The following is a 55,404-nucleotide window of genomic DNA, read 5'->3' on the forward strand; positions in this document are numbered from 1 at the left end:
CCTCTACCTGGTCTTCAACGAGGGCTACTCCGGTGACGTCGACCTCGCCGCCGGGGCGCCCACGCCGCTGCACGGGGTCCTGGTGGACTTGTCCGCCGGCGCCAACCTGGATCAACGTGGCCTTCCTCGGCTCGCCGGCTGTGGCGCAGCTGCTGCGGCACCGCGATCGATCTCGCGCCGGCCAAGGCGCCGGGCCAGCGCTGGCGGGCGCTGCCGGAGAGCCTGTTCCCGGCCCGCGATGTTCCTGGTCGGCCGGCACATACGGCACCTGGCACGTGTGCTGGTCGACGACGCCGGCGCGTTCTGCGGGCGGTTGGGCCACGCGTCTTCGGCCGTCAGGTGTGGCGAGAGCCGGCGGCGGACATCATCCGACGTACGGCGCGATCGCCGTGTAGCCGCCGTCCACGGCCAGCTCCGCGCCGGTCACGAACGAGGCGCGGTCCGACAGCAGCCACGCCGCCGCCTCGGCCACTTCCTCCGGGCGGGCCAGCCGCTTCAGCGCGTTCCACCCGGCGACCCGGTCGCGCTCGCCGGGAACCGAGTCGAGCCACGGCCCGGTCTGCGGGGTTTCGGTGACGCCAGGGTTCAGGACGTTGACCCGGATCCCCGAGGCGCCGTATTCGGCGGCCGCCGACTTCGACAGCCCGACCACGCCGTGCTTGGACGCGGAGTACGCGGCGGAGAAGGCGGTCCCGAAGAACGCGGCCGTGCTGGCGTTGTTGACGATCGCGCCGCCACCGGCCGCTCGCATCGCGCGGATTTCGTGTCGCAGGCACTGCGCGACGCCGGTCAGGTTGGTCGCGAGCGCCGCCTGCCACGCCTCCGGTGAAGTGTCCGCGAGCGGCGTTCCCTCCGGACCGACGCCGGCGTTGTTGAAGGCTACGTCGAGCCGCCCGAACCGGTTGACCGCCGCGGCGACGACCGCTTCGCAGCCCGCGTCCCGGGCGACGTCGGCGACCACCGCGGCGGCCTGCCCTCCCGCGGCCCGGATCTCCTCGACCAGCGCGGCGAGCTTGTCCGCCGAACGCGCGCTCAGCACCACGGCCGCGCCTTCCCGGGCGAAGAGCCGCGCGGACGCGGCGCCAATCCCGGTGCTCGCGCCGGTGATCAGGGCGACCTTTCCGGCCAGCAGCATGACGCGACCTTAGATCACCGCGCCGGGCAAATCCACGGTTCCCGCAAAGGGCGTTCCCCGGAAGGAAGGCGCGGGTTCCGGCGGAGTGTGCGGGCTATGCGGGGTCCCGGCGGGCCACGACCCGGTACGCGTTGGACCACCCGCGACGCCGCCCGAAGGGTGCACTGCTCCGGTCTGCCGCCGAGGCCAGTACGAACAAGGGCACGCACGCGACGAACGTGGCCTTGCGCAGGATCCGCCGCCACCGCGTCGGCGGGGCGCCCCGCCACGGAAGATCCTCCCCGGCGATCGTCAGTGCGTTGACCGCCATGATCGACGCGGCCAGCACGTCGATGGCGCCATGCGGCTCGGCACGTTGCTCGGCGACCACCGTGAATCCGCGGGCCGCCAGCTCGGCACGGAGGTTGCCGATCGGCATCAGGTTCAGATGCTGGGGTTGCAGCCAGGGCATCCACCACCGGCCGAGCAGCTTCGCCCAGCGACATTCCGGATCGGGCAGCTCGATCGCCAGCAGCCCGCCAGGCCGCACCACCGTCATCGCCGCCGCCAGCTCTCGCTGGGGTTCCGCGGTGTGTTCCAGGTAGTGGTACATGCTGACCACGTCGTAACGCCCGGCGAGCTCCTCGGCCAAGTCCACGAACAAGCCCCGGTAGCCGGTACGGATCCGGCCCTGCCGACGCGCCAGGTCCACCCCGTCGCCGAGATCGAGGCCGTCGAACTCGACTCCGGGCAGCACCGCGGCGGCTTCCTTGCAGAAATGCCCGTGTCCCATGCCGACGTCGAGCCACTCACCCGATGCGCCGGCTTCCCGGGCCAGCTCGGCCCGGGAGCGATAACCCGCCCGGTTGCTTTCGAACATCCCGGTCATGTTCTTTTCGCCGAGCCCGTCGTAGCAGTCCCGGTAGTAGAACTCGAGCCCGACCGGGTTCAGCCGAGGGTTCTGGAAGACGTGCCCGCAGTCCCGGCATTCGTCGAGCACGAACCGGCCCGGCTTGTGCTGCAGCAAGTCGGTCGTGCGCAACCGGCCCCGAAGCGCAATAGAGTCGCACCACGGACAGCTGGTCCGGCGAGGCTCGAAGAACCGATCCACACCGCCGGCCAGGTCTTCCAGGTAGGCCGGGCGGCGCGAGGCGACCGGATCGGCTGGCGTGTCGTCCTCGATCATGGAGGCGAAGCCTAGTGCGCGAACAACGGGAGGTGCACCGTCGAACGGACGAAAGTGCGCCCTTGTCTTGCAGCGCACGCGAAGAGGATGGAGCCCTGCCGTGCGGGGCGTAGATCCCGGTCAGTGGCCCTGGTGAGCAGATCCAGCTGTACCCGGTCACTTTGGTGTGGGCGGAGAGCGCCATCAACTCCGCGGCGTTGCGGGCGATACGGTTCATCTCACGCACGGCCAGGATCACCGGCTGGTCCGGCGCAGCGGTGCCACACATCGAGTCGACGGCCAGGCCGGTGCGGAGCGTGGCGCGGACGGGACAAGACAGCGAGACTGCTTCGATGGTTTCCGAATACGCCCAGACCGACCGATTCCGCGGTGCTCGTATCCACCTCTGCGACCTCGCCGGCCTCGAGATCCGCGATTGCGAGGTGAACAGTCTGAAGATCGTCGACTGCTACGGCAGCGACGTCTACCTCGGTGGCTACTTCGAGCGCCTCGTCGTCAACGACGTCGACGTAACCGCTTACGTCGAGGCCGAGCTCGACCGCCGGCACCCCGCGCGGGCGCTGGCGCGGAATGCGGCGTCCCCCGAGGACTACCGGGCCGCTTGGGACGCCATCGAGACCCTGTGGGGCACGACGCTCAGCCGGGCGAGGCTGTTGCCCGAGGCCAAACTTCATGAGCAGGTCGATGGCGAATGGTCGTTCGTCGAGACACAACGACATCTGCTGTTCGCCTGCGATGCTTGGCTCGGCAACGCCGTGCTCGAGGAGGAAGCGCCCTACCACCCGTTGGGGTTCCCCGCCGGCGGGGCGCCGTCCGACGAGGCGACGAAGCTCGGCCTCACCGTCGAAGCCACCCCGACATTCGAGGAGGCGCTTGCGCCGCGGCTCGCCCGCATGGCCGCGATGCGACGTGTGGTCGACGGGCTCACCCCGGCCGAGCTCGACCGGGTGTGTGGTCGCAAGCCGGCTGATATGTATCCCGAGCAGGAGTACGTCGTGCGCCGCTGCCTCAAGGTGGTGCTGAAGGAAGAAGCCGAGCACCACCGTTACGCGGTGCGCGACCTCGCGGTGCTCGAGGCGGGTGTCTGACCCGCGCTAGTCGCCGAGCGGTTCTCTGGCCAAGTGCCGCTGGACGGCGTGATCAAGAACTCCGCGGAGGACGGATTTCGACTCAGCGCCGAACGCGGGTGGTCGCCCGACCCCGGAGCCTTTGGCCGCGCGGCGGGCGATCCGCCGGTCTCGCATCGCCTGGCGGGTCGAGGGATGCGAATACGCCTTATCCGCGATCACGTCTCCGACCGGCAGCGGGCCGGCCTGGCCGATCCGGGCGACGCTGCTGCCGTCGAACAGCGGCAGCAGCTGCGGTCAAGCCGCTGCCTGCGACCTTGTCCGCCACGGCTTGAACGTCCGCAAATGCCGCAGGTGGCGCGCTCCCCGACCTTGTGCTGCGAGCGATCTCACCGAGCATCGGAGGTCATGGAGCCCTCGGACCTGGACGAAACGGTGTTACGACTGGCGGCTATGGCGTACCTCGGACGCTATACCGGCGCTTCGCGGACGCATTCGGAGTCGGACCTGCGGATCTTCTTCACCTGGTGCGGCGAACGCGATGTTGCCCCGCTGGCAGCGCGCCCTGCGCAGATCGAGCTGTATGTGCGCTGGATGCAGGAGGTGCGACGATTCAAGCCCTCCACGGTCTCGCGCAGGATGTCAGTGGTCACCGGCTTCTACCGCACCTGCGTCATCGACACCGTGCTCGAGCACTCGCCGGCGGAGTACGTCCGGCGCCCGACGGTGCCCAACGAGTCACCGACCCTCGGCCTATCCCACCTGCAGTTCGAGGCGTTGCTGAGCGCGGCCCGGGAATCGGTCAACCCGTTCGACTTCGCGCTGGTCGCGATGCTCGGACTACTCGGCCTCCGAGTGTTCGAGGCCTGCGCCGCGGACATCAGCGACATCGGCGAGGAACACGGACATCGGGTGCTGAGGGTGGCTGGCAAGGGCGGCAAGGTTGTCTTGGTGCCGCTGCCGCCGGCGGTCGGCCGGGCGATCGACCGAGCCGTCGGCGACCGCGAGCACGGTCCAGTCCTGCTCAACCGACGAGGCATCCGCATGGACCGGCACTGCGCCACCCGCCGGCTGCGCAGGTTGGCCGAGGCCTCGGTCGTGCGGCTCCCGCGGATGCACCCGCACATACTTCGCCACACCTTCGTCACCACGATGCTCGACGCGGGCGTCGACCTGCGCGATGTCCAGATCGCTGCCCGCCATGCCGACCCGCGCACGACCATGCGTTACGACCGGGCCCGCAAGAACCTCGACCGGCATCCGAACTACATCCTGGCGGCGTACATGGCATCCGCAACCTGACACCCAACGCACTGTCGACGTCGGCGACGCGCCCCACCAGGTCGGCGAGCGCGAGCAAGGCGGCGGGCTATAGCCGCAAACTCGTCGATGGAGCGATACCGGAGCAGAATGGTGGCCAGCTTGCGCAGCTCGTGGTCGGTCAGTTCACTGAGCCTTGCCTTCAGCGGACGGACGGCCGGGGGAGGCAGGACGGACCCCCGGATCAGGCTTCGGGCTGTCGATCGGCGCGCTGGCCGCTGTCGAGGCCGGATCGACCATCGTGCACCTGCACGCCCGGCACTCCCCCGCCATCCAAATGCCCAGCGCCTGCATCACCCGCTGACGCCGGCGCGTCAGCCTGCAGGAGTAGGTCGAAGGGGTGCCGCGGGGCTCGATCGGGGCCGCGCGGCACCCCTTCGGTCGTCTTGGACAGGGCGAATCGTCACCGCGAAAGCCAGCGGCACACCACCTCCGCGGTCTCCGCGGCGAAGCGCGAGCTCATCGTGAAATGGTCTCCACTCACCTCCGCCACTTCGTGCGGCAGCGGCCACGTAGTTGCCCACTCGGCCCGGGTCAGATCCGCCTCGCCGGGTTGTGGAGGGACCGCCTTCGCCGGGCGGAGCACCAGCGTGCGCGTCGCCACCTCGGCCGGCCGCCACTCACGCAGCAGTTCCGTGTACGCCGACGCCGCCGTGATCGACGGGTCGTCATAGCGGGCCGCAGGCGTCCGGGCAGCCCCGGAAACCAGTGCTCGTGCCAGCCGCCGGGACAGCGAATCCGGCAGGTAGCTGTCCAGCAGGACGACCCCCACCGGCGCCGTCCCACCCGGTTCCAGGCGGGCCGTGATCGTGTGGGCGAGGAGCCCTCCCGCCGAAATACCGAGCAGGGCGAACGGCTTCCCGGCCGCTTCCTCGACGACGGCGGCCGCCAGCACGTCGGCCAGCGCCGTCAGGGAGGGGGCGAGCCGCTCGCCCTGCTGGTAGCCCGGCGGCACGACCACCGACACCGGGCCGGGCAGGTGCCGGCCCAGCTCGGCGAAGTTCAGCACGTGGTCGAACGCCGTCACCGGCGGCACGCCGATCACGTGCACGCCGTCCCCGTCGCGCAGCCGGACCACCCGCGCGGTCTCGCCACCTTGGAACCGCTCGCGCAGGGCGGCCGCGCCGAGACCGAAGCGGTGCAGTTCGTCGTTCAGGCCGCGTTCGGCCAGGGCCCGGTAGACCGAACCCAAGGTGCCGTCCGGTGCAGTTTCGGCTTCGAGCCGCGGAGCAAGGTGGCGTGCGACCGCCGCCGGGGTGGCGTGGTCGTAGACGAGGGCGGCAGTGAGACTCAGCCCGGTGCCGGCCGCGAGCCGGTCGCGCAGGCCCACCGCGGTCAGCGAGTCCAGACCCAGCTCCCGGAACGGCCGGTCGGCGAGCACCGCGGTCGCGTCCGGGTGGCCCAGTTCTGCCGCCGTCTCGGCCCGGACGAGCCCGGTCAGCGCCTCGATGCGCTCCGGGAACGCAAGCTTCCCCAGCCTCGCCGACCAAGAGCCCGCCACGTCGGGCGATGTCCGGGCACCGGCCGCGGCAACTCCATCCAGCAACGGGCTCGGCCGGGCCGCGGTGAAGATCGGCGCGAACCGCGGCCAGTCGATGTCGGCCACCACCGCCGTGGCCCGCTGTTCGCGCAGCGCCGCACGCAGCGCGTGCAACGCCGCGCCGGGCTCCATCATCCGGACCGCGCGCCGCCGGAGGTGCTCGCGCGCGTCTTGCTCGGTGGTCATGCCGTCCGCGGCCCAGGCGCCCCACGCTATCGACAGCGCCGCCCGGCCCCGGGCCCGCCGGATCTCGGCGAGCGCGTCGAGGTGGCTGTTCGCCGCCGCGTACGCGCCTTGGCCGGCCGCACCCCACGTCGCGGCGACCGACGAGAACAGCACGAACGCGTCCAGCGGCCGATCACCCAGCAGTTCGTCCAGGTGACGCGCGCCGGCGACCTTGCCCGCCAGCACCTCCGCCAGCGCATCGGGCGTGCAGCCGGCGATCGTCGCGGCTCCGCCCGAGACACCCGCGGCGTGCACGACGGCGTCCGGTGGGTATTCCGAAACCAGCTCGGCCACGGTCGGGCGATCGGCCAGGTCGCCGGCGACGAGGGTCACCCGCACCCCGGACGCCTCGATCTCCGCCGCCAGTCCGGTCGCGCCGGGCGCTTCCTCGCCGCGGCGGCTGATCAGCACCAGGTGTTCGGCGCCGGCACCGGCCAGCCACCGCGCGACGTGCCCACCGACCCCACCGGTACCCCCGGTCACCAAGACCGTGCCCCGGGGTGTCCACTCCGGACCGGTAGGCACGCGGTCCGCCGGGACGAGCCGGCGGCCGTATGCCCCGGACGCGCGGACGGCAACCTGGTCCTCCGGACCGGCCAGCACCGCGAGCAGCAGGCGCACGCCTTCGTCGTCGAGGTCGGCCGTGACGTCGACGAGACCACCCCAGCGTTGCGGGTGCTCCAACGCCGCCGTCCGGCCGAGGCCCCACACCTGCGCGGCGGCCGCGTCGGACGGCACGTCTGCGCCCCCGGTACCGACCGCGCCCGAAGTCAGCACCCACACACGGGGGCCGTCCTGCGCCAGCAGCGGCCGCAGCACCGGCAGGGCACTCGCGGCGTCGGTGGCGCGCACGAGGACGACGTCGGGGTTTTCGGCGTCGCCGAGGACGGCCGCGAGGTCGTCGTCGCCGATGACCCGGACCTTCGGCCGGCGCGTGGGAAGGTCCGGCAGCGGCACCCACTCGACCTGGTAGCGCCAGTCGTGGAGGCCGCTGTCGTCGGACTCGGGCAGCAGCCAGTAGTGCTCACGCGCGAAGACCGTCGGCGGCAGCGGGACGAGCGGGGCGTCCGGCACGACCGGCGCCCAGTCGACGTCCACGCCCCGGACGAACAGCTCGGCGAGAGCGGTGAGCACGGTTTCGCGCTCCGGGTGGTCGCGGCGGGTGAGGGCGAAGGCGGGCACCGCCACCTCGCGCCGGATCGCCGCGGCGAGCGCGCCGTCCGGGCCGGCTTCGACGATCACCGCGCCCCGGCCGAGCAGCGTGCGGGCGACGTCGGCGAACCGGACGGGGCTGCGCACCTGGCGAACCCAGTGCCCGGCCGAGTCCACTTCGGACACTTCACCGGTGACGCCGGACACCAGCGGGATGGCCGGTGGCGCGTAGGTGACGGTCTCGGCGGCTTCGGCGAACTCCGCGAGCACCGGTTCGACGAGCCCGGAGTGGAACGCGCGGTCGACGTTCAGCGTGCTCATCCGGACCCCGAGGGACGCCGCGGCCGCGTGTACGGCTTGTGCTTCACCCGAAAGGACAACGGCTTCCGGGCCGTTCACCGCCGCCAGCCAGACCCCGTCGCCGAGCACCGGCTGGACGTCCGCTTCGGACGCCGCGACGGCGACCATCGCCCCGCCGTCCGGCAGCGCCCGCAGGAGGCGGCCCCGCGCGGCGACGAGCTTCGCGGCGTCCGCCAAGGAGAACACGCCGGCGACGTGCGCCGCGGTCAGCTCGCCGAGCGAGTGCCCGGCCACCACCGCGGGCCGGACGCCGAACGACGCCAGCAGCCGTACGAGCGCGACTTCCAGCGCGAACAGCGCCGCCTGGGTGTAGTCGGTGCGGTGGACCAGTTCCGTGCCGAGCACCTCGGCGAGCGGGCGGTCGAGGTGGCGATCCAGCTCCGCGCAGACCTCGTCGAACGCGGCCGCGTACACCGGGAACGCCTCGTACAGCTGCTGTCCCATGCCGGGCCGTTGCGCGCCCTGGCCGGTGAAGACGAACGCGACCTCCGGTGCGCGGGCGGCCGCGATCCCCTTCGGGCCGGCCAAAGCGGCCATGCGCTCGGCCGCCTCCTCCGGGGTGGCGGCGAAGACGACTGCGCGGTGCTCCCGGCGTGCCCGCGCCTGCAGCAGCGACTTGGCCGCGGACGCGACCGGCAGGGCGGCGCGGGCCAGCCGCTGTGCCTGCTCGCCCAGTGCCTCCGCGGTACGGGCGGTCACGACGAGGGGCACGGGTTCCGCGACCGGGGGCTCGGGTCGTTCGAGGACGGTTCCCTGTTCGAGCACGACGTGGGCGTTCGTGCCGCTGACCCCGAAGGCGGAGACCCCGGCCCGGCGTGGCCGGTTCGCCTCCGGCCAGGGACGGGCTTCGGTGAGCAGGCGCACCGCGCCGGTTTCCCACTCGACGCGGGTCGAGGGCCGGTCCGCGTGCAGGGTCTTCGGCAGTACGCCGTGCCGCATCGCCAGCACCACCTTGACGACGCCGGCAACACCGGCCGCGGACTGCGTGTGCCCGACGTTCGACTTCAGCGAGCCCAGCCACAGCGGCGCCTCGCGATCGGCGCCGTAGGTCGCGAGCAGCGCGTGCGCCTCGATCGGGTCGCCGAGCGTCGTCCCGGTGCCGTGCGCTTCCACGGCGTCCACTTCGGACGGTTCGAGGCCGGCGTCGGCCAGTGCCCGGCGGATGACCGCCTGCTGGGCCGGCCCGTTCGGGGCGGTGAGGCCGTTGGACGCGCCGTCGGAGTTGACCGCCGTGCCGCGCACCACGGCGAGGATCTCCCGGCCGTCGCGCAGCGCGTCCGAGCGGCGCTGCAGCACGAGCACCCCGACCCCCTCGCCCCAGCCCGTGCCGTCGGCATCGTCGGAAAAGGACTTGCACCGGCCGTCGGCCGCGAGCCCCCGCTGCCGCGAGAACTCGACGAACGCGGCGGGGGTCGCCATCACCGTGGCGCCACCGGCCAGTGCCATCGAGCATTCTCCCGACCGCAGCGCGCGGGTCGCCAGGTGCAGCGCCACCAGCGACGACGAGCACGCCGTGTCGAGGGTGACGGACGGGCCGCGAAGCCCGAGCGTGTAGGACACCCGGCCGGACAGCACGCTCGACGACGAGCCGGTCAGCGCGTAGCCGGCGAGGTCGTCGGACGCCTGCGCGGCACCGTAGCCGAGCACAGCCCCACCGAAGTAGACGCCGACGTCTTCCCCCCGCAGCGAAGCCGGGTCGACGCCGGAGCTTTCCAGCGCTTCCCAGGACGTCTGCAACAGGAGCCGCTGCTGCGGATCCATGGCCAGGGCTTCGCGGGGTGAGATCCCGAAGAAGCCGGGGTCGAAGAACGCGGCGTCGCGCAGGAACGCGCCGGCGCGGCTGTAGGTCTTGCCGGGCGTACCGGGCACCGGGTCGTACAGTGCCTCGACGTCCCAGCCGCGGTCGGTGGGGAACTCGCCGACCGCGTCGGTGCCCGCGGAAAGCAGCTCCCACAGCGCTTCCGGGCCGTCGACCCCGCCGGGCAGGCGCACGCCCATGCCGACGATGACGATCGGGTCGTCCGCGGCCGCGGCCACCGTGGTCGTGACCGGCCCGGTGGCGGCGCCGAAGAGCTCGTCGTGCAGATGGTCCGCGAGCGCCGCGGGGTCCGGGTGGTCGAACACGACGGTCACCGGCAAGGCGAGCCCGGTCGTCGCGGACAGCCGGGTGCGCAGCTCCATCGCGGTGAGCGAGTCGAAGCCGGCGTCGCGGAACGCGCGGGCGGCCGGGAGCTCGTCCGGCTCACCGAGCACGGCCGCGGCCCGGGCCTGGACGAGCCGGGTCAGCTCGCCGATCCGGGCGGGCCGGTCGAGCTCCCGCAGCTTCGAGCGCAGGGCGTCAGCGGCCGGCTCGTCGGCCTGGGGCGCGTCCTGAACGGCTCCGGGGATGCCGTCCAGCAGGGGACTCGGCCGGGCCGCGGTGAACAGCGGCGCGAACCGGGTCCAGTCGACAGCCGCGACGACCGCGGTGGGCCGGCCGTCGCGCAGGGCGTCTTCCAGGGCCGAGAGCGCGAGGTCCGGTGCCATGGTGAGCACCGCGCGGCGGGCGAACCCGGCGCCGTCGGCCATGCCACCGGCCCAGGCCCCCCAGGCGACCGACAGGGCGGCCTGCCCGCGGGCGTGCCGTGCCTCGGCGAGCGCGTCGAGGTGGCTGTTGGCCGCCGCGTACGCGCCCTGGCCCGCCGCGCCCCAGGTCGCGGCGGCCGAGGAGAAGAGCACGAAGGCGTCGAGCGGCCGGTCGCCCAGCAGCTCGTCGAGGTGGCGGGCGCCGGTGACCTTGGCGGCCAGGACTTCTTCGAGGGCTTCTGCCGTGCAGCCGGCGATGGCCGTGACCGCACCCGGGACACCGGCGGCGTGGAACACCGCGTCCGGAGGGTGCTCCTCGAGCACGCGGGCCACGGTCTCGCGGTGGGCGACGTCCCCCGCGACGAAGGTCACGCGAGCGCCTGCGGCCTCGATCGCCGCGGCCAGCTCGTCCGTGCCGGGGGCGGCCGCCCCGCGGCGGCTGAGCAGCACGAGGTGCCCGGCCCCCGATTCGGCGAGCCAGCGCGCGACGTGCGCGCCGACTCCCCCGGTGCCGCCGGTGACCAGGACGGTCCCGTGCGGGTGCCAAGCCGGCCCGGACGGCGGCCCGGCCCGGACGAGCCGCCGCGCGTAGACGCCGTCGGCACGCACGCTGACCTGGTCTTCGCGCCCGTGGAGCGCGCCGAGGAGGCGGCGGGCGGCGGTGTCGTCGAGGCCGTCGGGGAGATCCACGAAACCGCCCCAGCGGTCCGGGTGCTCCAGGGCCGCGGTGCGGGCGAGGCCGTGCACCTGGGCGGCACCGGTCCCCCCGCGCGTCAGTGCCCAGACGCGGCCGCCGGCGGTGGCCAGCGCGGCCTGGATGCGGGGCAGTGCGGTGCGGGCGTCGGCCGCGCTCACGAGCACGCCGTCAGCGGCGGTCTCGGTGATCTCGGCTCCCTCGGCCCGCAGCGCTTCGGCGAGGCCGGGATCGCCGTCCACGTGCCACCGGCCGGTCCCGGCGAACTCGGGTACCCGGATCCAGTCGACGCGGTAACGCCACGACGCGGTGGTCGTCGAAGCGCGGCGGGTGTCGCGCCAGCGGGTCAGGCCGGGCGCCAGGGCGCGCAGACGCTCCCGGTCTTCCTCGGCCAAGCCGATGAAGGCGGCGAGATCCTCCTGCGCGACGGCGTCCCAGAAGCCGTCGTCGGCGAGGGGCGGCACGGACCGCAGCCAGAAGCGTTCTTCCTGGAACGTGGTGGTCGGCAGCGGGACGAGCGCGGGCCGGTCGCCGGGGAACGCGCCGGTCCAGTCGACGGCGACGCCGTGCACGAACAGCTCGGCCGCGGACCGGAGGAACCGCGGCCAGTCGGGCTGGTCGCGGCGCAGGGTCCCGGCGACCAGCGCGTCCGGTGCGCCGGCATCGTCCAGGGTCTCCCGCAGGGCCGGGCCGAGCACGGGGTGGGTGCCGGTCTCGAGGAACACGCGGTGCCCGTCGGCCGCCAGTGCCCGGACGGCGTCGGCGAACCGGACCGTGCCACGCAAGTTGCGGTACCAGTACCCCGGCACCGGCGGCTCGGTCACCCACGTTCCGTCCACTGTGGAGTACCACGGGACCTCCGGCGTGGCCGCGGTGACGCCGTCGAGCGCGGCGGTCAGCTCGGCTTCGATCCCGGCGACCTGAGCGGTGTGCGAGGCGTAGTCGACGGGTATCCGCCGGACCCGGACTTCCCGTTCTCGATAGACCTTCTCCAGCCGGTCGAGGGCATCGCCGGCACCGGCGAGCACCACGGCCGACGGCGCGTTCACGGCCGCGACCTCGACGTCGTCGGGCAGGTCGACGTCGTGCTCGCCCAGTGCCACCGACAGCATGCCGCCGGGACCGGCCAGCCGCTGCCCGATGATCCGGCTGCGCACCGCCACCACCCGCGCGGCGTCCTCCAGCGACAACGCACCCGCGACGCACGCAGCCGCGATCTCACCCTGCGAATGGCCAACCACCGCGTCGGGCCGCACCCCGAAGGACTCCCACACCGCGGCCAGCGACACCATCACCGCGAACGAGACCGGCTGCACCACGTCCACCGCATCCAGCGAGCCACCACCACGAACCACCTCGGACAGTGACCACGCCACATACGGAGACAAAGCCGATTCACACTCAGCCATCCGCGCCGCGAACACCGGGTTCGCCGCCCACAGCTCCCGGCCCATGCCGGCCCACTGCGCCCCCTGCCCCGGGAACACCCACGTCATCGGTGCGTCCGGGCCGGCGACACCGGTGACGACATCGGCGTGCTCTCCGAGGTCACGCAGGGCTTCGGCGGCGTGCTCCCCGAGGACGACGGCGCGGTGCTCCCAGGTGGCGCGGGTGCGGATCAGCGACCAGGCGGTGCCGACGTGGTCGTCGACGACGCCGGCCAGCCGCGCGGCCTGCTCGACGAGCCCGGCCGCGGACCGGGCGGTGACGACCAGCGGCGCGGTGCCCGCCACCCGCTCGGGCCGGCCGGGCGGCGGCCCTTCTTCCAGGACGAGGTGGGCGTTCGTGCCGGAGACCCCGAACGACGACACCCCGGCACGCCGCGGCCGGTCGCGCGCGGGCCACGGCCGGGCCCGATCGAGCAGGCGCACGGCTCCGCTCGTCCAGTCCACCCGGGACGTCGGCTCGGCCACGTGGAGGGTGCGCGGCAGGACGCCGTGCCGCATCGCGAGGATCATCTTCATGACCCCCGCGACGCCGGCCGCGGCCTGAGTGTGCCCGATGTTCGACTTGAGCGACCCGAGCCACAACGGCGTCTCGCGGCCGGCGCCGTAGGTCGCCAGGACCGCTTGGGCTTCGATGGGGTCACCGAGGGTGGTTCCGGTGCCGTGCGCTTCGACCGCGTCCACTTCGGACGGTTCAACACCCGCGTTGGCGAGGGCGCGGCGGATCACGGCCTGCTGCGCGGGCCCGTTCGGCGCGGTGAGGCCGTTGGAGGCCCCGTCCTGGTTGACCGCGGTGCCCCGCACGACGGCGAGGACGTCACGTCCTTCGCGCAGCGCGTCGGAAAGCCGTTGCAGCACCACGACTCCGACGCCCTCGGCCCAGCCGGTGCCGTCCGCGTCGTCCGAAAAGGACTTGCAGCGGCCGTCCGCGGCGAGGCCGCGCTGCCGGGAGAACTCGACGAACACGCCGGGCGTCGCCAGCACCGTCGCCCCACCGGCGAGCGCCATCGAACATTCCCCGGACCGCAGTGACTGGGCGGCCAGGTGGATCGTGACCAGCGAAGACGAGCACGCCGTGTCGACGGTGACGGCGGGCCCGCGCAGCCCGAGCACGTACGACACCCGCCCGGCCGCGACGCTCCCGGCCGCGCCGGTGCCGAGCATCCCTTCCAGTGCCGGGTCCTGCGCGCCGGTGCCGTAGTCGTGGTACATCAGGCCGGTGAAGACGCCGATCTCGCGGCCGCGCACGGAATCGGGGGCGATCCCGGCGCGCTCCAGGGCCTCCCACGACGTCTGGAGCAGCAGCCGCTGCTGCGGGTCCATCGCCAGGGCTTCGCGGCGGGAGATCCCGAAGAAGCCCGGGTCGAACAGCCCGGCGTCGTGCAGGAAGCCGCCGGAACGGGTGGAGGACTTGCCCGGCGCATCCGGATCGGGGTCGTAGAGCGCGTCGATGTCCCAGCCGCGGTCGGTGGGGAACCCGGAGATGGCGTCGGTTTCGCCGGTGAGCAGGTCCCAGAGGTCGTCGGGGGTGCGCACGCCGCCGGGCAGCCGCAGGCCCATGCCGACGATCGCGATCGGTTCGTCGGCCGGGGCGGCCGGTTCCGGGGTGGCGGGCGCGGTCTCGCCGGCGAGGTGCCCGGCCAGCTCGGCCGGGCTGGGAAAGTCGAAGACGGCGGTCGCGGGCAGGGTGACGCCGGTGGCGGCGGCGAGCCGGTTGCGCAGCTCGACGGCGGTGAGCGAGTCGAACCCGGCTTCCCGGAACGGCCGCGTCGCGCTGATCGTGGTCCCCGCCCCGAGTACGGCGGCCGCCTCCCGGCGCACCAGCGCGAGGAGCCCGGCGGCATCGGTGGCGGTCACCCGCTTCGCGGCCGTTCGGCGCACCGGCCCGGCGAGGTCGGAGAGCAGGGCGGGAAGGTGCCCGGTCTTGGCGTGTTCCCGCAGCACCGCGACGTCGAAGGCGGCGGGCACGACCACCGGCCGGTCCGCGGCGAGCGCGGCGTCGAACAGCCGGAGCCCGTGCTCGGGGTCGAGGGCACGGATGCCCGCCCGGGCCAGGCGCGCGGAATCCGCCGACGAGCCGAGCCCGTCCCCGGCCCAGAGTCCCCAGGCGAGGGACTGCGCAGGCAGTCCGGCGGCCCGGCGGCGGACAGCGAGGGCGTCGAGGGCGGCGTTGGCCGCGGCGTAGTTGCCTTGCCCGGCACCGCCGAGCACGCCGGAGAGGGAGGAAAAGAGCACGAAGGCGGCGAGATCGTGCCCGCGGGTCAGCTCGTCGAGGTGCCCGGCGGCGTCGGCCTTCGGGCGGAAGACGGTGGCCAGCCGCCCGGCGTCCAGCGCGGTGACTACGCCGTCGTCGAGCACCCCGGCGGCGTGGATCACGGCCGTCAGCGGGGCGTCGGCGGGAACCCGCGCGAGGAGTTCGGCGACGTGCGCGCGGTCCCCGACGTCCCCGGCGACGACGTCGACCCGGGCGCCGAGCGCCTGCAGGTCGGCGCGGAGTTCGGCCGCGCCCGGCGCGGCTTCGCCCCGGCGCGAGGCGAGGAGGAGGTGGCGGACGCCGTGCCGGGCGACGAGGTGCCGGGCGACGAGCGCGCCCAGGCCACCGGTGCCACCGGTGATCAAGACGGTGCCGTCCCGGTCGAGCGGCCGCGGGCCGGTCTCCGCCGGTCCGGTGCGGACGAGCCTCGGGACCCACGGCTGCCCGTCGCGGAGCAGGCACTGGTCCTCGACCGGCTCCCGCCACCGGTCACCCGGCGCCGGCTCGTCGCCGAGGTCCACCAACGTCAACCGGCCCGGGTGCTCCGCCTGGGCCGAGCGCACCAAGCCCCACACCGCGGCCGCGGCCGGGTCGAGGTCGCCGTCGCCGACCGCGTGGCGGGTCAGCACGACCAGGCGGGTGCGGCGCGGGTCGGCGAGGAACGCCTGCAGGACTTCGAGTGCGTCGGCCGACCGCACCGGCGAGAACAGCACCGGCGTGCCGGGTTCGACCTCGGCCAGGTCCGCCGGGCCGGTCACCACGACGGCCGGCACCGGGTCCGCTGTGGACGGTGGCGCGGGCTGCCAGTCCACTGTGTACAAGACGTCCCGCGGAGCCGGGGCGGCCGCGGGCCGGGTAGCCAGCGAACCCACCGAAAGCAGTGGTGCCCCGGCCGGGTCGGCGAGGTCGAGCGCCGTTCCGCCGGTGCCGTCCGGGCGGAGGCGGACCCGCGCGGCCGTCGCGCCCTCGGCGTGGACCACGACGTCCCGCCACGCGAACGGTACCTCCGCCGCGTCGGCGGTGAGGGCGGCGACGTGCAGTGCCGCGTCGAACAGCGCCGGGTGGATCGGGTAGCCGGCGCTGTCCGTGTCCTCGGGCAGCGCGATCTCGGCGTACAGCTCGTCGCCGTGCCGCCAAGCCGCGGTCAGGCCCCGGAAGAGCGGGCCGTAGCCGTACCCGCGCTCGGCCAGTGCGGGGTAGCAGTCCGTCACGTCCAGGGCTTCGGCACCGGCCGGGGGCCACGCGGGGAAGACGGGCGCGGGCGGGCCGGTCTCGGCCAGCGTGCCGCTCGCATGCCGGGTCCACGGCCCGTCGCCGGTGCGGGAGTGGATCGACACCGCGCCGCCGGGCCGGGCGGAAACTCGCAGCTGCGGCTCGGCTCCGGTGACCGCCAGGGGCGCCTCGATGACCAGTTCCCGCACGACCGGGAGGCCGAGCCGGTCGCCGGCCTGGACGGCGAGGTCGACCAGGGCCGTGCCGGGCAGGAGCGGGACGCCGCCGACCGTGTGCTCGGTCAGCCACGGCAGCGACAGCCGGCCGGTCAGGACGACACCGCCGGTATCCGGGTCCTCGACGGCCGCACGCAGCACCGGGTGCCGCACGCCGTCCAGGCCGAGGCCGGCCGGGTCGGCCGCACGGCGGGTGAGCCAGAAGCGCTCCCGGCGGAACGCCGTCACCGGCAGCGGCACGACGACCCGCTGCTCCGGCGGGAACAGCGGCGTCCAGTCGACGTCGGCGCCGTGGACGAAGGCTTCCGCGAGCCCCGAGAGGAAGGTCGTGACTTCATCGCGGCCGCGACGGGCGAGCGCGGCCACCGCCGGGCCGTCCGCCACCGCGGCCACCGCGGGGGCCAGGACGGCGTCCGGTCCCACCTCGAGCACGCCCGCGACCGAGCGGTCGAGCAGGGCCGTCACGGCGTCGCCGAACCGCACGGTCCGGCGGACCTGGCCGACCCAGTACTCCGGTGTCCCGACGGCGGTCCCGGGCACCAGCGGCAGCGCCGGTTCGCGGTACTCGATGCGGGCGGCCACCTCGGCGAACTCCGCGAGCATCGGCTCGACCAGTCCCGAGTGGAACGCCTGCCGGGCCGGCAGCTCCCGCGTCCGCACCCCGAGCGAGCCCGCCAGCTCGCGGACGGCCGGAGCTTCGCCGGACAGGACGACCGATGACGGGCCGTTCACCGCCGCCAGCCAGACGCCGTCGGGAAGCTCGATGGCCGCTTCGGCCGCCTCGACCGCGATCATCAGCCCGGGCGGCAGGTCTCGCATCAAGCGCCCGCGGTGCGCGACCAGCAGCACCGCGTCCGGGAGCGAGAACACCCCGGCCACGTACGCGGCCGTGAGCTCCCCGAGCGAATGCCCGGCCACCGCGCGCGGCCGCAGCCCGAACGACTCCAGCAGCCGGACCACCGCGACCTCGAAGGCGAACAGGCCTGCCTGCGTGTACTGCGTGTCGTGCACCAGCTCCGAGGCGATCGCCTCCCGCAGCGGCACGTCGAGGTGGCGGTCGAACTCGGCACAGACCTCGTCGAACGCCGCCGCGAACACCGGGAACCGCGCCGCCAGCTCCCGGCCCATCCCCGGCCGCTGCGCGCCTTGCCCGCTGAAGACCAGCGCGACGCCGCGCCGCGCCGGGTCGGCCTCCCCGCGGATCGCGGTTCCGGCCCGCAGTGCTTCGGCCGCGTCCGTTGCGCGGCCGGCGAGCACCACCGCGCGGTGCTCCCACCGCGCCCGCGACCGCAGCGACGACCAGGCGAACGGACCCAGCCCAGGCGCCCGATCGAGGGCCGCGGCCAGGCGAACGGTCTGCTCGGTGAGGCCGTCGGCCGAGCGAGCCGACACCACGACCGGCACCACCGCAGCGCTCTCGGCGATGACGACGTCGACCGGGACACCCTCTTCGAGCACGAGGTGCGCGTTGGTCCCGCTGACGCCGAACGACGAGACCCCCGCGCGCCGCGGCCGGTCCTCCGCCGGCCACTCGCGGGCTTCGGTGAGCAGCCGGACGGATCCGGCCGTCCAGTCGACCCGGGTCGAGGGCCGGTCCGCGTGCAGGGTCGGCGGCAGCACGCCGTGCCGCATCGCGAGCACCATCTTCATGACGCCCGCGACCCCGGACGCCGCCTGGGCGTGCCCGATGTTGGACTTGAGCGACCCGAGCCACAACGGCGTCTCGCGGTCGGCGCCGTAGGTCGCCAGCAGGGCTTGCGCCTCGATCGGGTCGCCGAGGCGGGTTCCGGTGCCGTGCGCTTCGACGGCGTCCACCTCGGATGGTGCGACGCCCGCGTTGGCCAGTGCCTGCCGGATCACCGCCTGCTGGGCCGGGCCGCTCGGGGCGGTGAGGCCGTTCGAGGCGCCGTCCTGGTTGACCGCCGTGCCTCGCACGACGGCGAGGACTTCACGGCCTTCGCGCACTGCGTCGGAGAGGCGCTGCAGCACCACCACTCCGGCGCCTTCACCCCAGCCCGTGCCGTCCGCGTCGTCCGAAAAGGACTTGCAGCGGCCGTCGGCCGAAAGCCCGCGCTGCCGCGAGAACTCGACGAACACCCCCGGGGTCGCCATCACCGTCACGCCGCCGGCCAGCGCGATCGAGCACTCGCCCGACCGCAGCGACTGCGCGGCCAGGTGGATCGCGACCAGCGACGACGAACAGGCGGTGTCCACGGTGACGGCCGGTCCGTGCACGCCGAGCACGTACGACACCCGGCCGGCCGCGACGCTGCCCGCCGAACCCGCGCCCAGCATGCCTTCCAGGCCCTCGTCGGCGGTCGCGTAGTCGTGGTACATCAGGCCGGTGAAGACGCCGACCCGGTGCCCGCGCAGCGAGTCCGGTGCGATGCCCGCGCGTTCGAGCGCCTCCCAAGACGTCTGCAGCAGCAGTCGCTGTTGCGGGTCCATGGCCAGTGCTTCGCGGCGGGAGATCCCGAAGAAGCCGGGGTCGAACAGGCCCGCGTCGTGCAGGAAGCCGCCGGAGCGGGTGTAGGACTTGCCGGGCGCGTCCGGGTCGGGGTCATAGAGGGCGTCGACGTCCCACCCGCGGTCCGCCGGGAACGGCGTCACCGCATCGACTCCCCCGGCCACCAGGTCCCACAGCGCTTCCGGGCTGTCCACCCCGCCGGGCAGCCGCAGGCCCATGCCGACGATCGCGATCGGGTCATCCACCGGCGCCGCGGCCACGGGCTCTTCGGGCGTGTCCGCCGCGCCACGCAGGAACCCGGCCAGCAGCAGCGGGGTCGGGTGGTCGAAGACGACGGTAGGCGGCAGTTCGAGGCCGGTCGCGGCGGCCAGCCGGTTGCGCAGCTCCACCGCCGCCAGGGAATCCATGCCCAGGTCCCGGAACGCCCGGCCGGGGGCGACCGACCCGCCCCCGAGCACCACCGACGCCTCCGCGCACACCAGCTCGACCAGGTCTTCACGCGCGCTTTCCGGCGCGGCGGCCTCGGCCGCGCCCGCGAGCGAGCGCAGCACCGGCGGTACCATCCCGGCTTCCCGGACGGCGGCCACGTCGAACACCATCGGCACCAGCACCGGCCGCGCCGCACCGAGTGCCGCGTCGAACAACGCCATCCCGGTCTCGGCGTCGAGGGTGCCGAAACCGAGCCGCGCCAGCCGCGCGGTGTCCGCCCCCGCGTTCAGCCCGCGCTCCCCGCGCCACAGACCCCACGCCAGCGACACCGCCGGGAGCCCGGCGGCGCGCCGCCGGGCGGCGACCCCGTCGAGGAACCCGTTGGCCGCCGCGTAGTTGCCCTGCCCCGCCCCACCGAGTACGCCGGCGACCGAGGAGAACAGCACGAAGAAAGCCAGGTCCGCGTCGCGGGTCAGCTCGTCGAGGTGCGCGGCGGCCTCGGCCTTGGGCCGGAAGACGGTGTCCACCCGGGCCTCGTCGAGCGCGGTGACCACGCCGTCGTCGAGGACCCCGGCGGCGTGGACGACCCCGGTCAGGGGCGTGTCGGCGGGCACCCGGGCCAGCAGCGCGGCGACCTGCGCGCGGTCGGCGGTGTCGCAGGCGACGACGTCCACCCGTGCGCCGAGACCGCGCAGTTCGGCCGCCAGTGCACCGGCGCCCTCGGCCGCCGGTCCGCGCCGGGAGGCGAGCAGGAACCCGCGCACGCCGTGGACCCGCGCCAGGTGTCGGGCGACGACGGCGCCGAGCATGCCGGTGCCGCCGGTGATGAGGACCGTGCCGGGTTCGGAGACCACCGCCGCTTCGGCGGGCTCCCGCACCAGCCGCGGCACCTCGATCCGGCCGTCGCGGACCGCCAGTTCGGTCTCCCCGCGGGCGACGGCCGCGTCGAGGTGACCGCTGTGGACGTCACCGGCGGCAAGCACGATCCGGCCGGGGTGCTCGGCCTGGGCGCTGCGCACGAGTCCGCCGACCGCGGTAGCCACCGGGTCGTCGAGGCCGGTGACGACGGCGAGCCGCTTCCCGGTGCCGAGGAAGGCCTGGAGGACGGCCAACGTGGTCGTCACGGCGGAGCGGGCCTGCGCGGCGGACTCGCCGGGCGCAATCCGCAGCACCACCCACGGCGTCTCCGCGGGCACGCCGTCGAGGCCGGCGGCATCGGTGATCGTCCACATCGGACTCTCCGGCGCCACGTCGAGGTCCGGTGTGGTCCAGTCGACCGCGAACATCCGGTTGGCCACGGTGGGGATCGAGCGGCTGAGCAGCGTGCCCACGGACAGCACCGGGGTCCCCGCGGCGTCGGCCAGGTCCACCGCGACCCCGGCCGCCGCCGGCCGGATCCGCACCCGCGCCGCCGGGGCGGCCGAGTGGACGGCGACGTCCTGCCACGCGAACGGCAGGGCGACGGTGTCACCGGCGTCGAGGGCCAGGACGTGCAGGGCGGCGTCGAACAGCGCCGGGTGCACCACGAAGCCGTCCGCCGGATCGGCCGTGACCTCGGCGAACAGCTCGTCGCCGCGTCGCCACGCCGCGGTCACGCCACGGAACGCCGGGCCGTAGGCATACCCGCGGGCGGCGAGGAGATCGTAGAAGCCGTCCAGGTCGAGACGTTCGGCGCCGGCGGGCGGCCACTCCGGCAGCTCGGCCGCCGTCGGTTCGCCGGCGGTGAGGAAGCCGGTCGCGTGCTGCGTCCACTCGCTCTCGCCTTCGCGGCGGGAGTGCACGGTCACCGGACGGCGTCCGTCCTGCTCCGGCCCCGCGACGACGTGCAGCTGCCGGACGGCGTCCAGCGGCAGCGGGGCGGCCAGGACCAGCTCCCGCAGCAGGGGGGTACCGGCCTGGGCGCCGGCCCGCAGGGCCAGCTCGACCACGGCCGTGCCCGGCACGACGGCCTTGCCCGCGACGACGTGGTCGGCCAGCCACCCGGCGGCGGCGCGGGACAGCCGTCCGGTCAGCACGACGGCGCCGGACACCGGGTCCTCGACCACCGCGCCCAGCAGCGGGTGCCCCACCGGCCGCAGCCCGGCGGCCGCGACGTCCGTGGGTGCGGTCTGGGCGAGCCAGTAGTGCCGGTCCTGGAACGCCGTCGTCGGGACGGGCACGACTCGTCGCGCGCCGTCCGGGAACAGCGGTGTCCAGTCGACATCGACGCCACGCACGAACAGTTCCGCGAGCGCGGCCAGGGCCGTGGCGGGCTCCGGTCGCTCGCGGCGGCTCAGCGCGACCGCGGCGAGCGGCGGCTCGACCAAGGCGGTCAGCGCCGCGTCCGGGCCGACCTCGAGGACGGCGGCCACGGCCTGCGCGGCTACGGTGCAGAGGGCGTCGCCGAAGCGCACGGGCCGCCGGATCTGCTCGACCCAGTACCCGGGTGTGCACAGCTCCGCCCCGGCCAGGCCACCGGAGACAGTGGACACCACGGGCACGGCCGGCTCGTGGTACGCCACCGCAGCCGCGATCTCCGCGAACTCGGCGAGGACCGGTTCGACCAGTCCGGAGTGGAACGCGTGCTCGACGGCCAGCTCGGTCGTCCGGAAACCGCGCCCCGACAACGTTTCCGCGGCCGCGCGAATCGCACCGGACTCCCCCGAGAGCACCACGGACCGCGGGCCGTTGACCGCCGCGAGCCAGACCCCGTCGCCCAGCAGCGGGGTGACGTCGGCTTCGGCGGCCGTGACGGCCACCATCCGCCCGCCCGGCGGCAGGGACCGCATCAGACGGCCCCGGGCGGCGACCAGCAGCGCCGCGTCCGCCACCGAGAACACCCCGGCCACGTGGGCGGCTGTCAGTTCGCCGAGGGAATGCCCGGTGACCACGCGCGGCCGCACGCCGAACGAGGCCAGCAGCCGCACCATCGCCACCTCGGCCGCGAACAGGCCGGCCTGCGTGTAGTCGGTCCGGTGGATCAGCTCGGTGCCGAGCACCTCGGCCAGCGGCCGCTCGAGGTGGCGGTCGAGTTCGGCGCGGACCTCGTCGAACGCCTCGGCGTACGCGGGGAACGTCTCGTACAGCTCCTGTCCCATGCCCGGCCGCTGCGCGCCTTGACCGGTGAACAGGAAACCCACGCCGCTGGTGGCGGGGTCCACCGCACCACGCGTGACGCTCGCGAAGTCGCGCAGCCGGGTGAGTGCGTCGTCGCGGTCGACGGCGAGCACCACCGCGCGGTGCTCCCAGAGCGCGCGGGTGGTCAGCAGCGACCAGGCGGCCGCGCCGAGGTCGTCGTCGAGGCCGGTGGCGAGGCGGGTGACCTGCGCGGCCAGTGCGTCGGCCGAGCGGGCCGAGATCACGAGGGGCACGACCGGCCCGGCGTCGCCGGGCGGGGTGGCCGGCCGGTCGGGGGCCTGTTCGAGGACGGCGTGGGCGTTGGTGCCGGAAATGCCGAACGCCGACACCCCGGCCCGGCGCGGGTGGCCGTGCTCGGGCCACGGGCGGGCGTCGGTGAGCAGCCGGACCGCGCCGGACGACCAGTCCACGCGCGACGACGGCGTGCTCGCGTGCAGGGTCCGGGGCAGCCGGGCGTGCCGCAGGGCCAGCACCATCTTGATCACCCCGGTGACGCCGGCCGCGGCCTGGGTGTGGCCGAAGTTCGACTTCACCGAACCGAGCCACAGCGGCCGTTCGGGTGCGCGGTCGCGGCCGTACGTGGCGAGCAGCGCCTGGGCCTCGATCGGGTCGCCGAGCACCGTGCCGGTACCGTGTGCCTCGACGGCGTCCACTTCGGACGCTTCGACCCCGGCCGCGGCGAGCGCCCGCCGGATCACCGCCTGCTGGGCGGGCCCGTTCGGCGCGGTGAGCCCGTTGGACGCGCCGTCGGAGTTGACGGCGGTGCCGCGCACGACCGCGAGCACGTCCCGGCCGTCGCGGACGGCGTCGGAAAGGCGTTGCAGCACCAGCATTCCGGCGCCTTCACCCCAGCCCGTGCCGTCGGCATTGTCCGAAAAGGACTTGCAGCGGCCATCCGCGGCGAGGCCGCGCTGGCGGGCGAACTCGGCGAACGCGGCCGGGGTGGCCATCACCGTGGCGCCACCCGCGAGCGCCGTCGAGCACTCGCCCGCGCGCAGGGCCTGCACCGCGAGGTGCAGCGCGACCAGCGACGACGAGCACGCGGTGTCCACGGTCACCGACGGCCCCTGCACGCCGAGCACGTAGGACACCCGGCCGGACACGACGCTCGCCGACGACCCGGTCAGGCCGTACCCCGCGACACCGGCGGCCGCGTCGGGCCGGGTGCCGTACTCCTGGGCCATGGCACCGACGAACACGCCGACTTCCCGGCCGCGCACCGAGGTCGGCGCGATGCCCGCGCGTTCCAGGGCTTCCCAGGACGTCTGGAGCACGAGCCGCTGCTGCGGGTCCATGGCCAGGGCTTCGCGGCGGGAGATCCCGAAGAAGCCGGCATCGAACCGGGCCGCGTCGTGCAGGAAGCCGCCGACGCGGGCGGTGTCGCCGAGGTCGCCGGTCACCCAGCCGCGGTCGTCCGGGAACGCGGACATCGCGTCGACGCCGTCGGACAGGGCCGTCCACAGCTCGTCCGGGCCGGTGATGCCGCCGGGCAGCCGGAGCCCGATGCCGACGATCGCGATGGGTTCGCCGGACGCCGTGGTCGTGGTGGCCGGCCGGGCTTCGGCGGTGGTGCCGAGCAGTTCGGTGTGCAGGTGGGCGGCCAGCGCGGCCGGGCTGGGGTGGTCGAACACGGCCGTCGCGGGCAGGGCGACGCCGGTCGCGGTGACCAGGCGGTTGCGCAGCTCGACGGCGGTCAGCGAGTCGAAGCCGACGTCGCGGAACGCCCGGGTCGCGTCGAGCCCGGCTCCGCCGATCACGGCGGTGGCTTCGGCGCGGACCAGGTCGGTGAGGGTGCTCAGCCGCGCGGCCGGGTCGAGGCGGGCGAGCCGGTTCTGGAGCGGACCGGTGTCGCGGCCGGTGCGGGCGGCCCGCCGGACCGGGGTGGTCAGGGCCCGCAGGAGCGGCGGTACGTCGTCGCGCACCGCCGTGAAGTCGGCGGCCATCGGGACGAGCGCCGGCCGGCCGGTGGCGAGCGCGCGGTCGAACAACGCGAGCCCGTGGTCCGGTTCGAGGGCGCCGAAGCCGGAGCGGGCGAGCCGCGCGGTGTCGGCTCGCATCCCGGTGCTGCCGGACCACGGTCCCCACGCCAGCGCGACCGCTCCCGGGCGACGGGCGGCGAGCGCGTCGAGGCAGGCGTTCGCGGCCGCGTAGTTCGCCTGCCCCGCGGCCCCGAAGACGCCCGCGATGGAGGAGAAGACCACGAACAGCGCGGGATCGGCGTCGCGGGTCAGCTCGTCGAGGTGGATCGCACCGTCGACCTTCGCGGCGAAGACCCGGTCGAGGCGTTCCTCGTCCAAAGAGGACAGCACGCCGTCGTCGAGGACACCGGCGGCGTGCACCACCCCGGTGAGGGAGGCGACGGAGTCCACAACGGACTTCACCGCCGCACGATCGCCGGTGTCGCAAGCGACCACGCGGACTTCCGCGCCGAGGTCCCGCATTTCGCCGGCGGTCTCGGTGTCCTCGCCCCGCCGGGAAGCGAGCACCAGGCTCCGCACGCCGTGCTCGGTGACCAGGTGCCGGGCGACCAGCGAGCCCAGCATGCCGGTGCCGCCGGTGATCAGCACCGTGCCGCCGGGATCGAGGGCGCGCGGCAGGGTCAGGACGTTCTTGCCGACGTGCTTGCCCTGGGCCATGAACCGGAAGACTTCGGGGGCGCGGCGGATGTCCCACGGCGTCGTCGGTATCGGCTGCAGGGTGCCGTCTTCGACCAGGTCGAGGATCTCGCGCAGCATCGCGCCGAGCCGTTCGGGACCGGCTTCGGGCAGGTCGAACGCCTGGTAGTGCTCGATGCCGGTGCGGAGGTCGGTCTTGCCCATCTCCAGGAACCGGCCGCCCTCGGCCAGCAGCCCCAGCGAGGCGTCGACGAACTCGCCCGCGAGGGAGTTGAGCACCACGTCCACTTCGCCGAACGCGTCCGCGAAGTCGAGGGTCCGGGAGTTCGCGATGTGATCCTCGGCGACACCCATCTCCCGCAGGAGGTGCTGCTTGGCCGGGCTCGCCGTCGCGTACACCTCGGCGCCGAGGTGGTGGGCGATCCGGACCGCCGCCATCCCGACGCCACCCGCGGCCGCGTGGACCAGCACGCGCTCGCCGGGCCGCACCCGGGCCAGGTCGACCAGGCCGTACCAGGCGGTCAGGAACACCACCGGCACCGACGCCGCCCGCTCGAACGACCAGCCGGCGGGGATGGGCGCGAGGGTGCGCGCGTCCGCGACCACGAGGGGGCCGAAGCCCTGCGGCACCATGCCGAAGACCCGGTCGCCGACGGCGAAGCCAGTCACCTCGGCGCCGGTTTCGAGGACCACGCCGGCGGCTTCGCCGCCCATCCCGGCCGCGCCGACGTCGACGCCGAGCCCGGCCAGGACGTCGCGGAAGTTGAGTCCGGCGGCACGGACGCCGATCCGGACCCGGCCCGGTTCGAGCGGCGCCCCGGCGTGGGGCGCGGGCACGAACGCGAGGTCGTCGAAGGTGCCGCCGCCGGTCGAGGTGAGGACCCACGGCCCGGCGGGCGGGACGAGCGGCGGCTCGGGACGGGTGAGCCGCGGCACCCGCAGCCGGCCGTCGCGGACGCGGGCCTCGGTTTCGCCGGCCCCGACCAGCGTCGAGACGACCTCGTCGGTCACTTCGCCGTCGACCAGCAGGAACCGGCCGGGGTGCTCGGTCTGCGCGGACCGGACGAGGCCCCGGACGGCGGCGGCGACCGGGTCGTCCGCCGCGCCGGCCGGCACGACCACCAGGCGCCCGGCCGGGTCGGCCAGTGCGTCTTGCAGGGCGCGCAGCACCCGGCCGGTGGCGGCCCGCACCCGCGCCGGTTCGTCCCCCGGCCCGGCGGGATCGGCGGGCAGCTCCGTCCAGCCGACGGACGGTCCGGCTACCGGGTCGAGTTCGGTCCAGGTGACGGTGAACAGCGCGTCGTCGATCGGTGCCGGCTGCGGTCCCGGCACGGGCCGGGTGCGCAACGATCCGACGGTCGCGACCGGGGTGCCGGTGGCGTCGGCGAGGTCGAGGGCCAGTCCGTCGCCGGACGAGCGGAGGCGCACGCGCAGCGCGGACGCACCGGTGGCGTGCACGGTGACGCCGGTCCACGAGAAGGGCAGGGCGACGGTGTCCGCGTCGACCGCGGCCGGGTGGAGCGCGGCGTCGAACAGGGCCGGGTGAAGGGCGAACGCCGACGCGTCCAGCCCGGACGGCAGCTCGACCTCCGCGAACAGTTCGGCCTCACCGCGCCACAGCGCGGTGACGCCGCGGAAGGCCGGGCCGTAGGCGTAGCCGCGCTCGGCGAGGACGTCGTAGAAGTCCTCGACCGGAACGGGGTCCGCGGCCGGGGGCCAGGCGTCGAGGGGGCGGCCGGGTGCGCCGGCCGCGGTGAGGACGCCGGCCGCGTGCCGGGTCCAGCCGCCGGGACCGGACACCGGGCAGGAGCGGATCGCGACCGGCCGCCCGCCATCCTCCTCGGCGCCGACGGCCACCTGCACCCGCACTGCCCGGTCGAGCCACAGCGGCGCTTCGATGACCAGCTCCCGCACTGCCGGCGCACCGACGTGGTCGCCGGCCCGCACGGCCAGGTCGAGCAGCGCGGTGCCGGGCAGCAGCGCCGCACCGCCGACTTCGTGGTCGGCGAGCCACGCCGGTGCGCCCGGCGAGATCCGTCCGGTGAGGACGATGCCGCCGGTCGCGGGGTCTTCGACGGCCGCGCTCAGCACCGGGTGCCGGACGGGCAGCTGGCCGAAGCCCGCCACGTCACCCGGCCCGCCGGCCGCGAGCCAGTAGTGCTCCTCCTGGAACGCCGTCGTCGGGACCGGCACGATCCGCCGCGCGGCGGCCGGGAACAGCGGCGTCCAGTCGACGTCGGCGCCTCGTTCGAACAGCCGACCCAGTGCGGCGAGGACCGCCTCGCGCTCGGGCCGGTCGCGCCGGGTCAAGGCGATGCCGCCGTCCGGCAGCATTGCGGTGAGCACCCCGTCGGGCCCGGCTTCCAGGATCGCCGCGACCCCCTGCCCGGTGATCGTCCGGGCGGCGTCGGCGAACCGGACGGGCCGGCGGACCTGGTCCACCCAGTACGCTGCGGTCCGCAGCTCGTCCCCGGCGAGCGCACCGGACACTGTGGACACGAGCGGCAGCGCCGGTTCGCGGTACTCGACGCGGGCGGCCACTTCGGCGAACTCCGCCAGCATCGGCTCGACCAGTCCGGAGTGGAACGCCTGCCGCGCCGGCAGTTCCCGCGTCCGCACCGGCAGCGACGCGGCAACCGCGCGGACCGCTTCGACCTCGCCGGACACGACGATCGACGTCGGACCGTTGACCGCCGCGAGCCAGACACCTTCGGGCAGCTCGAGGTCTTCGCCCGCTTCCACCGCGACCATCAGGCCTTCCGGTAGCTCCTGCATCAGCCGCCCGCGGTGCGCGACCAGCATCGCCGCGTCCGGCAACGAGAACACCCCGGCGACGTAGGCCGCGGTGAGTTCCCCCAGCGAATGCCCGGCCACCACGCGCGGGCGGACGCCGAACGACGCCAGCAACCGGACGGCCGCGACCTCGAACGCGAACAATCCCGCCTGCGTGTAGACCGTCTCGTGCACCCGGTCCGACGCGATCGCCTCCCGCAGCGGCACGTCCAGGTGGTGATCGAACTCGGCGCAGACCTCGTCGAACACCGCCGCGAACACCGGGAACTCGGCCGCCAGCTCCAGCCCCATCCCCGGGCGTTGCGCGCCTTGCCCGGTGAACACGAACGCGACCCCGCTCCCCGGCGCGACCGGCGAAGGATGCGCTTCGCGCAGGGCAGCGGCCGCCGAGGCGGGGTCGGCGGCGAACACGACCGCCCGGTGTTCCCAGGCGGCCCGGGCCTGGAGCTGCGTCCACGCGACGCGGCCGAGGTCGGCGTCAGCGTCCACGAAGGACGCGAGCCGCTCGGCTTGGGCGTCGAACCCGGCCGGGGTCCGCGCGGACACGACGACCGGCACCGGTGCGGTCAGCCCGGCCGGGCCGGTTTCGGCAGCGGGCGGCCCTTGCTCCAGGACGACGTGCGCGTTGGTCCCGCTCACCCCGAACGACGACACCCCCGCCCGCCGCGGCCGGTCCGTCCGCGGCCAGTCCTCGGCCTCGGCGAGCAGCCGGACCCCGGCCGCCCAGTCGACCCGGGACGAGGGCGTGCCGGCGTGCAGGGACCGCGGCGCGACGCCGTGGCGCATCGCCTCGATCACCTTGATCACCCCGGCCACCCCGGCCGCGGCCTGCGCGTGGCCGAGGTTGGACTTCAGCGAGCCCAGCAGCAGGGGGCGCGCCGGGTCGCGCTCGGGTCCGTAGACCGCTTGCAGTGCCTGGACTTCGATCGGGTCGCCGAGGGTCGTTCCGGTGCCGTGACCTTCGATCACGTCCACTTCCGACGGCTCGAGCCCGGCGTCGGCCAGTGCCTGGCGGAGCACGGCCTGCTGGGCGGGCCCGTTCGGCGCGGTGAGGCCGTTGGACGCGCCGTCGGAGTTCACCGCCGTCCCGCACACGACGGCCAAGACCTCCCGGTCTTCGCGGACGGCGTCGGACAGCCGCTGCAGCACGAGGACGCCGACGCCTTCGCTCCAGCCGGTGCCGTCGGCGGTGTCCGAAAAGGACTTGCAGCGGCCGTCGGGGGAAAGGCCGCGCTGGCGCGAGAACTCGACGAACATCCCCGGCGTCGCCATCACGGACGCGCCGGCGACGAGGGCCAGGGAGCACTCGCCCGAGCGCAGGGACTGCGCGGCCAGGTGCAGCGCCACCAGCGACGACGAGCACGCCGTGTCCACGGTCACCGACGGACCTTGCGTGCCCAGCACGTAGGCGATCCGGCCGGACAGCACGCTCGACGACGAGCCGGTGAGCACATACCCCTCGACGTCGGGGTTCGCCGAGTGGGCGCCGTAGTGCTGCGCGGACGCGCCGACGAACACCCCGGCGCGCTGCCCGCGCAGCGACGTCGGCGCGATCCCGGCGCGTTCGAGGGCTTCCCAGGACGTCTGCAGCAGGAGCCGTTGCTGCGGGTCCATGGCGAGCGCTTCGCGCGGGGTGATGCCGAAGAACGCGGCGTCGAACCGGCCGGCGTCGTGGAGGAACCCGCCCGACCGGGTGGTCGCGGTGCCGGGGTGGTCGGGGTCGGGGTGGTAGAGGGCGTCGAGGTCCCAGCCGCGGCCGGCGGGGAAGCCGGTGATGGCGTCGACGCCGGCGCGGACCAGCTCCCACAGGCCTTCGGGGGTGTCGACGCCGCCGGGCAGGCGCACGCCCATCCCGACGACCACGACCGGGTCGCCGGTGGTTGCCGTCCGCACCGGCTCGGGCGTGGTGGCGGGTTCGCCGAGCAGGTGAGCGGCGAGCGCGCGGGGGTTCGGGTGGTCGAACACGGCGGTGGCGGGCAGCGCGGTGCCGGTCGCGGCGGTGAGCCGGTTGCGCAGTTCGACGGCGGTCAGGGAGTCGAAGCCGACATCGCGGAACGCCTGAGCGGCGCCGATCGTGTGCTCGTCGCCGCCGAGGACGGCGGCGGCTTCGGCGCGGACCAGCTCGACCAGCGCGTCGAGGTCGCCGGCGGGCCGGACGGCCGCGACCGCGGCGGCCCGCGCCGGACGCCGGGCGGGCGTGGCGAGATCACGCAGGATCGGCGGGACGTCGCGCAGCGCGCGGACGTCGACGGCCATCGGCACCAGCGCCGGACGCGGCGAGCCGAGCGCGCGGTCGAACAGCGCGAGACCGCGGGCGGGGTCGAGCGCGCCGAACCCGGCGCGGGCGAGCCGCGCGGTGTCGGCCTCGGCGTTCATGCCGGTTTCGCCCGCCCAGAGACCCCACGCCAGGGAGAGGGCACCCGGCCGGCGGGCGGCGAGCGCGTCGAGGAAGGCGTTCGCGGCCGCGTAGTTCGCCTGCCCGGCGGCGCCGAGCACCCCGGCGACCGAGGAGAAGACGGCGAACAGCGCGAGGTCGGCGTCGCGGGTCAGCTCGTCGAGGTGGATCGCACCGTCGACCTTCGGCGCGAAGACCCGGTCGAGGCGGTCAGCGTCCAAAGAGGACAGTGTGCCGTCGTCGAGGACCCCCGCCGCGTGCACGACACCGGTCAACGGTCCTGCGGCGTCCACCAGCGAGCGCACGGCTTCGCGATCGCTGGTGTCACAGGCGACCACGCGGACGTCGGCACCGAGTTCCCGGAGTTCACGGGCGGTCTCGGTGTCCTCGCCCCGGCGAGACGCGAGCACCAGGTTGCGCAAGCCGTGTTCGGTGACCAGGTGCCGGGCGAGCAGCGAGCCCAGCATGCCGGTGCCGCCGGTGATCAGCACCGTGCCCTGCGGATCGAGGGCACGCGGCAGGGTCAGGACGTTCTTGCCGACGTGCTTGCCCTGCGCCATCACCCGGAACACTTCGGACGCCCGACGGACGTCCCACGTCGTGACCGGGATCGGCCGCAGGTCGCCGGTCCCGAACCGGCCGAGGACCTCGCGCAGCAGTTCACCGATCCGCACCGGGCCGGCTTCGGGCAGGTCGAACGCCCGGTAGCCGTCGACGCCGGTCCGGATGTCGGTCTTGCCCATCTCCAGGAACCGGCCGCCCTCGGCCAGCAGCCCCAGCGAGGCGTCCACGAACTCGCCCGCGAGGGAGTTGAGCACCACGTCCACTTCGCCGAACGCGTCCGCGAAGCCGAGGGTCCGGGAGTTCGCGATGTGATCCTCGGCGACACCCATCTCCCGCAGAAGGTGCTGCTTGGCCGGGCTCGCGGTCGCGTACACCTCGGCGCCGAGGTGCCGGGCGACCTGAACCGCGGCCATGCCGACACCGCCGGCCGCGGCGTGGACCAGCACCCGCTCGCCGGGTCGCACAGCGGCCAGGTCGACCAGCGCGTACCAAGCGGTCATGAACGCCACCGGCACCGACGCCGCCCGCTCGAACGACCAGCCGGCCGGAATCCGGGCGAGCGTGCGCGCGTCCGCGATGACCTGCGGGGCGAAGCTGCCGGGCACCATGCCGAGCACCCGGTCGCCGACGGCCGGTTCCCGCACGCCGGGCCCGACCTCGGTGACCACCCCGGCGCATTCGCCGCCCATCCCGGCCGCGCCGACGTCGACCGCGAGCCCGGACAGCACGTCCCGGAAGTTCACCCCGGCCGCGCGCACCGCGACGCGCACCTGCCCGGCCGTCAGTCGTTCCACTGTGGACGGGACGAACGCGAGGTCGTCGAACGTCCCGCCCGACGTCCGCAGCGTCCACGCGTCCCCGGCGGGGAGCTCGAGACCTTCGGCGGTGTCGCGGACGAGCCGGGGCACCCACGCCCGGCCGTCCCGCACCGCGCACTGGTCCTCCCCCCTGGCGGCCAGCGTCGCGAGCAGGCCGGCCGGGAGTTCGCCGTCGACCAGGACCAGGCGGCCCGGGTTCTCGGTCTGCGCGCTGCGCACGAGGCCCCACACCGCCGCGGCGGCCGGGTCCGGCGGGCCGTCGAGGTCGACCGCACCGGTCGTGACGACGACCAGCCGCGTGTCCGCCGGTGCCCCGGCCAGGAACTCCTGGACCGCGGTCAGGACGCGGCCGGTCAGCTCGCGCACGCGGCGGCTTTCTTCGCCTGCCACGGCCTCGAGGCGGAGAAGTGTCCACTCGGGAGGGTTGGCGCCGCTGTTCAGAGGCAGAGTTTTCCAGTGCAGGCGGAAGAGGGCGTCGTCCGCCGGGCGGGCGAGCGCGGCCCGCGGGACCGGCCGGGTGGTCAGCGAACCGACCGACAGCACCGGCCGGCCGGCGGCGTCGGTAAGGTCGACCGCGAGCCCGCCACCGGTGGGCCGCAGCCACGCGCGCACCGCGGTGGCGCCGGTGGCGTGCACGGCAACGTCCGTCCAGGCGAAGGGCAGGGAGACCGCGTCGCCCGCGTCCAGGATGGTCGGGTGCAGAGCGGCGTCGAACAGCGCCGGGTGGACGGCGAACCCACCGGCGTCCAGGCCCTCGGGCAGCACGACCTCGGCGAACAGTTCCTCGCCGCGACGCCACGCCGCGGTCACGCCCTGGAACGCGGGCCCGTAGTCGTAACCGTGGCCGGCGAGGACGTCGTAGAAGTCGCCGGTGCCCAGTGGCTCGGCGCCGGCCGGGGGCCAGTCGACCGGCGTGGTCACCGCCGGTGCGTCCGCGGTCAAGGTGCCGGTGGCGTGGCGGGTCCACTCCCCACGGTCCACTTGGGAATAGACGTCGACCGTGCCGTCGCCGTCGGCGCTCACCTGGACGGTGACGGGCGCGTCGGTCAGGCGCAGCGGGGCTTCCACGACCAGTTCACCCACGACGGGCCGGCCCACGCGGTCACCGGCCTGCACGGCCAGCTCGACCAGCGCCGTGCCGGGAACGACGACGACGCCTTCGATCGCGTGGTCGGCCAGCCACGGGTGGGTGTCGCGGGCGACCCGCCCGGTCAGCACGACCCCGCCGGTGGCGGCGTTCGCGACTTCGGCGCCGAGCAGCGGGTGCGCGACGGACCGGACGCCGGTGCCGGCCGACCCGGTGGTCAGCCAGAAGTGCCGCTCCTGGAACGCCGTCGTCGGCACCGGCACGATCGGGAGCCCGGCGGGGAACAGCGGTGTCCAGTCGACCGGGACGCCGTGGGCGAAGAGGGTGGCCAGTGCGGTGCGCGTGGTCTCGGCCTCCGGCCGGTCGCGGCGGGCCAGCGCGACGGCGGGCGGCGCGTCCGGGAAGTCCGCGACGGCGGCGGTCAGCGCCGCATCCGGGCCCGCTTCCAGGATCGCCGCGACCGACGCGTCCAGCACGGTGGCGACAGCGTCGGCGAACCGCACCGGGCGGCGCACCTGATCGACCCAGTACTCCGGCGTGCACAGCTCTTCTCCGGCGAGCGCACCGGTCACCGTGGACACCAGCGGCACGACCGGCTCGCGGAACTCGACGCGGCGGACGACTTCGGCGTACTCGGCGAGCATCGGCTCGACGAGTCCGGAGTGGAACGCGTGGCTCACCGTGAGCGCGGTCGTCTTGACCGGCAGTCGCGCGGCGGCCGCGTGTACGGCGGCTGCCTCGCCGGACAGCACAACCGACCGGGGCCCGTTCACCGCCGCGAGCCAGACGCCGTCGCCGAGCACCGCTTCGACGTCCGCTTCGGACGCGGCGACCGCGACCATCGCGCCGCCCGGTGGTAGCTCCTGCATCAACCGGCCCCGCGCGGCGACGAGCATCGCCGCGTCGGCCAGCGAGAACACCCCGGCGACGTGCGCCGCGGTCAGCTCGCCCAGCGAATGCCCGGCCACCAGGCGCGGCCGCACCCCGAGCGACGCGGCCAGCCGCGCCATCGCGACTTCGACGGCGAACAGCCCGGCCTGCGCGTACCGCGTTTCGTGCACCAGATCCGAGGCGATCGCGTCGCGCAACGGCCGGTCCAGATGTGCGTCGAAGGCGGCGCACGCCTCGTCGAACGCCGCCGCGAACACCGGGAACTCCGCCGCCAGCCCGAAGCCCATCTCCGGCCGCTGCGCACCCTGGCCGGTGAAGAGGACCGCGACACCGTCCCGTGCGGGATCGACGACGCCCCGGATCGCGCCGGTGCGCAGGCGGTCCGCGGCCTCCGCGGCGGACGCGGCCAGGACGACGGCCCGGTGGTCCCCCGGCGCGCGGGTTCGCAGCAGGGACCACGCCGAGGTGGCGAGGGTGTCCTGGCCACCGAGGTGGCCGGCGACCCGCTCGGCCTGCGCGGCCAGGCCGGCGGCCGAACGGGCCGACACGATCACGGGCACCACACCGGTGTCGGCGACCGGTGCGGGTTCCGGTGCGGCGGGCGGCTCTTCGAGCACCACGTGCGCGTTGGTGCCGCTCACGCCGAACGACGACACACCCGCCCGGCGCGGCCGGTCCCCGCGCGGCCACTCCTCGGCCTCGGTGAGCAGCCGGACCGCGCCGGCGCTCCAGTCCACCCGGGACGATGGTGCGGTGACGTGCAGCGTGCGCGGCAGCACGCCGTGCCGGAGCGCCATGAGCACCTTCACGATCCCGGCGACCCCGGCCGCGGCCTGCGCGTGGCCGATGTTCGACTTCAGCGAGCCGAGCCGCAACGGCGTCTCGCGGTCTTGGCCGTAGACCGCTTGGAGCGCGTGGACTTCGATCGGGTCGCCGAGGGTGGTGCCGGTACCGTGCGCCTCGACGACGTCCACTTCGGACGGCGTGACACCGGCGTTGGCCAGTGCTTGCCGAAGCACCGCCTGCTGGGCGGGGCCGTTCGGCGCGGTCAGTCCGTTGGAAGCGCCGTCGGAGTTGACCGCACTGCCCTTGACGACGGCCAGGATCTCGCGGCCGTCGCGGAGTGCGTCGGAAAGCCGTTGCAGCACCAGGACCCCGACGCCTTCGCCCCAGCTGGTGCCGTCTGCGTCGTCCGAAAAGGACTTGCACCGGCCGTCCGCGGCGAGCCCGCCCTGCCGGGCGAACTCGGTGAAGGCGGCCGGGGTGGCCATCACCGCCGCCCCGCCGGCGAGGGCGAGCGACGACTCGCCCGAGCGCAGCGACTGCGCGGCCAGGTGCACCGCGACCAGCGAGGACGAGCAGGCGGTATCCACGGTGACGGCGGGTCCGCGCGTGCCGAGGACGTAGGCCACCCGGCCGGAGATGATGCCGGCCGAGGCGCCGGTCATGGCGAACCCGGCGGTTTCGTCGGCGAAGCCGGGGCCGCGCATGCCGTAGCCGAGGGCCGAGGCGCCGAAGAACACCCCGGCGTCCTGGCCGCGCAGCGACGTCGGGGCGATCCCGGCGCGTTCGAGAGCTTCCCAGGACGTCTGGAGCAGGAGGCGCTGCTGCGGATCCATCGCGAGGGCTTCGCGGGGCGAGATGCCGAAGAACGCCGGGTCGAACCGGCCGGCACCGGCGAGGAAGCCGCCGAGGGGAGCGATGCCGCCGAGGGCGGTCGTGTCCCAGCCGCGGTCGGCGGGGAACGGCGAGAGGGCGTCGACCCCGCCGTCGACGACGTCCCAGAGCGCCTCGGGACTCTCGACGCCACCCGGCAGCCGCAGCCCGACCCCGACGATGACGACCGGGTCGTCGGTGGTCGTGGTGGCTGTCGCGGCGCCGGTGGTGGGCGCGCCGCCGAGTTCGGCGTGCAGGTGCTCGGCGAGGGCACGCGGGTTCGGGTGGTCGAAGACGACGGTGGACGGCAGGGACGTGCCGGTGCGGTCGGCGAGCTTGTTGCGCAGTTCGAGGGCGGTGAGGGAGTCGAACCCGGCGTCGCGGAACGCCTGCGTGGCGGCGACGGCGCCGCCGAGGACGGCAGCGGCTTCTTCGCGCACGAGGCTGGTGAGCTGGTCGACGTCGGCGTGCCGGTTCGCCTGCGTGGCGACGCGCCGGACCGGACCGACGAGCTCGGCCAGCAACGGCGGAACACCCTGGGCCTGGGCGCGTTTGCGCAGGACGGGCAGGTCGAGGGCCATCGGGACGAGCACGGACTTCGCCGAGGTCAGCGCGGTGCGCAGGAGGCGCAGGCCGTGGTCGCGGTCGAGGGCGCCGAACCCGGCGCGGGCCATGCGGGCGGCGTCGGCGGCGCCGGAGATGCGGCCGTCTCCGGCCCACAGCCCCCACGCGAGGGAGATCGCGGTGTCGCCGGCGGCCCGGCGCCGGGCGGCGAGGCCGTCGAGGAAGGCGTTGGCGGCGGCGTAGTTGGCCTGGCCGGCCCCGCCGAGTACACCGGCGGCGGAGGAGAAGAGCACGAACGCGGCGAGCCCCGCCCCGCGGGTCAGCTCGTCGAGGTGCGCGGCGGAGTCGGCTTTGGCCCGCAGCACCGTGTCGAGCCGGGTGGGGTCGAGGTCGCCGAGGAGGCCGTCGTCGATGACGCCGGCGGTGTGCACGACCGCGGTGAGCGGGGCGGTTTCCGGCACCCGGGCGAGAAGAGCGCGAACCTGGTCGCGGTCCGCGGTGTCACAGGCGGCGATGTCGGTTTCCGCGCCGGCGGCCGCCAGGCGAGCCACCAGTTCGGCGGCGCCTTCGGCCGCCGGGCCGCGGCGGGAGGCGAGCAAGAGGTGGCGCACGCCGAGGTCGCGCGCGAGGAACTCCGCGACCGCCGAGCCGAGCATGCCGGTGCCACCGGTGACGAGAACGGTGCCCTCCGGGTCGAGCCGGCGGTCTTCGGGCTCGGGGGACGCGCGGACGAGGCGGGGAACCAGCAGTTCTCCCCCGGAGATCCGGCACTGCTCTTCACCAGCCGCGACGAGTGCTTCGGGCCGTTCGGCGGTGTCGACGTCGGCGAGGAGGTAGCGGCCCGGGTGCTCGGTCTGCGCGGAGCGGACCAGCCCCCAGACGGCCGTCGCGACGGGATCGGGGTCGGGGCCGTGGGCGTTGCGGGTCACGACGAGCAGGCGCTCGGCCGTTTGCAGGGCCGCGAGGGTCTCGGCGAGCACGGTGCGCAGGTCGCCGGTACCGGGTTCGAAGATCGCCGGGGGCACCACGGTGCCGGGTTCGGCCGGCCGCCATTCGACGGCGAAGAGGGAGTCGGCGGTGGTTTCGGCGAGCGGAACCGGCGCGGTCGTCACGGACCCGGCGGAGAGGATCAGGGCGCCGGCGGGATCCCGCAAGGTGAGGGACCGGCCGTCGTATCGGGCTCGGGCGGCGCGCGCACCGGTGGCGTGCAGGACGACATCGGTCCATTCCGCGGCCTGCCCGCCCAGCGGCGCGAGTGCGGCGGCGAGCAGCGCGGGGTGCAGCGAGAAGGTCTCCGGATCGACGCCGGCCGGGAGGGCGACTTCAGAACCGGTTTCCCCGGTTCGGGGCTCGGTGCCGGCCGGCTTCGCCACGGCCAGTGTGCCGGTGGCGCACCGCACCCAGGTGGCCCCGGCCGGGCGGGTGTGGATCTCCAGTTCGCGTCGGCCCGAGTGCTCCGGGCCGGCGACCACGCGCACCGGCACCCGGGTTCCCGGCGCGAGGGCCAGGCGGCGTTCCGCCGTCAGCCGGCGGACCACCGGAGTTCCGGCTCGGTCACCGGCCTGGAACGCCAGCTCCAGCCACGTCGACGAGTCCGCCTCCGCCGTCAGGCGACCGGTCAGGGTGAGTGCGCCCGTTGCCGGGTCCTCCAGGGCCGCGGCCAGGATCGGGTGCGTCACCTCGTCCAGGCCGAGTCCGGTCGCGTCGGCCGGCTTGCCCGGGGTCAGCCAGTACCGTTCCTGCTGGAACGCCGTCGTCGGCAAGGTGACCCGGCCGGTCACCGGCGGCAGCGCCGGTTCCCACGACACGGCCACGCCGCGGGTGAAGGCCTCCGCCAGCCCCGCGCGGAACACCGCCACCTCCGGCCGTCCGCGACGGCCGAACGGCACCACGTCCGGTGCCGTCGCCGTGAGCGCCGCGTCGGGCCCCACCTCCAGCAGCACCGACGCCGGCAGCGCGGCCAGTGCGTCGGCGAAGCGCACCGTCGAGCGGATCTGGTCCACCCAGTACTGCGCCGACCGGATCTCCGGGCCCGCCATCGCACCGGACACAGTGGACACCAATGGCAGCGCGGGTTCCCGGTAGGTCACCCGGGCGGCGACCCGGGCGAACGGCGCCAGCACCGGCTCCACCAGTCCCGAGTGGAACGCGTGCGCCACCGGCAGCCGTTTCGTGCGGTACGGCAGCCGCGCCACCGCCGCGTCGATCGCCGATGCGGAACCGGACAGCACCACCGACTCGGGGCCGTTGACCGCGGCCAGCCAGACGCCGTCGCCGAGCACCGGCGCCACGTCCGCCTCGGACGCCGGCACCGCGACCATCACCCCGGGCGGCAGCTCGGCCATCAGCCGTCCGCGCGCCGCGACCAGCATCGCCGCGTCTTCGAGCGAGAACACCCCCGCCACGTACGCCGCCGTCAGCTCGCCGAGCGAATGCCCGGCGACCGTGCGCGGCCGCAGCCCGAAGGACGCCAGCAGCCGGTGCAGGGCGACCTCGAACGCGAACAACCCCGCCTGCGCATACCCCGTGTCGTGCACCAGCTCCGAACCGAGCGCCGAACGCAGCGGCTGGTCCAGGTGCGCGTCGAAGGCGGCGCACACCTCGTCGAACGCCGCCTCGAACACGGGGAACTCCGCAGCCAGTTCGAAGCCCATCTCCGGTCGCTGAGCACCCTGGCCGGTGAAGAGGAACGCCGGCTCCGCCGGTGCGGCCTCGCGACCACGGACGTCCCGCAGCGCCGCGATCGCCGCCGCGCGGTCCGCCGCCCAGACGACCGCCCGGTGCTCCCACCGCGCTCGCGTGCGCACCAGCGCCGCCGCCGACGCACCCAGGTCCGCCCCGGTTTCCAGGAAGTCCGCGAGCCGCGCCGCCTGCTCGGTCAGGCCCGCGGCCGAGCGCGCGGACACCACCAGCGGCACGACACCGCTGGCCGGCGCCTGCTCGGGCTCGTCCGCGACCTGCTCGACGACGACGTGCGCGTTCGTCCCCGACACCCCGAACGACGAGACCCCCGCCCGCCGCGGCCGGCCCGTCTCCGGCCACGGCCGCGCCTCGGTCAGCAGCCGGACGCCGTTCCAGTCCACCCGGGACGACGGCTCGGTGACGTGCAGGGTCCGCGGCAGCACGCCGTGACGCATCGCGAGGATCATCTTGATCACGCCGGCCACCCCGGCCGCCGCCTGGGTGTGGCCGACGTTCGACTTCAGCGAACCCAGCCACAGCGGCGTTTCGCGGCCCGCGCCGTACGTCGCCAGCAGCGCCTGCACCTCGATCGGGTCGCCGAGGGTCGTGCCGGTCCCGTGCCCCTCGACGGCGTCCACTTCGGACGGTGACAGGCCGGCACTACCCAGGGCCTGCCGGATGACTTCCTGCTGAGCCGGGCCGTTCGGGGCGGTCAGGCCGTTCGACGCGCCGTCGGCGTTGACCGCGCTCCCACGCACCACGGCCAGGACCGGACGGCCTTCGCGGCGCGCATCGGAAAGCCGTTGCAGCGCCAGCACTCCGACCCCCTCGCCCCAGCCCGTGCCATCGGCCGTGTCCGAATAGGACTTGCAGCGGCCGTCCGCGGACAGGCCGCGCTGGCGGGAGAACTCGACGAAGATGCTCGGCGTCTCCATCACCGTCGCCCCGCCGGCGAGGGCGAGCGAGCACTCCCCGGCCCGCAGCGACTGGGCGGCCAGGTGCAGCGCGACCAGCGAAGACGAACACGCGGTGTCCAGCGTGACGGCCGGACCGCGCAACCCGAGCACGTAGGCGACCCGCCCGGACAGCACGCTGGACGACGACCCGGTCAGCGCGTAGCCGTCCGCGCCCGCGGACTCGCGCAGCTGAGCTCCGTACCCCTGCGCGGCCGCGCCGAAGAACACGCCGGTCCGGCTGCCCGGCAGCGTCGACGGGTCGATGCCCGCGCGCTCGAGCGCCTCCCACGAGGTCTGCAGCAGCAGCCGCTGCTGGGGATCCATCGCCAGGGCTTCCCGCGGCGAGATGCCGAAGAAGCCGGGGTCGAACAGCGTCGCGTCGTGCAGGAAGCCGCCGGAGCGGGTGTAGGTCTTGCCGGACGCGTCCGGGTCGGGGTCGTAGACGGCGTCGACGTCCCAGCCGCGGTCGGCCGGGAAGTCCGTGACGGCGTCGACCTCGCCGGCGACGAGGTCCCAGAGCGCGTCCGGGCTGGTGACACCGCCCGGCAGCCGGACGCCGATGCCGACCACGGCGATCGGCTCGGCCGTCCCGGCCCGCAGGTCGGCGAGCTCGGCGCGGGTCTGGCGCAGCTCGGCCACGGTCCGCTTGATGTAGTCGAGCACCTTGTCGTCAACGTCCACGGCGCACCTTCGGGTTCACGGCCGACCGAGCTCTCGGTCGAGGAAGTCGAACAGGCCGTCGGCGGTGACGGCATCGAGGTCGTCGTTGACCTGCTTCGGGGCGGCGCTCGCGTCGAGGAACCGCCGCAGTTTCGCGGCGGTCCGCTCGTCCAGCGCGGCCGGGTCGAGCGAGTCGAGCAGCTCGTCCAAAGTGGACGCCGGGATCGTCAGGACGCCGGCGAGGTGCTCGGCCAGCGCCTGCGCGGTCGGGTGGTCGAACACGACGGTCGCCGGCAGTGCCGTACCGGTCGCCGCGGCGAGCCGGCGGCGCAGCTCGACCGCGGTCAGCGAGTCGAACCCCGCGTCCCGGAACGGCCGCGCCGGCCCGGGGTCGGTGCCCAGCACGGCGGTGGCCTCGGCGCGGACCAGCTCGGTGAGCGCGGTGCGCCGGCCCTCGCCGTCGAGCGGGCGCAGGCGGTTGCGCAACGCGTCGGCGGCTCCGGGGTCTTCCGGCTCGGTCTCGGCGCCGAACAACCCGGCCAGCAGCGGGCTCGGTCGCGCCGCGGTGAACAGCGCCCCGAACCGCGGCCAGTCCATCGCGGTGACGACGGCGCTGGGGCGCCCCGTCGCGGAGGCCGCGCGCAGCGCGGAAAGCGCGGTATCGGGGTCCATCGTGGACAGTGCCTGCCGGTCGAGGTGCTGCCGTGCCTCGGCGGTGAGCGCGCCGGTGGCCCAGGTACCCCACGCGACCGACAGCGCCGTACGGCCACGGGACCGGCGGTGCTCGGCGAAGGCGTCGAGGAACCCCGCCCCCGCGGCGAACGCCCCGCGCCGGGCCGCGCCCCAGACCCCCGCGGTGGCGGAGAACAGCACGAACGCGTCGAGCGGCCGGTCGCCCAGGAGCTCGTCGAGGTGCACCGCGCCGGTCACCCGGGCGTCGGTCAGGTCGGCGGGGGTCAGCTCGGTCACGCCGGCCGGTCCGCCGGACGCGCCGACGGCGTGGACGACCGCGTCCGGCGGGTGCTGCTCGAGCACGCGGGCGAGCGCCGCGCGGTCGGTGACGTCGCAGGCGACCGCCGTGACCCGGCACCCGGGCCGGCCGGGCACCACCGGGGCGCCGCGGCCGAGCAGCACGACGTGGCCGGCGCCGGCGTCGGCGAGCCAGCGGGTCAGGTGCGGGGCCAGCGTGCCGCCCCCGCCGGTGACGAGCACGGTTCCCCGGGGGATCCAGCCCTCGCCGGGAGCCGCGGTGTCGTCGGGCACCAGGCGGCGGGCGAAGACGCCGTTCGCGCGCAAGCTGACCTGGTCTTCGGCGCCGGTGAGCACGGCGGGCAGCAGGTCGGCGGCGTCCGGGCCATCGAGGCCGGCCAGGCCGCCCCAGCGTGTGGGGTGCTCGAGCGCGGCGGTGCGGCCCAGCGCCCAGACCTGGGCCACCGCCGGCTCCGCGACCCCGCGCGTGACCACCCACACGGGGGTGGGTGCCGCGGCGGTCAAGGCGGCTTGCACCGCGGGCAGGGCGGTGGCCGCGTCGGCCGCTCCGGTGACGAGGACCAGACCGTCGAGCGGGCCGGCCCCGTCGATGCAGCGGGTGGTCGCTTCGCGGCCGTCCTCCCAGGTCAGCGGGACCACTTCGGCGCCCCGGGCGCGCAGTGCCGCGGCGACGCCGAGGTCGTCCCCGGCCGCGGCGACCAGCCAGCGGCGGCCCGCGATCTGTGCCCCCGCCGCGGGCACCTGCTCCCATTCGACGCGGTAGCGCGAGGACGGCGTCTCCGGCGCCGGGGGCTTGAGCCAGTACCGGCGTTCCTGGAACGCCGTGGTCGGGACCGGCACGATCGGCAACCCGGCGGGGAACCGCGGGCTCCAGCCGACGTCGGCACCCCGGGCGAACAGTTCGGCCAGCGAGGCGAGGAACGTGGCCGGCTCGGGCCGGTCCCGGCGGGTGATCGCGAACGCGGGCACGGGGTCGGGCACCATCGCGGCCAGCACCGCGTCGGGACCGACCTCCAGCACCGCCGCCACGTCGTGGGCGGTGATCGCGGTCAGCGCGTCGGCGAAGCGCACCGGCCGCCGCACCTGGTCGACCCAGTACTCCCCGCGCGTCACCTCCCCGGCGAGCACCGGCAACTCCGGCTCCCGGTACGTCACCTTCGCCGTGACCTGCGCGAACTCGGCCAGCATCGGCTCGACCAAGCCGGAGTGGAAGGCGTGCCGCGCCGGCAACGCCGTGGTCCGCCCGGGCAGCGACGCGGCCGCCCGCTGCACGGCGTCCGCCTCGCCGGAGAGGACCACCGACCGCGGCCCGTTGACCGCGGCCAGCCAGACGCCCTCGCCGAGCAGCGGCTCGACGTCCGCTTCGGACGCTTCGACCGCGACCATCGCACCCCCTGGGGACAACGCCCCCATCAGGCGCCCGCGGTGGGCGACCAGCATCGCCGCGTCTTCGAGGGAGAAGACTCCTGCCACGTACGCCGCCGTGAGCTCCCCGAGCGAATGCCCGGCGACCACGCGCGGCCGCACTCCGAAGGACGCCAGCAGCCGCACCGCCGCGACCTCGAAGGCGAACAGCGCGGCCTGGGTGTACGCCGTCTCGTGCACCAGCTCGGAGCCGATCGCCGAGCGCAGCGGCCGGTCCAGGTGCCGGTCCAGTTCCGCGCACACCTCGTCGAACGCCGCCGCGAACACCGGGAACTCCGCGGCCAGCGTGAATCCCATTTCCGGTCGCTGAGCGCCTTGACCGGTGAAGACGAAGGCCACCCCGGCGCGCGCCGGATCGGCTTCGCCGCGGATCGGGCTCAGCCGCAGCGACTCGGCCGCCTGCCCGGGACTTCCGGCAAGGACCACCGCGCGGTGGTCCCCCAGCGCCCGCGACCGCAGCAGCGACCACGCGGGCGCGGCCAAGGTCTCCTGTCCGGCGAGGAAGTTCGCCACGCGGTCGACCTGCGCGACGAGGCCCGCGGCCGAGCGCGCCGACACGACGACCGGCAGCACGCCCGGATCCGGTACCGGTTCGGCGATCCCGGCGGCGGGTGGTTCCTCCAGCACCAGGTGGGCGTTCGTGCCGCTCACCCCGAACGACGACACCCCGGCGCGGCGCGGGTGCTCGCCTGCCGGCCACGGTTCGGGCTCGGTGAGCAGCCGCACGTTCCCGGCCGTCCAGTCCACCCGGGACGACGGTGTGCTCACGTGCAGGGTGCGCGGCAGCTCGCCGTGCCGCATCGCCATGATCATCTTGACGACGCCGGCGACCCCGGCCGCGGCCTGGGTGTGCCCGATGTTCGACTTCAGCGAACCGAGCCGCAGCGGGGTGTCCCGGCCGGCGCCGTAGGTGGCCAGCACGGCCTGCGCTTCGATCGGGTCGCCGAGCGCGGTGCCGGTGCCGTGCGCCTCCACCACGTCCACTTCGGACGGTGTGAGCCCGGCGTTGGCCAGCGCCTGCCGGATGACCCCCTGCTGCGCCGGCCCGCTCGGGGCGGTCAGGCCGTTCGACGCGCCGTCGGAGTTCACCGCCGTCCCGCGCACGACGGCCAGGACCTCGCGGCCGTCACGGCGCGCGGCGGAAAGCCGTTGCAGCACCAGGACTCCGGCGCCTTCTGCCCAGGACGTGCCGTCGGCGTCGTCGGAGAAGGACTTGCAGCGGCCGTCCCCGGCGAGGCCGCCCTGGCGGGCGAACTCGGTGTACGCGGCCGGCGTGGTCATGACGGTCACGCCGCCGGCCAGCGCGAGGCCGCACTCGCCGGTCCGCAGGGACTGCGCGGCCAGGTGGATCGCGACCAGCGACGACGAGCACGCGGTGTCCACGGTGACGGCCGGCCCGCGCAGGCCGAGCACGTAGGAGAGCCGGCCGGACAGCACACTGGACGACGCCCCGGTCAGCCCGAAGCCGTCCGGGTCGGAGCCCGTGCCATAGGGCTGCGCGGAGGCGCCCACGAACACGCCGACCGGCTCGTCCCGCAGGGCCGTCGGGGCGATCCCGGCTCGTTCCAATGCCTCCCACGCGGTGCGCAGGACGAGCCGCTGCTGCGGGTCCATGGCCATCGCCTCACGAGGTGAGATGCCGAAGAACCCGGCGTCGAACAGGGCCGCGTCGTGCACGAACCCACCGGCGCCGGTCCCGGTCCAGCCGCGGTCGGCGGGGAACGCCGAGATCGCGTCGACCCCGCCGGACACCAGGTCCCACAACGCTTCCGGGCTGTCGACGTCGCCCGGCAGGCGCAGCCCGATGCCGACCACGACGATCGGGTCGTCGCCGTCCGCGGCTGCCGCGATCACCGGCTCGGCCGTGGTGCCGCCGGTGAGTCCGGCTCGCAGGTGGGTGGCGAGGGCGATCGGGTCCGGGTGGTCGAAGACGGTCGTCGCGGGCAGCGCGAGCCCGGTCCGTGCGGTCAGGGCGTCGCGGAGTTCGATCGCCGTGAGCGAGTCGAACCCGGCGTCGCGGAACGCCTGCCGCGGCGCGACTTCCGCCCCGCGCAGCACGGTCCGCGCCTCGGAGCGGACGAGTTCGGTGAGTTCGGCCAGGTCGGTTGTCGTGGTCCGCGGCCGGTGCTCGGTGGCCGGTTCGGCGAAGGCCCTCAGCAGCGGGCTCGGCCGGCCGGCGGTGAAGACCGGCACGAACCGGCGCCAGTCGACCGGGGCGACGACCGCGGCCGGTTCGCCGTCGCGCAGGACCAGGTCCAACGCGGTCAAGGCGTGCTCGGGCCGCATCGTGGCGACGGCTCCACGCGCGAACCGGGCCCGGGCGCCGTCTTCGGCGCCCATCCCTTCGCCGTCCCAGGGACCCCAGGCGATCGAAACCGCGGTGCGCCCGCGGGCCCGCCGGTTCACCGCGAGCGCGTCGAGCGTGCAGTTGGCCGCCGCGTAGGCGCCCTGGCCGGCCGCGCCCCAGGTGGCGGCGACCGAGGAGAACAGGACGAACGCGTCCAGCGGACGGTCCCCGAGCAGCTCGTCCAGCAGCAGCGCGCCGTCGGCCTTGGCCCCGAGCACCCGCTCCAGCGTGGCCGGGTCGAGGTCCTGGACGGCCACCGCGCCGCCCGAGACCCCGGCCGCGTGCACGACGGCGTCCGGCGGGTAGCCGGCCAGCACCGCGGCGAGCGCGGCCCGGTCGGTCACGTCGGCGGCGACGGCGGTGATCCGCTCGTGCTCGACGGCCGGAGCGCCCCGCCGGCTCACGAGCACGACGCGATCGGCGCCGCGGTCCACCAGCCATCGGGCCAGGTGAGCGCCCAGGCCGCCGGTCCCGCCGGTGACCAGGACCGTGCCGCGCGGAGTCCACGCTGAATCGTCCACAGTGGAGTTGCGGCGGATCAGGCGGCGGCCGAAGGCGCCCTGCGTCCGCACGGCGACCTGGTCCTCCTCACCACCGAGGACCGCGATCGCGCGCCCGACGGCGGTGTCGTCGGCGTCCGCGGTGACGTCGACCAGCCCGCCCCAGCGGCCGGGGTGTTCGAGCGCGGCCGTCCGGCCGAGGCCCCACACCTGCGCGGCCCGGGGGTCGGCGGGCTCTCCGTCGACGGACACCGCCCCCCGGGTGACGACCCAGATCCGGCCGGCGGCCGGGTCGGCGAGCAGGTCCCGCAGCCGGGACAGGAGGTGCTCGACCCGGCCGTCGGACACGATCAGGACGTGGTCGGCCGCGTCCTCCGCAGTGTGGAGAGCGGCGAACGTGCCGTCGTCGTCGAGCACCCGCCACCGGCCGGGCCGGGCCGCCGGCTCCGGCAGCCGTTCCCAGGTGACCTGGTGGCGCCAGTCCGCCACGGCGGTCTCCGCCTGGCGCCCGCGGTGCCAGCGCGCGAGGTCCGGCAGCGCCGCGGCGAGCGAATCGGGGGCCCCGGCGGGCAGCTCCTCCCGGGCGACCGCGGCCCAGAAGGCGGCGTCCCCGGCCGCCGGCTCCGGGTGGAGCCAGAAGTGCTGCTCCCGGAACACCGTGGTGGGCAGCGGGACGAGGTGCCGGGTGGCGGCCGGGAAGAACGGGGTCCAGTCGACGTCGGCGCCACGGGTGAACAGGGTGGCGAGCGCGGCCAGCAGCGTGACGCGTTCGGGCCGGTCGCGTCGGGTGAGCGCGACCGCGGCGGTGCTGTCGGCCCTGGCCCGCAGCAGCGCGGTCAGGACCCCGCCCGGGCCCAGCTCGACGACGGTGCCGGGGGCGCCGCTCAGCAGCGTCCCGGCGGCGTCGGCGAACCGGACCGGACGGCGGATCTGCGTCACCCAGTACTCGGGCGTCGTCACCTCGGGACCGGCGAGCTCCCCGGTGACCGTCGAGACCAGCGGCAGCACCGGCTCGTGGAAGTCCACCCGCGCGGCTTCGGCGGCGAACTCGGCGAGCACCGGCTCCACCAGGTCCGAGTGGAAGGCGTGCCGCACCGGCAGCGCCGACGTCTCGACCCCCCGCGCGGCCAGCTCCCCGGCTGCCGCCGCCAGCGCGGCTTCGGTACCCGACAGGACGACCGAAGCGGGCCCGTTGACCGCGGCGAGCCAGACGCCCTCGCCGAGCAGCGGTTCGACGTCCGCCTCGGCCGCCGTCACGGCCAGCATGGCGCCGCCGGGCACCAGCGCCTGCATCAGCCGGCCCCGGGCGGCGACCAGCCGGGCCGCGTCCGGGAGCGTCAGGACACCGGCCACGTGCGCGGCCGACAGCTCACCGAGCGAGTGCCCCGCCACGACGCCCGGCCGGACTCCGAACGACGCCAGCAGCCGGCTCATCGCGACCTCGACGGCGAACAGGCCCGCCTGCGCGTAGGCCGTTTCGTGCACCGCGTCCGAGGTGATCACATCGGCCAGCGGCCGGTCGAGGTGGCGGTCCAGCTCGGCGCAGACTTCGTCGAACGCCTCGGCGTAGGCGGGGAACTGCGCGTACAGCTCCATCCCCATGCCCGGCCGTTGCGCGCCCTGCCCCGCGAAGACGAAGGCCGTGCCGTTCGCTTCGGCCGGTCCCGCGCTCCGCACGGCCCGCAGTGCCTCGACCGCCTCGTCGCGGTCGCCGGTCGTCACCACCGCGCGGTGTTCCCACACCGCCCGCGTCCGCACGAGCGACCAGCCCACCTCGGGCAGCGGGGCCCCCTCGGCCAGCGCGGACGCGAGCCGCCCGGCCTGTTCGGCCAGCGCCCCGGCCGACCGCGCCGAAACCACCAGCGGCACGACGGTGTCCGGTGCCGGTTCGCGGTCCGCGGCCGGGGGCGCCTCTTCGAGCACGAGGTGCGCGTTGGTGCCGGAGACGCCGAACGACGAGACCCCGGCGCGACGCGGGTGTTCCCCCGCGGGCCAGTCCTGGGGTTCGGACAGCAGCCGCACCGCGCCGGCCGTCCAGTCCACCCGCGACGACGGCGTCCCGGCGTGCAGGGTGCACGGCAGGACGCCGTGGCGCATCGCCAGCACCATCTTGACCACCCCGGCCACGCCGGCCGCGGCTTGGGCATGCCCGATGTTGGACTTCAGGGACCCCAGCCACAACGGCGTTTCCCGATCGGTCCCGTACACCGCTTGCACGGCCTGGACCTCGATCGGGTCGCCGAGCACGGTCCCGGTGCCGTGCGCTTCGACGACGTCCACTTCGGACGGTCGCAGGCCGGCCGTGGCGAGGGCGCGGCGGAGCACGGCTTGCTGGGCCGGACCGTGGGGAGCGGTCAGGCCGTTCGAAGCGCCGTCCTGGTTGACCGCCGTGCCACGCACCACCGCGAGCACCTCGCGGCCTTCGCGCACGGCGTCGGAAAGCCGTTGCAGTACCAGTACACCCGCTCCTTCGGCCCAGCCGGTGCCGTCCGCGTCGTCGGCGAAGGCCCGGCAACGGCCGTCGGCGGAGAGGCCGCCTTGCCGGGCGAACTCGACGAACGCCGCCGGGGTCGCCATCACCGTCACGCCACCGGCCAGCGCCGTCGAGCACTCGCCGGACCGCAGCGACTGCGCGGCGAGGTGGATGGCCACCAGCGACGACGAGCACGCCGTGTCGACGGTGACGGCGGGGCCGGTCGCGCCGAGCACGTAGGAGACCCGGCCCGAGAGCACGCTCGACGACGAGCCGGTGAGCGCGAACCCGGCCGTCTCCGCCGGCGCTTCGTGGACGCGGGTGCCGTAGTCCTGGGCCATGGCGCCGAGGAACACCCCGACGTCCGTGCCCCGGACCGAGGTGGGCGCGATGCCCGCGCGTTCCAGGGCCTCCCACGCGGTCCGCAGCACCACGCGCTGCTGCGGGTCCATGGCGAGGGCTTCCCGCGGCGAGATGCCGAAGAACGCCGCGTCGAACTGCCCGGCGTCGGCCAGGAAACCGCCGGCCCCGGCGACGCCGGTCCAGCCACGGTCGGCGGGGAACGGCGTGATCGCGTCGACGCCGGCGGAAAGCAGGCGCCACAACGCTTCCGGGCTGTCCACGCCGCCGGGCAGCCGGACGCCGGCGCCGACGATCGCGATCGGCTCGCCGGCTGCCGCGGCGGCGACCGGAGCGGGTGCGGCGACCGTGCCGAGCAGCGCGTCCCGCAGGTGCGCGGCGAGCGCGGCCGGGGTCGGGTGGTCGAACACGGCGGTCGCGGGCAGGGACACGCCGGTGGCCGCGGTGAGCCGGTTGCGCAGCTCGACCGCGGTCAGCGAATCGAATCCGGCGTCGCGGAAAGCCCGCCCGCCGGCCACCGCGGCCCCGCCGCCCAGCACGACGGCGGCCTCGGCGGTGACCAGCTCGGTCAGCGCGGCCACCCGGGCCTGATCGTCCAGCCGGGACAGCCGGGCGGTCCACGTCCCGGCGCGGGCAGCGGTCCGGGCGGTGCGGCGGCCCCGGCCCGCCAGCTCGCGCAGGAGGGGCGGCACGGTCTCGGTGCGGGCTCGTTCGCGCAGGGCCGCGGGGTCGAAGACCATCGGCACGGCCGTGATCCGGGGCCCGGCCAGCGCCTCGTCGAACAGCCGCAGCCCCTGCTCCGCGGTCAGCGCGCCGACGCCGGCGCGCGCCATCCGGCTCGTGTCAGCGGCGCCGAGGTGGGCGGTCAGTGCACTCTCGTCGGCCCACCGTCCCCAGGCCAGCGAGACGGCGGGCAGACCTTCGGCGCGGCGGCGCGCGGCGAGGCCGTCGAGGAACGCGTTGGCGGCCGAGTAGCCGGCCTGCCCGGCCCCGCCGAGCACGCCGGCCGCGGACGAGAAGAGCACGAACGCGGCGAGGTCGTGCGCCCGGGTGAGTTCGTCGAGGACGACCGCGGCGTCGGCCTTGGGCCGGAAGGCCGTGGCCAGCCGTTCTGCATCCTGCGCGGCGAGGACGCCGTCGGCGAGCGCGCCGGCCGCGTGCACGACGGCGGTGAGGGGGACCCCGTCGAGCAGGTCCCGCACCCGGTCGCGGTCGGCGACGTCGCAGGCCACGACCCGGACCTGCGCACCGGCCGCCGTCAGCTCGGCGACGAGGTCCGCGGCGCCGTCGGCGGCCGGGCCGCGGCGGGAGGCCAGCAGCAGGTCGCGGACGCCGTGGCGGGTGACGAGGTGGCGGGCCACCAGCGCGCCCAGCCGGCCCGTGCCGCCGGTGACGAGGACGGTCCCCGCCGGGTCGAGCCGACGCGGGGTGGTGAGGACGTTCTTGCCGGTGTGCCGTCCCTGCGCCATGAACCGGAAGGCGGCCGGCGCGTGGCGGACGTCCCACGCGGTGACCGGCAACGGCTCCAGCACGCCGGTCCCGAACAGCGCCAGGACTTCCCGCAGCAGCTCGCCGATCCGCTCCGGGCCGGCGTCGTGCAGGTCGTAGGCGCGGTAGCCGTCGAGCCCGGTGCGCAGGTCGGTCTTGCCCAGTTCGAGGAACCGGCCGCCTTCGGCGAGCAGCCCGAGGGACGCGTCGGCGAACTCCCCGGTGAGGGAGTTGAGGACGACGTCGACCGGCCCGAACTTCGCGGCGAAGCCGAGCGTCCGGGAGTTCGCGAGGTGGTCGTCGTCGATCCCCAGTTCGCGCAGGAGGTGCTGCTTGCCGGGACTGGCGGTCGCGAAGACCTCGGCCCCGAAGTGGCGGGCCAGCTGCACCGCGGCCAGGCCGACGCCGCCCGCGGCCGCGTGGATCAGGACCCGTTCGCCGGGCCGGAGACCGGCGAGGTCGGCCAGGCCGTAGTAGGCGGTGGTGAACACGATCGGCACCGACGCGGCGGTTTCGAACGACCAGCCCGCCGGCATCGGCACGAGGGTGCGCACGTCGGCCACGGCGAGCTGCTCGAACGCGCGGGTGACCAGGCCGAGCACGCGGTCCCCGACCGCGAAGCCCGCGACGTCGGGACCGACCTCGACGACCACGCCGGCCCCTTCGCCGGCGACGCTCTTGAGGTCCAGCGCGACGCCGAGCCCCGCGAGCACGTCGCGGAAGTTGATCCCGGCCGCGCGGACCGCGACCCGGACCTGGCCCGGCCGCAAGGCCTCCGTGGGGGACGGTTCGAGCGCGAGATCGTCGAAGGTCCGGCCGGTCCGCAGGACCCACGGTCCGTCCGGGAGGTCCAGTCCGTCGCGCGTGGACCGGACCAGCCGCGGCACCAGGACCCGCCCGTCGCGGACCGCGCACTGGTCCTCGCCGAGGGCGGTGAGCCGGCCGTCCGGCAGGTCGCCGTCGACGAGGACGAGCCGATCCGGGTGTTCGGCCTGGGCGGAGCGCACGAGACCCCACACCGCCGCCGCGGCGGGGTCGGGGTGCGGGGTGGCGACGGCGTCGCGGGTCCGGACCACCAGGCGGGTCCCCGGCCCGGCGACGAACTCCTGGATCCGGCGCAGGACGTCGGCGAGCGGGATCCCTTCCACCGCCAGCACTTCGGCGTCGAGGCCGGTCGCTTCGCCCGGGGGCAGCTCGATCCAGTCGACCGCGAACAGGGCCGCGCCATCGCGCTCGCGGGCCGGGAGCCGGTCCACCGGGCGGGTGACCAGCCCGGCGACGGACAGCAGCGGCGCGCCGGTTCCGTCGGCGAGCTCGACCGCGGTGCCGGTCCCGGCGGGCCGGATCCGGACGCGGGCGGCGGTGGCACCGGTCGCGTGCAAGGTCACCCCGGTCCAGGCGAACGGCAGCTCGACCTCCTCCCCCGCCACCGGGATCAGCGGGTGCAGCGCGGCGTCGAGGAGGGCCGGGTGGATCCCGAAGCCCCGCGGGTCGGCGTCCCCTGGCAGCTCGACCTCGGCGAAGACGTCGTCGTCCCGCCGCCAGGCCCGGGTGACGCCCTGGAACTGCGGGCCGTATTCGTAGCCGCGGTCGGCCAGGTCGGCGTAGAAGCCGCTCAGGTCGGTCTCGACGGCTCCCGGCGGCGGCCAGGGCGAAAAGTCCACAGTGGACGCCGCGGTCGACGGGGTGAGAACCCCAGCGGCGTGGCGGACCCAGCCGCCGTCGTCGTGGGAGTGGATGCTGACGGCTCGCTCGTCGTCGTCCGGCGCGCCGAGCACGACCTGGATCGGCACGGTCCCGGTTTCCGGCAGCACCAACGGGGTTTCCACGACCAGCTCGCGCACCACCGGCGTGCCCGCGTGGTCACCGGCGCGCACGGCCAGCTCGACCAGCGCCGCACCGGGCAGGAGCACGGTCCCGGTCACGGCGTGCGCGGACAGCCACGGCTGGGTTTCCCGGGAGAGCCGGCCGATGAACACGATTCCGCCGGATGCGGCGTCTTCCACCGCGGCACCGAGCACGGGGTGACCGAGGGTGTCCTGGCCGCCGCCCGGGGCGGGGCGCAGCCAGTAGTGCTCACCGAGGAAGGCGGTGGTCGGCAGGGCGACCGGGACCGCTTCGGGCAGGAACGGCGTCCAGTCGAGGGCGACACCGCGGGTGAACAGGTCCGCGGCGGCCCGCAGCAGCCGGTCGCTCTCCGGTTCGTCGCGGCGCAAGGTGCCGCACACCAGCGCGTCGGCCACGGTTTCCTGGATGGCGGCGGTCACCACCGGGTGCGAGCTCACCTCGAGGAACACCCGGTGCCCGGCGCCGGCCAGCGTGGTGACGGCGTCGGCGAACCGGACCGGCTCGCGCAGGTTGCGGTACCAGTAGTCCGGCTGGACCGCCGCGCTGATCCATTCGCCACCGACGGTGGAGAACCACGGCGTTTCCGGGGCCCTGCTGTCCACATCGGACAAAGCGGCGAGCAGTTCGGCTTCGGCGCGTTCCACGTGGGCCGTGTGCGAGGCGTAGTCGACGGGGATCCGGCGCACCCGCACGTCCTGGGCGCGGTAGGACGCTTCCAGTGCGTCGAGCGCTGCCGGGTCACCGGCCAGCACCACCGACGACGGGGAGTTGACCGCCGCGAGTTCGACCCCGTCCGGCAGGCGGAGCGCGGCCTCGTCCAGGGCGACCGAGAGCATGCCGCCGTGCCCGGCGAGCCGGTGCGCGATGATCCGGCTGCGCACGGCGACGATCCGCGCGGCGTCCTGCAGCGACAACGCGCCCGCGACGCACGCGGCCGCGATCTCGCCCTGGGAGTGGCCGAGGACGGCGTCCGGGCGCAGCCCGAGCGACTCCCACACCGCGGCCAGGGAGACCATCACCGCGAACGACACGGGCTGCACGACGTCCACCGCGGCCAGCGGCTGGGCTTCCCGAACGACCTCGGACAGGGACCACCCGACGTGGGGAGCGAGGGCCGCTTCGCATTCGGTCATCCGCGCCGCGAACACCGGGTTCGACGCCCACAGCTCGCGCCCCATCCCCGCCCACTGCGCGCCCTGGCCCGGGAACACCCAGGTCAGGCGGCCGGCGGTGCCGGTGCCGGTGACAGCGCCGGTGAGGACGTCCGGCGCGGAAACGCCGTCGGCCAGCGCGGTGAGACCGGCGAGCGCCGCCTCCCGGTCCACCGCCGTGACGACGGCGCGGTGCTCCCACACCGCCCGGGTGCCGACCAGCGCGACCGCGGTCCCGGCGAGGTCGTCGCCGAGCGCGCCGGCCAGCCGGGCCGCCTGCGCCCGGAGCGCTTCCGGCGTGCGCGCGGTCACCACCAGCGGCACCGGCGTGGTCACCGGGACGGGCTCGACCGGAGCCGGCGGCGGGCCCTGTTCGAGGACGAGGTGCGCGTTGGTGCCGCTGACCCCGAACGACGAGACGGCGGCCCGCCGCGGCCGGTTCCCGGTGTCCCACGGCCGGTTCTCGGCGAGCAGTTCGACCGCGCCGGCCGACCAGTCCACCCGCGACGACGGCGACTCGGCGTGCAGGGTGCGCGGGAGAACACCGTGCCGCATGGCCATTATCATCTTGAGCACCCCGGAGACCCCGGCCGCGGCCTGGGCGTGGCCGATGTTGGACTTCAGCGATCCCAGCCACAGCGGCGTTTCCCGACCGGCGCCGTAGGTGGCCAGGAGCGCCTGGGCCTCGATCGGATCACCCAGGACCGTGCCGGTGCCGTGCGCCTCGACCGCGTCCACTTCGGACGGTTCGAGGCCGGCGGCGGCCAGTGCCTGCCGGATGACGGCCTGCTGGGCGGGACCGTTCGGGGCGGTCAAGCCGTTGGAGGCCCCATCGGAGTTCACGGCGCTGCCCCGGATGACGGCGAGCACTTCGCGGCCGTCGCGGACGGCGTCGGAAAGCCGTTGCAGCACCACCACTCCGGCGCCTTCGGCCCAGCCCGTTCCGTCGGCTTCATCCGAAAAGGACTTGCACCGCCCGTCGGCGGAGAGCCCCCGCTGACGGGAGAACTCGACGAACACCTCCGGCGTCGAGAGCACGGTCGCGCCGCCGGCCAGCGCCATCGAGCACTCCCCCGCGCGCAGCGCCTGCGCGGCCAGGTGCAGGGCCACCAGCGACGACGAGCACGCCGTGTCGACCACGACGGCCGGGCCCTGCACGCCGAGCACGTAGGACACCCGGCCCGCCGCGACGCTGCCCGCCGATCCCGTCCCGCGCAGTCCTTCCAGCTCGGGGTCGGCGGGCGCACCGGTGCCGTAGTCGTGGTACATGAGGCCGGTGAACACCCCGACGCGCTGCCCGCGCAGCGACGTCGGCGCGATGCCCGCGCGTTCGAGGGCTTCCCACGACGTCTGCAGCAGCAGCCGCTGCTGCGGGTCCATGGCCAGCGCTTCGCGTGGCGAGATGCCGAAGAACCCGGCGTCGAACACCCCCGCGTCGGGCAGGAACCCGCCGGAGCGCGTGTAGCTGTGGCCGGTGGCCGCCGGGTCGGGATCGTAGAGGGCGGTGAGGTCCCAGCCGCGGTCCTCCGGGAACCCGCCGATCGCGTCGACGCCGTCGCGGACCAGCTCCCAGAGCGCTTCGGGGGTGTCGACCCCGCCGGGCAGCCGCAGGCCCATGCCGACGACGGCGATCGGCTCGGCGACCGGGGCCGTCGCTTCGGCGGTCGTGGCCGGGGCGTGGCCGGTGAGGACGCCATGCAGGTGGGCGGCCAGCGCGGCCGGGTCCGGGTGGTCGAAGACGAGCGTGGCGGGCAGCGTCAGCCCGGTCGCGGTGGCGAGCCGGTTGCGCAGGTCCACGGCGGTGAGCGAGTCGAAACCGGCGTCGCGGAAGGCGCGTGCCGGGGCGATCTCGGCACCGCCGAGCACGGCCGAGGCTTCGGTGCGCACAAGGTTTTCGACGTCCTCGCGCCGGGCGAAGCCGGCGGCGCGGGCTTCCCGCCGGACCGGCCGGACGAGGCCGCGCAGCAGCGGCGGCACCGTGGACCGGCGGCGCAGCGCGGGCAGGTCCAGGCGGACGGGGACGAGCAGGGGCCGGTTGGCGGCGAGGGCGCGGTCGAACAGCTCGAGGCCCTGGCCGGTGGTGAGCGCCCCGACGCCGTCCCGGCCTGCGTACGCCCGGTCGATGCCGTCGGTCAGCCCGCTCTCGTCGGCCCAGAGCCCCCAGGCGAGGGAAACGGCCGGCTCGCCCCGGGCCCGCCGCCGGGCGGCGAGACCGTCGAGGAAGCCGTTGGCGGCGGCGTAGTTCGCCTGACCGGCGTGGCCGAGCACGCCCGCGGCGGAGGAGAACAGGACGAACATCGTCAGGTCGCGGGTCAGCTCGTCGAGGTGGACGGCGCCGTCCACCTTGGCGCGGAACACGCTGTCCAGGCGGCTCTCGTCGAGCGCGGTCAGGACGCCGTCGTCGAGGACCCCGGCGGCGTGGACCACGCCGGTGAGGCCGGGCATGCCGTCGAGGAGGGTGCGGACTTCGTCGCGGTCCCCGATGTCACACGCGACGACGCGGACTTCGGCGCCGAGTGCGCGGAGTTCGTCGGCCTGGTCCACGCCCTGGCGCGAGGCGAGGACGAGGCTGCGTACCCCGTGTTCGGTGACGAGCCGGCGGGCGACGAGTGAGCCGAGCAGGCCGGTGCCGCCGGTGATGAGGACGGTCCCGTGTTCTTCGGCGCGGCTTTCGGCCGGGGCGACGCGCTGGAGACGGGGAACGAGGACCCGGCCGTCGCGCAGGGCGCATTGGGTTTCGCCCTGCGCGACGAGGCCA

At 75.2% G+C, this 55,404-nt stretch carries 6 protein-coding genes and 1 pseudogene; 2 read left to right on the forward strand and 5 right to left on the reverse strand.

What is annotated here, in order from left to right; all coding sequences use genetic code 11:
* Nucleotides 1–364 precede the first annotated feature (364 nt).
* The gene (locus AB0F15_RS32595; protein WP_360278809.1) at nt 365–1,135 is read right to left on the reverse strand and encodes a glucose 1-dehydrogenase; all 771 of its coding nucleotides are present in this window, start codon (nt 1,133–1,135) and stop codon (nt 365–367) included.
* 94 nt (nt 1,136–1,229) lie between these two features.
* Nucleotides 1,230–2,300 carry a class I SAM-dependent methyltransferase gene (locus AB0F15_RS32600; RefSeq protein ID WP_360278812.1) on the reverse strand — a complete coding sequence of 357 codons (1,071 nt, stop codon included), beginning with the start codon at nt 2,298–2,300 and terminating at the stop codon, nt 1,230–1,232.
* A gap of 332 nt (nt 2,301–2,632) precedes the next feature.
* Here AB0F15_RS32600 and AB0F15_RS32605 point away from each other — a divergent pair, with 332 nt between their 5' ends.
* On the forward strand, nt 2,633–3,388 hold the full coding sequence (locus tag AB0F15_RS32605) for a DinB family protein (RefSeq protein WP_360278815.1): 756 nt from the start codon (nt 2,633–2,635) through the stop codon (nt 3,386–3,388).
* 84 nt (nt 3,389–3,472) lie between these two features.
* On the opposite strand, the pseudogene AB0F15_RS32610 reads toward AB0F15_RS32605, so the two are convergent.
* Nucleotides 3,473–3,589 (reverse strand): annotated as a pseudogene (locus AB0F15_RS32610) (IS5/IS1182 family transposase); the annotation flags it as partial.
* A 417-nt stretch (nt 3,590–4,006) separates the two neighbouring features.
* Between AB0F15_RS32610 and AB0F15_RS32615 the strand changes: the two are divergent.
* A complete protein-coding gene (locus tag AB0F15_RS32615; RefSeq protein ID WP_360278820.1) occupies nt 4,007–4,669 on the forward strand; it encodes a tyrosine-type recombinase/integrase in 663 nt (220 codons plus the stop codon).
* Nucleotides 4,670–5,090: 421 nt separating this feature from the next.
* On the opposite strand, the gene AB0F15_RS32620 is transcribed toward AB0F15_RS32615, so the two are convergent.
* Nucleotides 5,091–40,085, reverse strand: coding sequence for an SDR family NAD(P)-dependent oxidoreductase (locus AB0F15_RS32620; protein WP_360278817.1), 34,995 nt, complete (start codon nt 40,083–40,085; stop codon nt 5,091–5,093).
* Between the two features lie 15 nt (nt 40,086–40,100).
* Nucleotides 40,101–55,370, reverse strand: a complete 15,270-nt coding sequence (locus AB0F15_RS32625) for an SDR family NAD(P)-dependent oxidoreductase (protein ID WP_360278823.1) — start codon at nt 55,368–55,370, stop codon at nt 40,101–40,103.
* Between the last annotated feature and the right edge of the window lie 34 nt (nt 55,371–55,404).

Origin of the sequence: Amycolatopsis sp. NPDC026612 (assembly GCF_040638285.1) — a bacterium.
GTDB lineage: Bacteria > Actinomycetota > Actinomycetes > Mycobacteriales > Pseudonocardiaceae > Amycolatopsis.

What these genes read in the sequence shown, in the direction of transcription:
- AB0F15_RS32600 (WP_360278812.1), bottom strand. Translation starts at nt 2,300, where the DNA reads ATGATCGAGGACGACACGCCAGCCGATCCGGTCGCCTCGCGCCGCCCG.
- AB0F15_RS32595 (WP_360278809.1), bottom strand. Translation starts at nt 1,135, where the DNA reads ATGCTGCTGGCCGGAAAGGTCGCCCTGATCACCGGCGCGAGCACCGGG.
- AB0F15_RS32615 (WP_360278820.1), top strand. Translation starts at nt 4,007, where the DNA reads ATGTCAGTGGTCACCGGCTTCTACCGCACCTGCGTCATCGACACCGTG.
- AB0F15_RS32605 (WP_360278815.1), top strand. Translation starts at nt 2,633, where the DNA reads ATGGTTTCCGAATACGCCCAGACCGACCGATTCCGCGGTGCTCGTATC.